Here is a 41,069-nt window from a genome sequence, read left to right as displayed (position 1 = left end):
TTGTGCGCCCAGCATGGGCGCACTCTTGGAGGTGCAAGTCCTCCCGTGAGCTGGCCACAGTGAACGAAGCGAAGCGCAACTGCGTAAGGGTGACCGAGCGTGGGGAGGAAGCGTGGAGCGTAATCTGCGAGCCGATGGACAAGAATCGGATATGAGGCGCTGCCGAGCAGGGCGAGCGGGCAAGGAATCGCGAAGCTCTCGTGGCCAAGGCGAAGCGGCGTAAATCCGGCGGTTGTGCAGAGAAGGAGTGCGTTCTTACCTGGGGAGATCTCGCTTTACGCCTGAAAGGGCGACGGTGCTTGATCGGAGCGAGAAGTCAGCAGAGGCCGTAGTAGTCGAATAGCTGAGCCACTGTAGGCTCGAAACACCAGACGAAGGGCCGAACGAGAAGGAGCATCAAACGTCTTGTCGATGAGCCGTGCATTGCATCAGATGCCTGTGAGAACGGGGCGGGGCGTCCAGGATCGAGGTGAAGCCTCGATGCTACCGTCCAGCGATGAAGCACGCCTCCCGCGCCAAGGGTTGGGGGATGCAGGGCGATGCCTGTTGGAACAGGTTGTCGCACAGGAGAATATGCAGCGCGCCTGGAAGCGCGTGAAGGCGAACAAGGGAGGTGCTGGGGTGGATCGCCTGGACATAGTGCAGACCGAAGCCCACCTCAGGCAGGTATGGTCGAGTATCCGACGGCAACTGCTGGCGGGAACCTACCAGCCATTACCAGTACGGCGCGTATGCATACCGAAACCAGACGGAAGTGAACGAGAGCTGGGCATCCCCAGTGTGACCGACCGTCTGATCCAGCAAGCGCTGCTGCAAGTGCTGCAACCGCTGATTGATCCCACTTTCAGCGAGCATAGCCATGGATTCCGGCCAGGTCGCCGAGCCTGGGATGCGGTTTTGTCTGCCCAACGGTATGCCCAAGAAGGCTACTGCGTCGTGGTGGACGTTGATCTGTCCCAGTTCTTCGACCGGGTCAACCACGACATCCTGATAGAGCGTTTGAGTAGGCGCGTGAATGATGCTGGCGTGATCCGGCTGGTGCGGGCCTATCTAAATGCTGGAATCATGGATGGTGGTGTAGTGATCGAGCGATTGGAAGGCACGCCGCAAGGTGGGCCACTGTCGCCACTACTGGCTAACGTGCTGCTCGACGAGGTGGATAAAGAGCTTGAACGCAAAGGACATCGTTTTGCCCGTTACGCCGACGACTGTAACGTCTATGTGCGCAGCCAGAAGGCTGGCGAGCGGGTGATGGCCCTCCTCAAACGCTGCTACGACAAGCTGCGCCTGAAGATCAATGAATCGAAAAGTGCAGTGGCGAGCGTGTTTGAACGTAACTTCCTCGGATACTGCTTATGGCAAACCCACGATGGTGAGGTGCGGCGTGCCGTTTCGAAGAAGGCACTGGGGGTGTTCAAGCAGCAGATCAGGCAGCGTACTCGCCGTAATGGCGGGCGCAGCCTTGCCGAGGTGATCGAAAAGCTTTGCAGCTATCTGCCGGGATGGAAAGGCTACTTCAGCTTGGCGCAAACCCCGCGAGTCTGGCGAAGGCTGGATGAGTGGATGCGTCGAAGGCTACGAGCCCTTCAACTCAAACAGTGGCGACGCGGCAAGACGATCTACCGGGAACTGCTTCGTTTAGGGGGTACGCAGAGCGTGGCGCAATCGGTTGCGGCGCTGAGTCGCCGCTGGTGGCATAACAGCCTGACTGCCGGACACCAAGTATTGACGATCAGCTATTTCGATCGTCTGGGCATGCCAAGACTCTCCTGACCTCAACATCTCGAACCGCCCGGTGCGGACCCGCATGCCGGGTGGTGTGGGAGGGGAACGGCGGTAGCCGTCCCCTATCCCGATTTCCGCTGAAAACTATTGGCTGTTCGCAGTTTTACTGCGGCCGCTGTCGCATTCGACGAAAAGGTTTTTTGAAACGGTTGTTTATTTGTTTACTATCACTGTAAGCGTCCAGCCAAGTCACCTTCCGAACTCCAGCATTAAGGGCGATGGTGTATGGCTTGTTAAAGGCCGCTATAGGAGATTGCCCGCCGTCTTCGACGGAGCGCTGTCGTGCAGCAAACTGGGGTGCAATTGCGCCTATCGGCTTGTGGGTACCTGTAGGAGCGGCCCATGGCCGCGATGCGTTTCGCGGGCATGGGCCGCTCCTACAGGTCTTTGTGCAGATTTAATTTCTATATAAAGCAACGAGTTATTTCTTGCTTGATGAGAGTGCGCGTGAAAGAAACAGTATTGATCGTCGGCGGTGGCGCTATCGGTTTGCTCTCGGCCTATGTGCTGGCCGAAGCTGGAGCGCAGGTCTGTCTGCTGGAGCAAGGCCAGCTGGGGCGGGAGTCTTCCTGGGCCGGTGGCGGTATCGTTTCGCCGCTCTATCCCTGGCGCTACGGCGCGGCGGTGACGGCGCTGGCGCATTGGTCGCAGGATTTCTATCCGGGCTTTGGCGAGGAGCTGCTGGCGCTGACCGGGGTCGATCCCGAGGTGCATGTCACTGGGCTGTACTGGCTGGACCTGGATGACGAGGCCGAGGCGCTGGCCTGGGCGCAGCGCCAGGGGCGGCCGCTGGATCAGGTCGAGATGGCGGCGGTGTACCGCCAGGTGCCGGTGCTGGGGCCGGGTTACCGGCGTGCGGTGCATATGTCCGGGGTGGCCAATGTGCGCAATCCGCGTCTGGTCAAGTCGCTGCGTGCGGCGTTGGCCGCCATGCCCAATGTGCAGCTGCGCGAGCACTGCCCGGTGCGCGGCTTCATTCGTGAGCAGGGCGCCATCCGCGGTGTGGTGACCGAGCAGGGTGAGCTGCGCGCTGAGCGCGTGCTGCTCACTGCCGGGGCCTGGAGTGGTGAGCTGCTGGCCACGCTGGGGCTGAATCTGCCGGTCGAGCCGGTGAAAGGGCAGATGATCCTCTACAAGTGCGCCGAGGACTTCCTGCCGAGCATGGTGCTGGCAGGCGGGCGCTACGCCATTCCACGGCGCGACGGCCATATTCTGGTGGGCAGCACCCTGGAACACGCAGGCTTCGACAAGACGCCGACCGATAATGCGCTGGAAAGCCTCAAGGCCTCGGCCCAAGAGCTGTTGCCTACACTCAAGGATGCCGAAGTGGTGGGGCATTGGGCCGGTTTGCGGCCCGGTTCGCCCGAGGGCATTCCGTTCATCGGCGAGCTGCCTGAGCACCCGGGGTTATGGCTGAACTGCGGGCATTTCCGCAATGGGCTGGTGCTGGCGCCGGCATCCTGCCAGTTGCTGGCTGATCTGATGCTGGGGCGTGAGCCGATCATCGATCCGGCGCCTTATGCGCCGGCGGGGCGTTTTTAATAGTCGCTCGTCAACGCTTGCAGGGGGCGGCGCAGGCGGTCTTGATCGCCGGCAAGCCGGCTCCTACACAGGCGTGAGCAGGGTCTTGTCTCAGTCGATACCCAGCTTCTTCAGGCGGTAGCGCATCGAGCGGAAGGTCAGGCCCAGGCGTTGCGCCGCCGCCGTGCGGTTCCAGCGGGTTTCTTCCAGTGCCTGCATGATCAGTTTGCGTTCGATGTCCTCGAGGTAGTCCTCGAGGTTGTCGATCTGCGCCAGGCTGGCTTCGCCACCTTCGCTACTCGGGCCGCTGGCATCGGCCAGGCGTAGGTCGCTGGGCGTGATCTGATCGTCTTCGCAGAGGGTGTAGGCGCGTTCGAGCATGTTTTCCAGCTCGCGCACGTTACCGGGAAAACGGTAGTTCTTCAGCTTCTCCAAGGCATCGGGATGCAGTTTGGCTGCAGCCAGGCCGGTGCCTTCGGCCAGGCGCGTGAGCATCACCTCGGCCAGTTGGGCGATATCTTCGCGGCGCTCACGCAGCGGTGGCACGCGCAGTTCGATGACGTTGAGGCGGTAGTAGAGGTCCTGGCGGAAACGGCCAGCCGCGACTTCGCCTGCCAAATCCTTGTGGGTGGCGCAGAGGATGCGCACATCGACCACCACTTCCTGTTGGCCACCGACGGCGCGCACGGCCTTTTCCTGAATGGCGCGCAGCAGTTTGACCTGCATCGGCAGTGGCAGATCGGCGACCTCATCGAGGAACAGGGTGCCGCCATTGGCCGCCTGGAACAGGCCCTGCTTGTCTTCGATGGCGCCGGTGAAGCTGCCTTTCTTGTGGCCGAAGAACTCGCTCTCCATCAGCTCCGAGGGAATAGCGCCGCAGTTGACCGGTACGAACGGCTGTTCGACGCGCGGCCCCTGCTCGTGAATCAGGCGCGCTACCAGTTCCTTGCCGCTGCCCGACTCGCCGCTGATATAGACCGGCGCCTGGCTGCGTGAAAGTTTCAGGATCTGCTTGCGCAGCGCTTTCATCGGTGGCGAGTCGCCGAGCAGGCGGCTGTCGACCGGGGTTTCCTCGCCCTCGGGCGCGCGAATGCGCAGGGCCGTGGCGACCAGTTCGCGCAGGCGGCCGAGGTCCACCGGCTTGGTGAGAAAGTCGAAGGCGCCGGCCTTGAGCGAGTTGATCGCGGTGTCCAGGCTGCCGTAGGCGGTGATCATCGCCACGGGTACCTGTGGATGACGTTGTTGAATGTGCTGCACCAGATCCAGGCCGGTGCCATCGGGCAGGCGCATATCGGTCAGGCACAGATCGAATGGCTCGCGCGCCAGCCATTCACGCGCTTCTTTGACGTTGCGCGCACTGCGGGTGTCCAGCTTCATGCGTCCGAGGGTGATTTCCAGCAGCTCACGGATATCGGGTTCGTCGTCGACGATCAGGGCTCTCTGACGGTTCATGCTCAGCTCAGTTTGCGCGGATGGGCGAAGGTGATGCGGAAGCAACTGCCGCCCCCTTCGCGAGGTTTATAGTCGAGGCGGGCCTGGTTGCTCTCGCACAGCTCGCGCGAGATGTACAAGCCAAGGCCGGTGCCCTTGTTTTCCGTGGTGTAGAAGGGCTCGAAGATGTGCGGTTCCTGCTCGGGCGGCACGCCGGGGCCGTCGTCGAGAATCTGCAGTACCGGCAGGTCGCTTTCCGCATCGCGGAACAGGCGCAGCCAGACCTGGCCGAGCCGGTGCTTCTGGGCGCTGTAGCGCAGGCCGTTTTGTACCAGATTGGTCAGTACCTGGTTCAACTGGTGTGGATCCATGCGCGTCTGCAGGCTACCGCCCTGGGTTTCCAGATGGAGCTGCCGGTCGGCCGGTGCCGAGCTGCGAAATTCGCTGGCGAAGCGGTGTAGCCAGTATTTCAGGTCGAGCAGTTGCGGTTCGGCCTGGCGCCGGCGCGAGAGCTGCAGGACGTTCTCGATCACCAGGTTCATGCGTTTGGAGTGATCCTGAATGATCTGCGCCAGGCGCTGATCCGGGCCTTGCAGGTCTTCCGATTCCTGCAACAACTGCGCGGCATGGCTGATGGCGCCGAGCGGGTTGCGAATTTCGTGGGCGATGCCGGCGGTCAGGCGGCCCAGCGAGGCCAGCTTGAGTTGCTGGGCCTGCTGGGCGATCTGCGAGATGTCATCGAGAAACACCAGAATATGTTGCTGGTCGTCGCGTTGGAGGGAAATGAAGCTCGGTTGCAACACCGGGCCATCGACCTGCGCCTGCAGGCTTTCCGGCCGCAGGGTCGGGTTGTGCAGCCACTGCTGCAGGCGTTTGACCAGCTCGGGGCAGTGTGGGTCGATGATCTTGCCGGTCAGTTCGCCACGGCCCAGTAGCTGCGTTGCCCCCTGATTGGCCAGCAGCACGCGGTGTTGGGTGTCGAGCACCAGGATGCCGGTGCGCATGCGTTGCAGGATCTGCGCATTGAGCTCTTCGAGGTTGGCTACGTCGGCTGCACGTTTTTCGGCCAGGGTTTCACTGATCTGCAGGCGTCGGGTGATGCCCTGGATGAATAACGCGCCAGCGAAACACAGCGCGCCGAGGGCGCCAGCCTGCACGTACTGGGCGGCGGCAGCCGGGCGGCTGAGGCTGAGGTAGAAGGTCAGGTAGATCAGCGCTATCGCGGCGATGGCGGCGATCAACAGGCCAACGCGGCCGCGCAGCAGAATGTTGGCGATCGCTACGGCGACCACCAGCAGGTTGCCGATGCCGCTGGGCGTGCCGCCCGCTGCATAGAACAGGGCCGAGAGAAAGATCACGTCGACCAGCGCCAGGCTGAACAGCTGCATCAGGTGCTTGGGTTTCTGCACCAGTACGGCGATGAAGATGTTGAGGATCAGGTAAACCCAGCTGCCGGTGCGAAACAGCTCGATATGCACGACATCCAGCAACTGCTCGTCGAGGTTGCTGGAGATCAGCAGGATCAGCGCCAGGCCGATGGTCAGGCGATAGAAGTGATAGAGCCTGAGGATGCGCTGCCCTTGTGTGCTGTTCTGTACGCTGGTGTCAGCGGTCACCGGTGTGCGGGCCTTGTTCGAGGTGGGCCTGGCTGCAGTACCACTGCTGATCCTGGCTCAGTGCCTGGGCCTTGGGGATGTGCACGCCACAGTGCGCGCAGCGAACCATGGGCGCGGCGGCGTCCTCGGCTGCGTGCGTGCGTTTGGGCTGGCTGATGAAGCGGCGCCAGATCCAGATCGCGGCAAAGATGATGGCGACCCAGAACAGCAGGCGGAAAAGACCCATATCGTGCTCTTTTGTTCGTTGAAAGTCGGCAGTTTAGCCAAGCCGAGTGCATCGGCACAGTGCAGCGAAGGTAGCGTGTGAGCTGTTTCCTCGCGGCAGGGCGGTTGATGGTTGCAGGCCTGAAATACCGGGCATGAAAAAGGTTCTTCGCATATTTTGGGGAAAGTGCGGGTTGACACCGGACTGGCAAGTTTGTGTGCGTACTGCCTGCTGACTTAGCACTATCCATTACCGCGTGTACTGAGCGTTTGGGTTGCGCCCCTTACGGGCGCCACACCTTTCTTGCTTGCCCAAGAAAGGTGTGCCAAAGAAGGGCACCCCGACATCCGGGTTTCGCTACGCGAAACTTCCCTCGCTCCGGCGCTGCTCCGGGGGCCGGCTTACATGGGCCGTCCCTGGCCCATTAAGCCTCTCGCCGCATCCATGCGGCTCGTCCCCCTGCGCAACACCTCCACTCGGCCTCCTGAAGGGGACCAGGTCGCGAGCTTGCGACATCTCTGGAAGATCAAAGTCGGTAGCGTTTGGCTTTTGCTCTTGACGCACGTTCTCACAGACGACGCCAAAGTCCCCTTCAGTAGGCCGAGTGGAATCGCCGTGGAAGGGGTTGAGCGACATGGATGTCGCGAGAGCTGCGATGGGCCAGGGATGGCCCTTCGCAGCATGCCCCTGGAGCGGTGATGGAGCGAGGGAACCCCGGCGCAGCAGGGCGGGGGCGCCTAGCTCGGATGGTGGGGTGCCCTTCTCTTTGGTCACTTTCTCTTGGACAAGCAAGAGAAAGTGACTCGCCCGTAAGGGGCGAAACCCATCAGGTCAGGCGGCGTGCTAATGGATAATGCCAAGTCATCGACAGCTAACACGTAGTTGCCAGTCCGGTGTCAAGCGTATCTTCCCCGCGATAACGCGAAGAGCCATGAAAAAGGGAGGCCGTAGCCCAATGCCGATCAGATAAGCTTGCCAAAGCGGTCTTTCGTAGGAGCCCCGCCCCGGGGCGAAGCTTTTCAATCGCGTATCGCCCTGGTTCGCGGCGGGGCGCCGCTCCTCCCATTGGCAGCGTCGACGCTTAACTGACAGATATTAGGCCGTAGCCTCCCTCGTTCAGTCACGCTGCGCTCAGTCGAACAGGCCGAAGGTCAGGTAGCTCCAGATCGAGCGCTTCTTCGCCGTTTCGCCGGTTTTGGCGTCCTGCTGCAGCTCACGCGGGATCTGCTGTGCGGCGTCTTCATACTGGCGGATGACGTCCTGGCTGGCGCGGGTTTCGCCCGGTGGCAGCGGCGTTTCGGTTTCGATCAGGCCCAGGGTGGCCTTGGCCAGCCAGGAGCGGTTGTCGGCTTCCTCTTCGAGCGGTACGAACTGGCCGCTTTCCAGGCTCGGGTGGTCAGGGTAGTTGAGCTTGAGGGTTTCCAGGCTGGTGGCAGCCAGGTCGTCCAGGGACAGACGCTGATAAGCCTCGGTCATGATCGCCAGGCCATCGCCGACCGACGGGGTTTCCTGGAAGTTCTCCACCACGTAGCGACCACGGTTGGCGGCGGCGACGTAGGCCTGGCGGGTCAGGTAATAGTGGCCAACGTGCACTTCGTAGGCGGCCAGCAGGTTGCGCAGGTAGATCATGCGCTGCTTGGCGTCCGGGGCGTAGCGGCTGGTCGGGTAGCGGCTGGTGAGCTGGGCGAACTCGTTGTAGGAGTCGCGCGCGGCGCCGGGGTCGCGCTTGGTCATGTCCAGCGGCAGGAAGCGCGCCAGCAGGCCACGGTCCTGGTCGAAGGAGGCCAGGCCCTTGAGGTAGTAGGCGTAGTCGACGTTGGCGTGCTGCGGGTGCAGGCGAATGAAGCGCTCGGCGGATGACTTGGCGGCCTCCGGCTCGGCATTCTTGTAGTAGGCGTAGATCAGCTCCAGCTGCGCCTGCTCGGCGTAGCGTCCGAACGGATAGCGCGACTCCAGCGCCTTCAGTTTGGCGATGGCCTGGGTGTAGCTGCGGTTGTCCAGGTCGGCCTGGGCCTGCTGGTACAGCTCCACCTCGCTGAGGTTTTCATCGACCTCCGGCTGCTTGGAGGAGCAGGCGGCGGTAAGGGCGAGGATGGCGATCAGCAGCAGGTGTTTCACTTGCATGGCGGCTTGCGTCCCTGTGACGGCCGCGCGGCCGTCCTGTTATGATGAGCGCCCCCGGAAAACCCTGGGGCAAAGACGCCGTATTTAACCACAAGCCTGTCGCCGAAACCAAAGGCCAGGCTCCCGCCGTTGCCGAAGATGACTTCTATAAACAAGCAGCTGATTCAACTCCAGGCCATCGTCCCCTTTGAACAGGGCGGTCAACGCCTCGACCAGGTGGCTGCGCAGCTGTTTGGCGAGTACTCCCGTTCGCGCCTTTCTACCTGGATCAAGGAAGGTCGCCTGACCGTCGATGGCACCGTGGCACGCCCGCGCGACACCGTGCATGCCGGCTCGACCCTGGTGCTCGATGCCGAGCAGGAAGCGCAGGGCGAGTGGGTCGCACAGGACATCGAACTGAACATCGTCTACGAAGACGAACACCTGCTGGTGATCGACAAGCCAGCGGGGCTGGTGGTGCATCCGGCTGCCGGGCATGCCGACGGCACCCTGCTCAACGCGTTGCTGCACCACGTACCGGATATCGTCAATGTGCCGCGTGCCGGTATCGTCCATCGTCTGGACAAGGACACCACCGGCCTGATGGTGGTGGCCAAGACCCTGCAGGCGCAGACCAACCTGGTCGAGCAACTGCAGAAGCGTACCGTCAGCCGCATCTATGAATGCATCTGCATCGGCATGATCACCGCCGGCGGCACCATCGATGCGCCGATTGGCCGCAGTTCCAGCCAGCGTCAGCGCATGGCGGTGACCGATGGCGGCAAGCCGGCGATCAGTCACTACCGCGTGCTCGAGCGCTACCGTTCGCACACTCATGTTCGGGTCAAGCTGGAAACCGGGCGCACGCACCAGATTCGTGTGCACATGAGCCATGTTGGCTATCCGCTGGTGGGCGATCCGGTCTATGCCGGGCGTTTCCGCATTCCGCCAGCCGCCAGCCCGACCCTGGTGCAGAGTCTCAAGGAATTCCCGCGTCAGGCCCTGCATGCGCGCTTCCTCGAGTTGGATCACCCGGCTACCGGCAAGCGCATGAAGTGGGAGTCGGCGCTGCCGGATGATCTGGTCTGGCTGCTGACCCTGCTGCGTCAGGATCGCGAGGCCTTCGTCGGGTGAGTGCCCACGACTGGCTCGTTCCCGATTGGCCTGCGCCGGCCAACGTGCGCGCCTGCGTCACCACCCGTAGCGGCGGCGTCAGCGCGGCGCCGTTCGATACCTTCAACCTGGGCGATCATGTCGAGGACGACCCGATTGCGGTGGCCAGTAACCGTCAGCATCTGGTCGAGGCCCTGGCTTGCCAACCAGCCTGGTTGCGCCAGGTGCACGGCATCGTGGTGGCCGAAGCCAATCCTGCCGTGGTCATCGAAGCCGATGGCAACTGGACGGCCACGCCGGGCATCGCCTGCACGGCGATGACTGCCGATTGCCTGCCTGCGCTGTTCTGTGATCGCGCGGGTACGCGTGTGGCAGCGGCCCATGCCGGTTGGCGCGGGTTGGCCGGCGGCGTGCTGGAGGCGGCCGTGCAGGCGCTCGGCGTCGCGCCGCAAGAGCTGCTGGTCTGGCTCGGCCCGGCCATCGGCCCGGCTGCGTTCGAGGTGGGAGCAGAAGTGCGCGAGGCCTTCGTGCGACAGCATGCCGAGGCTGCCAGCGCATTCGTGCCCAGCGCCAATGCCGGCAAGTTCATGGCCGATATCTACCGACTGGCGCGTATTCGTCTAGCCGTCATCGGGGTGACCGCCGTCAGTGGTGGCGGGCTGTGCACCTACACCGACCCGCGTTTCTACTCCTATCGCCGCAGTGCTCGCACCGGGCGTTTCGCCTCGCTGATCTGGCTGCAGCCCTGATCTGTAGGAGCGAGCTCTGCTCGCGAACCCTGTAACCCAAAGGCTTCGCGAGCAGAGCTCGCTCCTACCTGTTCTGTCGTGGGCATTCGTCTTGGGTTTTTTAACCCTTAATCACCAATATCAATAGTGCTGTCGCGAGCGAGACGACCGGTCATATGCTCGGCGCCATGAACGGCATTCGACTCGACAAGCGCGACCTGATCCTCAGCAAAGGCTCGGCGGTGATGACCCGGCGCGGCTACCACGGCACCGGTGTGCTGGAGATCGTCCAGGCGGCCGGGATTCCCAAGGGCAGCTTCTATCACTACTTCGCCAGCAAGGAAGAATTCGCCCTGCAGGCGCTGGCTTTCATCTATCGCCCGCGTCTGGCGCGTTATGCCCAGGCGCTGAACGATCCGGCGCTGAGCCCGCGTACGCGCATCCTCGCTTACTACCGCGACCTGCTGGCGCATTTCGCCCGACAGGAGACGCCGCAGTACCACTGCTTCATCGGTAGCCTGAGTTTCGAGATGAGCGAGATGCTGCCGGCGATCGGCGCCGAGGTCGCGGCCATCCAGCAGGCGTCTGTGGACATCCTGCGCGACTGCCTGGAGCAGGCGCAGACTGCCGGTGAACTGCCCGCCGACGAGGACTGCGGCAATCTCGCCACCTTTATCAGCGACGCCTGGCAGGGCGTGTTGGCTCGCCTCAAGGTGGGCCGCAACCTGCAGCCGCTGGAAGCTTTCGTCACCCGCCTGGAGCGTTTGCTGCAGGCCTGATTACCGTTCAACCCCAGAGGAAAGATGATGAGCGCTCCCGTTCAAGCCCTGTTCGCCCCGTTCCGCCTCGGTAACCTGGAGCTGCCGACCCGTGTGGTCATGGCGCCGATGACCCGCTCCTTCTCGCCCGGTGGTGTGCCCAACGCCAAGGTCGTCGAGTACTATCGTCGCCGCGCGGCCGCGGGCGTGGGCCTGATCGTCACCGAGGGCACCACGGTCGGCCACAAGGCCTCCAACGGCTACCCGAACGTACCGCGTTTCTATGGTGAAGACGCCCTGGCCGGCTGGAAGCAGGTGGTCGACGCCGTGCATGCCGAGGGCGGCAAGATCGTCCCGCAGCTCTGGCATGTGGGTAATGTGCGCAAGCTGGGCACCGAGCCGGATGCCAGCGTGCCGGGCTTCGGCCCGATGGAGAAGGTCAAGGACGGCCAGGTGGTAGTGCATGGCATGACCCAGGCCGATATCGATGAGGTGATCGCTGCCTTCGCCCAGGCTGCACGCGACGCCAAGGCCATCGGCATGGACGGCGTGGAGATCCACGGTGCCCACGGCTACCTGATCGACCAGTTCTTCTGGGAAGGCAGCAACCAGCGTACCGACGGCTATGGTGGTGACCTGGCGGCGCGTTCGCGTTTCGCCATCGAGCTGATCCAGGCCGTGCGTGCGGCGGTCGGCCCGGACTTCCCGATCATCCTGCGTTACTCGCAGTGGAAGCAGCAGGACTACAGCGCGCGCCTGGTGCAGACTCCGGAGCAGCTGGAGGCCTTCCTCAAGCCGCTGTCCGATGCCGGCGTGGACATCTTCCATTGCTCGACGCGCCGCTTCTGGGAGCCGGAGTTCGAAGGCAGCGACCTCAACCTGGCCGGCTGGACGCGCAAGCTCACTGGCAAGCCGACCATCACTGTCGGCAGTGTCGGCCTGGATGGCGAGTTCCTGCAGTTCATGGTCAAGACCGACAAGGTGGCCGAGCCGGCCAGTCTCGAGAATCTACTCGAGCGCCTGAACAAGGAGGAGTTCGACCTGGTCGCCGTGGGCCGCGCGCTGCTGGTCGACCCGGATTGGGCACTGAAGGTGCGCGAAGGCCGCGAACAGGACATCCTGCCGTTCAGCCGTGATGCGCTGACCACGCTGGTCTGAGTCCGTTTCTATCGGGCGCCGCGATCCGGCGCCCCGTTTTCAGCCCCGGCACATCGGGGCTTTTTTACATCTGCATGTTTTGAGTGGATGTGATCACGTAGGGCGGGTGCAACCCGCCAGATTGTCTCAGTGGCGGGTTTCACCCGCCCTACGGGCAAGCTCCGTGCTGACGCAGAGGTGCGCTGGCTGCATGGCGCTGCGCAGGTGCTGTTCGAACAGCGCGACGATGCCGTCCCAGCTGAGGTGGCTGGCATGTCGGCGGGCATTGAGGCGGATGCGCCGCAGCACCTCTGCATCTTCCAACAGCTCGCAGGCGGCTTCGCAGAAACCGGCTTCGTCGCCAGGGCGAGCGAGCATGCCATTGTGGCCGTGATAAATATGCTGGGCGGCCGCCGCCTGGTCGAATGCCACCACGCCAAGACTCGATGCCAGGGCTTCCAGCACCACGTTGCCGAAGGTTTCCGAGAGGCTGGGGAACAGGAACAGATCGCCCGAAGCGTAGTGCGTGGCCAGCGTTTCACCGCGCTGCAGGCCGCAGAAAAGCGCCTCCGGCAGCTGCGCCTGCAGGCTGGCGCGCAGTGGTCCGTCTCCCACAAGAATCAACCGCATACGGCGCCGCGGATGAGCTGTCTGCAGGGCGTGGAAGGCTTTTACCAGCAGGCCAAGGTTCTTCTCTGCCGCCAGGCGCCCGACATGCAGCACGGCCAGGTCATCCGGCCCCAGGCCCCAGCTTTCGCGCAGGGCGTCGCAGCGTCTGCGTGGGTGGAACAGCTGGCTGTCGACACCCCGCGCGAGCAGGGCCAGGCGTTCGAAGTCACGGCGTTCGAGGTCGACCTTCTGGCCGATGCTCGGCACCAGCGTCAGCTGCGTGCGGTTGTGAAACCAGCGCAGGTAGTTGGTCATCGCCCGGGTCAGCAGGCCGATGCCGTAGTGCCCGGTGTACTGCTGGAAGTTGGTGTGAAAACCGCTGACCACTGGGATCGCCAGGCGCCTGGCCGCGCGCAAGGCGGACAGGCCAAGCGGGCCTTCGGTGGCGATATAGAGCACATCCGGGCGTTGCCGCTGCCAGCGCCTGAGCAGCTTGTGCAGGGATGACTGACCCCATTGCAGGCCGGGGTAGCCGGGGAGTGGCCAGCCGCGGGTCAGCAGCAGGTCATCGTCGGAGTCTTGCGTGTGATCGATGTCCTGGCGCGGCCGTATCAGTTGCACGCGGTGGCCACGGCTACGCAGGCCGTCGACCAGGCGACCGAGGGTGTTGGCCACGCCGTTGATTTCCGGCGGGAAGGTTTCGCTGATCAGCGCGATGTGCAGAGAAGGTGCGTTCATGTAAGCAGTCTCTGCCCAGGTCATGTAGTGAACATGACGTTTCGATTGCGGTTATGTGTCAGGCGAGCAGGCCGCGCAGTTGTTCGCGTAGCCAGGCATGTGCCGGGTCGTGATGCTGCTGGCGATGCCAGATCAGGCTGATCTTCACGGCGGGCATCTGCGCTGGGACGTGCTCGACTATCAGCCGGCCCAGCGTTGGTAGGCCAGTGCTCAGGGCGAGCATGGCCTGCATTTGCTGCTGACCTACGAGTGCGTGGCGGTGGAGGGCGGCTGCGAGCTCGTGCGCACCCTCGAGTACGGCTTCGACAACTGGCTGATGCGCCTGGCCAACCGCTTGTTCATGCACAGGCGCGTCGAGCGCGAGTCGCAGGCGTCGATGCAGGCGTTACACGATGTCCTTGCGTGAACCTAGCGCCTGCTCGCCGCGCTCGCGTACCCAGAACAGCGTGGCACCGGCCACGGCAGCCGGCATCATCAGGATGTTCAGCCCCGGCACCAGCAGTGCGGCGTAGGTGATACCGCCGAAGCTCAGGCTCTGCCAGCGCTTCTCGCGCAACCAGGCGAGCATGTCCTGCCAGCTCATCTTGTTGTTGTCCGCCGGGTAGTCGATGTACTGCACGGCCATCATCCACACGCCGAACAGCAACCAGAGCGGCGCGGCGACCAGGTTGACCACCGGGATGAAGCTGAGGATCAGCAGGCCGATGGCGCGTGGCAGAAAGTAGGCCAGCTTGCGCATCTCGCGGCCCATGGTGCGCGGCACCATGGCCGCCAGCTCGGCCCAGCTAAACGGTGGGAAGTGATCCTCGCCGCGCGCCACCACCTCGACCTTCTCCGCAAGAAAACCGTTGAAGGGCGCGGCGATAATGTTGGCCAGCAGGGTGAAGGTGAAGAACACCATCAGCAGTACCAGCACCACGAACAGTGGCCAGAGGATGTACTGCAGGAAGCTCAGCCAGTTCGGCAGGGAAGGCATGAAGGTATCGACCCAGCCGCTGAACTGCTGCACAGCAAAGCTGATCATGGTGACGAACAGGATCAGATTGATCGCCAGCGGCAGCAATACGAACAGACGCAGGCCGGGACTGAGTACCAGCCTCAGGCCTTCTCGCAGGTATTGCGGGCCGGACAGGACGGGAGCGGCGGGCATGGCGGTCTCCTGAGTGGTTGATGCGCGCGACCATACCGACTTTGCCTGCGCGGTGAAAGTTCAGTCATGGGGCAATTCACCCCGAGGGCCATAGGCGGACTCTATTCGCGGAATTGGCAATGGATATTTCCGCTTCGCCAGTCGCCTCGATAGCCTTGCGCCCAGTTTCATTTTAGGGCGCCTCTAAAAACGTAGGCGAGGCAGTCAGCGCAAGGCAAACACAGGCGAAAAACGATCGGAGTCGCGCTCGACTTTACGAGCTGTAAATGAGCATTTTGATCGGACTCGCGCACGAGCCTGTTTTTAACGCAGCGATGACAACGCAGGTAGTTTTTAGAGGTGCGCTTTTTGCGGGGCTCTCAACATTCCAAGCCTTCCCCTAGTGCTTCGAGAGTCCCTTTTTATTCTGGCCTGCCGGCCCTGTGGGCCTGCAAGGAGTTAGCGATGTCTGCCGTTCGTCATGCCCGCGTCATCATCCTGGGTTCCGGTCCTGCCGGTTACAGCGCTGCCGTCTATGCCGCACGCGCCAACCTGAAACCGCTGCTGATCACTGGTATCCAGGCCGGTGGTCAACTGACCACCACCACCGAGGTGGACAACTGGCCGGGTGACCCGCATGGCCTCACTGGCCCGGCGCTGATGCAGCGCATGCAGGAGCATGCCGAGCGCTTCGAGACCGAGATCGTCTTCGACCATATCAACGCCGTGGATCTGGCCGGCAAGCCATTCACCCTGGTCGGCGACAGCGGCACCTATAGCTGCGACGCGCTGATCATCGCTACCGGTGCGAGCGCGCGTTACCTGGGGCTGCCCAGTGAGGAGGCGTTCATGGGCCGTGGCGTTTCGGCGTGCGCGACCTGTGACGGCTTCTTCTATCGCGGTCGCGAGGTCGCGGTGGTCGGTGGCGGTAATACGGCCGTGGAAGAGGCGCTGTACCTGGCCAATATCGCCAGCAAGGTCACGCTGGTCCATCGCCGCGAGACCTTCCGTGCCGAGAAAATCCTGCAGGACAAGCTGCACGCGCGCATTGCCGAGGGCAAGATCGAGCTGCAACTCAATGCGGAGGTCGACGAGGTGCTGGGCGATGCCAGCGGTGTCACCGGCGTACGCCTCAAGCAATACGGCGGTGCCTATCGCGAGCTGAAGGTGGATGGCCTGTTCGTTGCCATCGGTCACACGCCCAATACCAGCCTCTTCGAAGGCCAACTGGCGCTGAAGGACGGTTACCTGGTAGTCAATGGCGGGCGCGAGGGCAATGCCACCGCGACCAGCATTCCTGGCGTGTTCGCCGCCGGTGACGTGGCCGATTCGGTCTATCGCCAGGCGATCACTTCGGCCGGTGCCGGCTGCATGGCGGCGCTGGATGTCGAGCGCTATCTCGACGGGCTGTGAGGCTGCAGCCGCGTTGTTGGCGGCCATTGTAGGAGCCGGCTTGCCGGCGATGCTTGGCAATGGCTGATCGCCCGCAAGCGGGCTCCTACGGGCCTGGTGTCTGGCCGCTCAATCCGGCCAGTGCCAGGGCGGCTCGTCGAGCATGCCCTGGCCGCGTATGCAGGTCTGGCCGAGCTGTTTTTCCAGCTCCAGGGTGTTGCAGTCGGGGCTTTCCTTGAGCGTGGCGATCAGACGGTTGGCGTGAGAGACGACCCACACCTGCGTTTGCTTCGACGCGGCGATGATCAGCCGGCCAAGTGCAGGTAACAGATCCGGGTGCAGGCTGGTTTCCGGTTCGTTGAGCACCATCAATGATGGCGGCCGCGGCGTGAGCAGGGCGGCCACCAGCAGCAGGTAGCGCAGCGTGCCGTCGGACAGCTCGGCGGCGCTCAAGGGGCGCAGCAAACCTTCCTGGCGCAGTTCCACGGCGAAGCGTCCGCCGGCCTGAAAGTCTATATGCAGACGGCTGCCGGGAAAGGCGTCGTCGATGGCGGCATCCAGGGCTTCGCGGTCGCCGATCTCGCGGATGGTCTGCAGTGCTGCGGCCAGGTCGCGGCCATCGTGGTGCAGCACCGGTGTGCGCGTGCCCAATTGCGGCTGGCGCGCCGGCGCCTCGGCATCACTGCGAAAGTGATCGTAGAAGCGCCAGCGGCGGATGGTTTCGCGCAGCTGGAAGACTTCCGGGCAATTCGGGTCGTTGCCGATCTGGTCGAACAGGCTGTCGTAGTTCGGCACGTGCTGGGCCAGTACCTGCCAGCTGCGACCTTCACGCATGCGCACCATCGGCCCGGCGCGATCCACCAGCAGCGAGGCGGGGCGGTAGCTGGCGCCGGCCCAGATGCACTCGCGCTTGATCTCCGGGTCGAGAGCGAAGGCCGAGCTGCTTGGCTCGGGCAGGCCAAGGGCGATGGCGTAGCCGAAATCCTCGCCGGCAAAGCCCAGGCGCAGGCGCATCACGTTCTGTCGTGGGCCACCCTGCACTGGCACCTCGCCGCCCAGCATGCGCCGAGAAATCTTCTCCGGCCCGGCCCAGAAACTCGACTCCAGTCCACCTTCGCGCGCCAGCGCATTGACCACGCCACCTTGCGCGGTTTCCGCCAGCAGGCGCAGCGCGCGGTAGAGGTTGGACTTGCCGCTGCCGTTGGCACCAGTGATCAGGTTGAGCCGGCCGAGCGGCAGGATCAGGCTGTTGATCGAGCGGTAGTTGGCGACGGCGAGGGTGTGCAGCATGGCGGAGTCATCCTGACAAAACGATCAGCGACCATGGCGTGGCGAAAACGCCAGCCAGGCCAGTACTGGGTAGCACAGGTAATGCAGGCTGAAGAGAAACAGGCCCATGGGGCTGGGTGTGTCCTGCAGGTACATCATGCTCAGCAGGCCGAGATAGAGCAGCCCGAGCACGCCGCCGTAGAGCAGGGTGAAACGCCAGCGCTCAGCGCTGCTGGGCGCACGCCCGGTACGCCAGTGAAACACCAGCGCCAGGCCGGCCGCGATGGCCGCGGCGATCAGCAATGTGGTGAACACGCCGCCCAGGCGCACGAAGGTGCGCAGCAGCAGGTTCAGCACGATGGCCGCGATTACTCCCGCCGCCGCGTAGTAGCGCAGTTGCAGGTTCTGGCTCACAGGCTTTGCACCAGGCCGAAGCGTTTGCTCAGTACCCGCTGCAACAGGGCTTTGGGCAGCAGCGTGGCGAGCAGTGGCAGGGCGCGGCTGCCATTACCCAGGCGCAACAGGCGCGGGCGCTTGTCACGCTGTACGGCGGCCAGCAGTTGCGCAGCAAACTCGCTGGCCGGGGTCGGGTTGTCCTGCGAAGCATTGGCGCGGGCTCGGATACCCTCGCGCAGCGGCCACCAGGGCGAATCCTCACGGATCAGCGCCTCGGCCTGTTGGCTGGCGTTGGCGCCGAAGCTGGAGGCGATGGCGCCGGGCTGCACTTCCATCACCTCGATGGAGAACGGCGCCAGCTCCATGCGCAGCGCGTCGCTCAATGCATGCACGGCAGCCTTGGAGGCACAGTAGGCACCGGCGAAGGGCGTCACCAGTACCGAGGAAACGCTGCCGATATTCACCACCAGGCCACGGCTGCGACGCAGCAGCGGGAAGAACGCGCGGGTCACGCCGACGATGGAGAAGACATTGGTTTCGAACTGCCGCTGCATGGCTTCCACGCCACCGTCGAGCAGCGGACCCATGGCGCCGTAACCCGCATTGTTGATCAGCACATCCAGGCCGCCGATCTCCTCGCTCAGGCGAGCGCTCAGCTGTTGCAGCGCTTGGCCATCGTTGACGTCGAGCTGCACCGCATTGAACCCGGCCTGCTCGAGCGCTGTGAGGTCGTTCTCCTTGCGCGCCGTGGCCCAGACGGCGTAGCCACCCGCCTTGAAGGCGTCGGCCAGGGCGCGGCCGATGCCGCTGGAGCAGCCGGTGATAAGGACGCTGGGTTGGGGCATGCGCGGGACTCCCTGAGACGCGAATGGGGTTGCAGCTTAGCAGGCTTGGCTTGAGGTGATGGCGGACTGTTCACCTAGGCTCCTGAGTCCGCCCTACGGGGCTGGCAACGGATGTCGAGCTGTAGGAGCGAGCTCTGCTCGCGAACGCGTATTACGCCGCAAGCTTCGCGAGCAGAGCTCGCTCCTACGGTCGGCGTGTTCAGCGAATGAACTTGCCTTGCAGGCGCTCGGCACGAAACTCCAGCGTAGCCGGGCGATAGCCGCTGCGCAGGTCGGGCAGGGGCATGCAGTCGCTCCAGCTGGCACCCGGCAGCAGTTCACCGGGGCCGCTGTAGCGTGGCGATTCGTAAAGGCGCTGGGCCAGGTTGGTGGCATTGCCGGGACGGTAGGCGGCGACTTCCCAGCGCAGCTCGAGCAAGGCGGCGTCGCTGCCGTTCTTCAGATCGATGGCCAGCGGGCGGTCGGCAGGGCAGCGCTGCGGGTCGTAGTGCAGGCGTAGTTCGAGGTGGGCGAGGTAGCGCTCGTCGCGGCTTTCCTGCCAGATCATCCAGGTGGCCACCAGACCCAGACCGACCAGTGCGGCCATGGACACCGGTAGCGCCTTGGTCGGATAGCGGATCAGCAGAATCAGCCAGGTAATGACGAGTGCGACACCGAACAGCATGCGGGCAGTCCTTTTGGAAGTCTGCGCTCATCCTACACTAGCCAGCCCTGCGCCAGGAGGGGCGCAATGGCCGCTTATCCTGGCGCCGGCGAAAGCGGGAACCGGGGGACAGGATAGCGATGCCCGCTTGTGCGGGCATGCGGTGTTGCCTGATGCCCGACATGGGGCGGGGCGTACTGTGCTTTCAGTCCTGCGGCTGGTCGCGCAGGAACACCAGGCTGTCGGCCTTGGAATGCTCGGCTGAATAACGGTAGCCCTGATAGTTGAAGTCCTTCAGGCCTTCGGGGTTGGTCAGGCGCTCCTTGATCACGTAGCGCGCCATCAGGCCGCGGGCTTTCTTGGCGTAGAAGCTGATGATCTTGTACTGGCCGCTCTTCAGATCCTTGAACTCGGTGTCGATGATGCGCGTGTTCAGTGCCTTGCGCTTGACCGCACCGAAGTACTCGTTGGAGGCGAGGTTGAGCAACACGTTGTCGCCCTGCGCAGCCAGCGCCTCGTTCAGCCAGGCGCTGATGCGCTCGCCCCAGAAGGCGTACAGATCCTTGCCACGGCCGTTGGCCAGCTTGGTGCCCATTTCCAGGCGATAGGCCTGCATCAGATCCAGCGGGCGCAGCACACCGTAAAGGCCGGAGAGTATGCGCAGGTGAGTCTGGGCGAAGTCGAAATCCTCTTCGGAGAAATCCTCGGCGTTCAGCCCGGTATAGACGTCGCCCTTGAATGCCAGCAGCGCCTGCTTGGCGTTGGATGGATTGAACGGTCGTTCCCAGCTACCGAAACGCGCGGCGTTGAGGCCGGCGAGCTTGTCCGACAGATGCATCAGCTCGGCGATCTGCGCCGGGCTTAAGTCGCGCAGCTGGGCGATTAGCTCCTGGGCGTGGTCGAGGTGTTCGGGTTGGGTGAAGCGCGGGGTGGCAGGCGGCGTCTCGTAGTCGAGGGTTTTGGCCGGTGAAATCACCATCAGCATGTGCGGAGTCTCCAGAAAGCGTGAGGGCGATTCTAGAGGTCAGGGGGCGGCAAGACCACCTATCGGAGTGATTGAGAGGATCAGCATTGATGCCTTTGTAGGAGCTGGCTTGCCGGCGATCAGCGTTGACGGGATCGCCAGCAAGCCGGCTCCTACAGGAGCGCAGAGAGTCAGGCGATACGAACAGCGCCCTGCACCTGATTGGCGCGGCATGCTGCAAGAGGGGGCGGGTAAGGGAGGCGAGTTACAGCAGGTAGGAATTCGGACTTTAACGGGGTGCTGGTGGCTCGCCAAGCACTATCTGCCGCCTCTGCAAATAAACCTGTGTGGCGATAAAAAAACGTTTTTCTGTCATGTGAATTGGAGTAATTAAAAAGCAAGACCGCCGAAACCTGCAGACAGGTGGCGGCCATTGGCCCTCACTTTGCTTGCCACCTTTCGGGGCCGACCTGAAAAAAGTCGGCGGTCTCTGTCCGGCGCAGCACCGCCCTGGTATTGCGTCGCCTGGCTACTACAAGAAGGTGACCGAGTATGGATGACCACGGACGCTCCAAGCCCACCGCTCCAACCCTCTACGCCCTCGACACCAATGTTCTGATCCACGATCCCAACGCCTTGCTCAACTTCGAAGAACACCACGTCGCCATCCCGATGACAGTATTGGAGGAACTCGACAAACTGAAGTCCGGCAAGCACGGTGTCGCCGTCGAATGTCGCCAGGCCATCCGCCTGATCGATCAAATTCTCGCCGGGGCGGAGCCCGAGGACGTCGAGTACGGGGTACCCATCCAGCGCGGCAAGAGCGGCCCCTGCGGGCGTCTTTCCATCCTTATGAGTAAAAGTGCGGCGCCGGTGACCTGGCTGCCGGAAAACCTCAACGACAACAAGATCATCAACCAGTTGGTGGAGCTGAAGTCGCGCAACCCCGGCCTGTCCGTGGTGCTGGTGACCAAGGACATCAACATGCGCCTGAAGGCGCGCGCCTGCGGGATCGACGCCGAGGACTATCACACCGACCAACTGGTCGATGACGTCTCGCTGCTGTCGAAGGGGTATCACGACATGCCCGGCTCGTTCTGGGATCGCGTGAGCAAGGTCGACACCCGTCAGGACCATGGCCGTACCTGGCACCGCGTGCAACTGACCGACAACCTGCCGGCCGTGCACGTCAACGAGTTCATCCTCGATGAACAGGGCTTCGTCGGCTGGATCAAGGCGATCAAGGGCGACGAGCTGGTTATTCTCGACATGCACCAGGAGCCGCTGCTGCATCAGGAAGCCTGGGGCCTGAAGCCGCGCGACATCCATCAGGCGCTGGCGCTGTTCGCGCTGCTCGATCCGGACATTCACCTGGTCAACCTGTCCGGCGCCGCCGGCTCGGGCAAGACCATCCTGGCGCTGGCCGCAGCCATCGAGCAGACCATGGTCAGCAAGCGCTACCGCAGGATCATCGCCACCCGCAGCGTGCAGGGGCTGGATCAGGAGATCGGCTTTCTGCCCGGTACCGAGGCGGAAAAGATGGAGCCCTGGCTCGGCGCGATTACCGACAACCTCGAAGCGTTGCACATGGAGGACGAGAGCACCCACGGCAGCGTCGACTACATCCTGCAGAAGGTGCCGCTGCAGTTCAAATCGCTCAACTACATACGCGGGCGCAGCTTCCAGCAGAGCCTGATCCTCATCGACGAATGCCAGAACCTCACCCCGCACCAGATGAAGACCATCATCACCCGTGCCGGCAGCGGCTCGAAAGTGGTATGCCTGGGTAACCTGGCCCAGATCGACACCCCTTACCTATCCGCGCCCAGCTCGGGCCTGACCTACCTCACCGAACGCTTCAAGGACTTCCCGCACGGCGTGCACATCACCCTGCAAGGCGTACCACGCTCGATCCTCGCGGAGTACGCGGAAACCCATATGTAACCCTTCAGCTGTGAAACACTGGCGCCCCTGCTCGTAAGAGCGGGGGCGTTTTAGTCTGCATCAACGAATTTCTGCAGGGCCCGTGGGAGCGGCTTCAGCCGCGATGATCGCGGATAAATCCGCTCCTACAGAAGCGCGCATTTGGCTCCCCTCTCCCGCTTGCGGGAGAGGGGCTGGGGGAGAGGGTTCGTAGCTCGGCTGCAATCCGGGCCGCTCGGCTGCAGGATTTCATCCGACCTACAAGAGGACTGCAAATCCTGACCTGCAGGTTTACAATCGGTCGATTCCCGTCTGGAGCTTTCCCGTGCTGACCCACCTCGATTCCCAAGGCCGCGCGCACATGGTCGACGTCACCGACAAGGCGACCACCTTCCGCGAAGCCACCGCTGAAGCGCGCGTGCGCATGCTGCCCGCCACCCTGCAGATGATCGTTGCCGGTGAGCACCCCAAGGGCGACGTATTTGCCGTGGCACGTATCGCCGGCATCCAGGCCGCGAAGAAAACCAGCGACCTGATCCCCCTTTGCCACCCGCTGATGCTCACTGGCGTCAAGGTCGAGCTGCGCGCCGAAGGCGACGACAGCGTGCATATCACTGCCCGTTGCAAACTGTCCGGGCAAACCGGTGTCGAGATGGAAGCACTGACTGCCGCCAGCGTCGCCGCGCTGACCATCTATGACATGTGCAAGGCCGTGGATCGCGGCATGGTCATCGAGCAGGTACGCCTGCTGGAAAAGCTCGGCGGCAAGAGCGGTCACTACAAGCTGGAGGAACAAGCATGATCCGCGTGCAATACTTCGCCCGCTACCGTGAAGCCCTGGGCCGTGACGACGAACAACTGAGCGGCGACTTCGCCACCCTCGACGACGTACGCCTGCACCTGGTGGCCCGTGGCGGCGAATGGGAAGTGCTGGGTGAGCAGAACCTGATGTGCGCGCGCAACCAGGAACTGTGCAGTCTCGACGAACCGCTGGCCGAAGGCGATGAAGTCGCCTTCTTCCCCACCGTTACCGGTGGTTGATGCAGGCGTAGGGTGGGCTTCAGCCCACCAAACCGACTCTGAAAACGCCTCTTCAAACGAGACACTCCCATGACCATCCGCGTCCAAGCCCAACCCTTCGACCCCGGCACCGAGCTCAACGCCCTGCATGCCGCCAACCTCGGCATCGGCGCGGTGGTCACCTTCGTCGGCTACGTGCGCGACTTCAATGAAGGTCGCGAAGTCGGCGGCATGTTCCTCGAACACTTCCCCGGCATGACCGAAAAGGCTCTGGCCAAGATCGCCGATGAGGCCCGTGAGCGCTGGCCGTTGCTGGGCATCGAGATCATCCACCGCATCGGTCGTCTGGAGCCGGGTGAGCCCATCGTCTTCGTCGGCACCAGCAGCGCCCATCGCCAGGCCGCGTTCGATGCCTGCAACTTCATCATGGATTACCTGAAGACCCGCGCGCCGTTCTGGAAGAAGGAAGACACCAGCGAAGGCCCGCGCTGGGTCGAAGGCCGCTGCAGCGACCAGAACGCCGCCGAGCGTTGGAAGTAGCAGGGAGTCATGGGGCTGTTACCTGAACCCACCTTCGACGTGGCGCCATCAACCGCTTGGTGGGTTACGCGGCGCACGACTTTCATCTGAGTCTTGAAGACCGTCATTCAGCGCCGCTAACCCACCCTACGAGTGACCGCGCGCTGAACCGTAGGGTGGGTTAGCCGCCTGGTAGATCTGTTGAGTGAGTCGTAATGCCTGCTGCGGCGTAACCCACCATTGGCGCAACGCGATCCATCACTCGGTGGGCTAGGCGGCGCACGGCCTGAAGGCCGGTATTCTGCGTTGCCAGCCTTAGTGGCCGCGAAAGCCACATCACGTGTAGGAGCTGGCTTGCCAGCGATGCGTCAAGCGGATCGCCAGCAAGCTGGCTCCTACAAGAGCGGTTTCACGCCAACGCCAGATGCACCCGCAACGCAATCGGCACCAGCATCAGCAATACGCCCAAACCCAGCACGCGTACGCCCCATTCGTGTTCGCGAAAGTTGAAGCCGACTCCCAGCAGCAGAAAGCCGCCGATCAGCAGCATCAGCATCAGGTGATAGTGGTCCATGGCGCTTCTCCACGTTGCGATCCTGATTACAGCTTAGTCCCGCCGTCTGGCTTGGGGGCTGATCTGGGGCAATGAAAGTCTGACTCGATTGGCGACAAAGTGCGTCTCGATTGGTCGCTGTCTGGAGCCAGGGCCTGCTCCATACTGTGCGCAGTCATCGTCAAGGATCGTCCATGCGCCTGTTCCCCTCACTCCTGCTCGCCGGCCTGCTGGCCGCCATGCCGCTGGCCGCTGTCGAGCGCAGTTTCACCATCCTGCACAGCAACGACTGGCAGTCGCGCCTGCTCGGCTTCGGCCCCAACAATGAATACAGCCCGGCGACGGTGAACGATGACGACACCGTCGGCGGCGTCGCCCGGCTTGCCACGTTATTGAATGAGCGCCGCGCGGCAGCCGGTGAAGAACCTGTGCTGTTGCTCGACGGCGGCGACTTCACCATGGGTACGCTGTTTCACACCATCGCCCGCGAGATGGGCAGCGAACTGCGCCTGATGAGTGAGCTGGGCTATGACGCCGCGGTGATCGGCAACCACGAATTCGACTTCCGCCCAGCCGGGCTGGCCGCAATGATCAGCGCGGCGCACAGGGCCAAGGGCGAGGCGCTGGTGCCACTGCTGTCGAGCAACATGCGCTTCGATCCGGGCAACAAGGCCGATGACAGCTTGCAGGCACACGCTGACGCCGGGCGCATCCTGCCGTACAAGCTGATCGAGCGCGGCGGCATTCGTTTCGGTCTGTTCGGCCTGCTTGGCAACAACGCCGTGGCCGTCAGCCCGATGATCAAGCCGGTGACCTTCGCCGACCCGGTCGCCACCGCCAGGGAAACCGTGGCCAAGCTGCGCGAGGAGGGCGCCGAGGTGGTCATCCTGCTCTCGCACATGGGCGTTACCCAGCAGGCCGATGGCAGCTGGCGCGGCGAGGAAGTGGAACTGGTCGAGCAGGTGCCCGGCGTCGATATCGTCGTCGGCGGCCATTCGCATGTGGCACTGCCGCAGCCGGTGCTGGTGGGTGGACGTACCCCGGTGGTGCAGGCTGGTTCCGAGATCCAGTACCTCGGCGAACTGCGCATGAGCCTGGGCGACGACGGCGTGCCGCGTGTGCGCGACTACCGCCTGCATGCGGTCAACGACAGCATCATCGGCGATGCGACCATCACCGCCAAGGTCGAAGACTTCAAGCAGGTGGTCAGCGAGCGCATGCTGGCGCCCAAGGGCTACCGCTTCGACCAGCCGCTGGCCAAGGTCGACCAGAGCCTGGGCCGTGATTTCACCGATCAGACCCTGGCCAATCTGGTCACCGATGCGCTGCGTCATGCCGTCGATGCCGACCTGGCCTTCACCGGCAACGGCACCATCCGCGATGACCTGCTCAAGGGCCGCAATGGCGTGCAGGACGTCTCCGACCTGTTTCGCATCGCCCCGCTGGGCATCGGCCAGTTCGACGACGAACCGGGCTACCCGATGATCAAGGCCTACATCAGCGCGCGCGAAATCAAGTCACTACTGGAGGTACTGCTGCTCGCCTACCAGCTGCGTGACAGCCAGAGCTATTACCCCCGGGTTTCCGGCGTGCGCTTCACCTACAACCCCTGGCGCGTGCCGTTCGACCGCGTCAGCCGCATCGAAATCGGCGATTCGCACGGCGGCTACCGTGACCTGGACCTGAACGACACGCGCCTCTACAGCATTGGCGCCACCAGCTACGTCGGCAGCTTCACCTGGCTGGTACCGGACCTGACCAAGGGGCTGCTCAACGTCATCCCCAAGGATGCCGAGGGCAGAGCGCTGCCGCGTATCGAAGACGCCATCATCGACCAGGAGCCGGATAAGGAAGGCGTGCAGGAACTCAAGGAATGGCAGGTGCTGCTCGACCATATCCGCAGCCTGCCGGATCTCGATGGCGACGGCCTGGCCGATATTCCCACCAGCGGTGCGGCTGCCGAAGCGCGCATGATCCGCGCGCCCAGCCTGCACCCGGCCGAGCTGTTCCGCCTGGCCGGGCCGATGCAGTGGGGCGCCAGCGCGGTGATCCTGGCCGGCGTGCTGCTGATTCTCTGGCTGCTGAGCCGCCCGCTGCGCCGCCGCTGTCAGCGTTAACGTCCGTAGGGTGCGCCGCGCGCACCGGGAATGACGCGCCACTCGGCCCTCACGCTCGTAATATGCGCCCATACGCTCTCGGTCGCGCCTGCCTGAACATCATGACGCCGTTGAGGTTGCTGCGTCCCCTACGGTCCGCCACCTTGCCAAGCCTTGCCTGCCTCCGTATGGTGCAAAGCCGCCTGATTCGGAAGCTACGCAATGATCGCTCAGCACTGCCCGCTCGGTGACCGCGCACAGCCGGCCAACCCCCACTCGGATAAATGTCGCGTCGCCTCATGAACGCACTCAATCATTCGCGCCCGCTGGCGCTGTTCGGCCTGTTGCTGGCCAACCTCTGCTGGTCCGGCAACGCCCTGGTGGCGCGCGCCTTCGCTGGCGAGATCGCGCCGTTCACCCTGTCGTTCTGGCGCTGGTGCCTGGCCCTGGCGCTGCTGCTACCCTTCGTTGCCATGCCGTTGTGGCGCCATCGCGTGGCGGTGCGCACTGCCGGCTGGCGCCTGCTGGTGCTCGGTGGCCTGGGTATCGCCGGCTACAACTCGCTGCTCTACAGCGCGGCGCAGACCACGGCAGCCATCAACATCTCGCTGGTCAACACCTGCCTGCCGCTGGTGACCTTCATCGGTGCCGGGCTGCTGCTCAATGAATGGCCGGCGCGCCGAGCCTGGTGGGGCATGCTGGTGGCCGTGGCGGGCCTGGCGGTGCTGATCAGCCAGGGGCAATGGAGCCGTCTGGCCAGCCTGTCGTTCAACCAGGGCGACCTGATCATGCTGCTGGCCGTGGTCGACTGGGCGCTGTATTCGCTGCTGCTGCGGCGCTGGTCGGCGTACCTGCAGCCGATCCCGCCGCTGGCACTGCTGGGCGTGTTCATCCTGCTTGGCCTACCGCTGATTCTGCCGTTCTATCTATACGAACTGAGTCAGGGCGCGCATCTGGCAATCAACGCTGCCAACCTCTCGGCCGTCGCCTACACCGCCGTGTTCGCCTCGCTGCTGGCCTACCTGGCCTGGAACCACGGCATCCGCGTGATCGGCGCGGCCAAGGCGGCGCTGACCAACTACCTGATGCCGGTATTCACCGCGTTGCTGGGGTGGGTACTGCTGAACGAGAGCCTGCAGCTTTATCACTGGCTGGGTGCCGCGATGATCTTCGGCGGCCTGCTGCTGGCCACGCGCCCCGGTAAAACACTGTAGCGCGGCGGGGCTACACAGACGCAGCAGGCACTGTATCACCCTGTAGAAGCCGCGCCTCGCAGCGAATCGCATGAACACCGCGAAAGCAAAAGCTTCGCCCCGGGGCCGGGCTCCTACGCAGGGCTGTACCGCTTGTTAGCCGCGGGTGGATCACGCCTCGATCCACCTTTCAAAGCCGGCGGATGAAAAAGGCGTCATCCGCCCTACGGCGATCCCCTCACTCCGGCTTCAGCATCACCAAGGCTTCACCGCCTTCACGGTCATGCATGAGGATGAACGGCTGCCCGGCGATCATCATCCTCACCGGCACCTTGCGCGGCACCGTGGTGCCGGCGTTGATCGCAGCTGCGCTGAGCAACTGACGAGTCAGGCTGTCATCCTCCTGCGCCTCGCTGGTTACCACGCATTCGTGGCTGACCTTGACCTGAATGCTCAGGCTCTTGTCCGCATTGAAGCCGACGGTGGCAAAGCCCATATCGGTCATCTCGGTGACGCCATGCTGGCGCGCCACGCGATGCGCCTCGGCAAAGCTCGGTGCCGTCTGCAGGCAGATATCGCGAAACGCCTGCACCACGGGAGAGGTAATCGGTACCGGTGGCTGCGAGCCGAAGTTGGCGCAGGCGCCAAGAAAACTGCAACTGACCAGCAGGGCGAACTTTTTCATCACATCTTCCTTAATGTTCGGTTGGTTCAGGGTTGCTGGCAAAGATCATGCCCCAGCACCTTTGAAGCCAGTCCCTTGGCCAGATAGGTTTCCACCACGCGGCCATCGCCGCACTCGGTCTTGTGGCCGATGGCGACACCGATGGAAAGCAGGACGAATAGCGCCAGGCCGATATTCTGGATGGGCGTCATGAGAGGGCTCTTTTGCGAAAACAATGGAGCAGGATGAAGAGGCGGGTAGGGGATGGCAAGTGCCAACCCCATCGCCATCACGTCGCTGATGCAGAGATGTGAACGTTACGGCAACGTGATCGACAGACCGCCCAGCATGAAGCGCGCAATGATCATCCAGGCAACTGCACTGATGATGCCCAGCACGCTGTAGCCGACGATGATGCCAATCGCGATCTGCTTCCACAGCCCGGCATGGCGGTTGGGTTCGTTGCGGTAGTGCGTCGGCATATCACGCTCCGCGCGCAGATCGTCGAAGTCGTCTCTCGCTCTCAAGGTGTTCTCCTGGTTCGTTGTCCAGCACACGGCGGCGCTGCAGCCTGCTGGGGGCGGATTTTCCGGCATCGCCCGACAGCCCCGCAAGCACCGTCCGAGCGGTTGAGAGGTCAGCCGCAGGCTCAGAAACGAGCGATTCAGGGAGTCGCCACCCGCGAAGCCTAACCGCTTGATAAAACGTAAATTTATCGATGATCTGGGGTTGACAGCGGTAGGCGAGACGCGGACAATGCGCGCCGTTGGCTACATAGCTCAGTTGGTTAGAGCGCAGCATTCATAATGCTGATGTCCCAGGTTCAAGTCCCGGTGTAGCCACCATATCCTCGTTTCTAGCTGTCTACAGCAGTCTACGAAACACCCCAAGAAGCCCGCCCTGTGCGGGCTTTCTTGTCTCTGGCTGTATCTACTTATCTACCCCTAGCCCTTCCCGCCGTGTATGCCCCTGTGTATGCTTCGACAAAAGTTGAACTCGAGGCATACACACCATGAAGCGTTCGGAGATCAAGCGCCGCCCCCTGGCAGATACCACGCTGGCCAGCCTCGAGTCGGAGGCAGCTGCCTACCGCGAATTGGACAGTGCCGGCCTGTATTTCAGGGTGAAGCCCAACGGCGGCAAGTCCTGGGAGCTGCGCTACAAGAAACCGGACGGCAAATGGTCATGGTTGGGGTTGGGTGGTTACCCGGAAGTCAGCGGCGCCCTCGCCCGACAGAAGGCCGCTGAGCTGAAGGCCGATGCGTCTGCCGGGCGCAACCCCCTTGCCAGCAAGCAAGCGCGCAAAGCCGAGGCACTGGCGACTGCCAACAACACGTTCGAGCACCTGGCCCGGGAGTGGCACACCTCGCGCCTTGGTGGATGGGACAGCGGAACCGCTGCGAGGGTGATGGGTGCGCTTGAGCGCCATGTGTTCCCCACCTTCGGCAAGCGCCCTTACACAGAGATCCTGTCCATGGAGTGGATGGAGCTGCTGCGCGGCATGGAGCAGCAAGGCATCCTCGAGCAGATGAGCCGGGTGCGTGCCTACTGCAAGGACGTGTACGACCTGGCCAGGGTTACCGGCCGGGCCGTGAACAATCCGCTTGAGGGCATACACAAGTTCCTTTCCTCCGGCAAAGCCGAGAACTATGCCCACGTCTCCCGGGACGAGCTGCCCGCGCTGCTCCGGGCAATTCAGTCCTACCCACACGCCAAGGATGTGCAAATAGGTTTGCGCCTGCTAACCCTGCTGGCCGTCCGCCCCAGCGAGCTACGCGAAGCCCAGTGGTCAGAGTTCGACTTTGCCAAGCAGGTGTGGACGATCCCGGTAGAACGCAAAGGCCGCAAGAAGGGCCGCGAACACCTGGTGCCACTCTGCCGCCAAGCCATTGCCCTGCTGGAAGAACTGCGGCCGATCACTGGAGCCTATGCCCTGCTGTTCCCTGGCCGTAGTGACCGCACCAAACCCCGAAGCGATACCGTGTTTCTAATGGCCCTGCGCCGCCTCGGTTATGAGGGCCGGCAGACTGGCCACGGCTTCCGCCATATCGCCAGCACCATTCTGAATGAGCACGGCTTCCCGGCCGACCATATCGAAGCTCAGTTGAGCCACAAGGCGCCGGGCGTGCGCGGGGTTTACAACAAAGCTCAGTACATCGAACAACGCACGACCATGCTGCAATGGTACGCCGACCATTTAGACAAGCTCGCCGCCAGTAACGTGGTAGACATCAAGCGACAGGCCTAGATGTGCTGACACAAAAAATCGCGCCTTCATGTCACTGGCTAGCAAGCTGCAATAGCTGAAACGCAAAAATTATCCAAGAACAGCGCAGAAAAGATGAGCCTCGGGCTTTCAATCCCTTTAAACCTAGTCTTCAGGGGAGCCCAGGGTGCGCAGCTACCACCACAACAGCTCAACGCACGGTATTCAAAGCCATCCTTCTGGGGCGTCAATCAGCGACAAACAGCAATACCCTAGTTAATGCTTGGTGCTATCCCCGCCTGCTGCGTCAGCATCTTCAAAATCACCAACGCAAACGCCCGGCTCTTGGTCTCGTTATCCAGCACTTCCAACGACATCTTTTCGTTGTCGGTCATGGCATCCAGCACGGTGTCGAGCACGCGCTTGGGGAACAGACCGTGCATCACCTGCTCGACCGAGTGGTTGTTCACCTGGGCCATCACATCCTCCTGACGGCTGATGCGGTTGGCGATGCCGGTGAGGAACTGCAGCTGGTCCTCATCGCTCACCTCGGCGCCGAAGATATCGTTCAGCGCCTCGATGATTTCCGATAGCCGTTTCTTCTCCGGGTCGTGGGGCTTGCCACTGCCCAGCCCTGTAGCCGGATCGAGGCCGTAGTTGCCTTGCTCCTCGCTCAGGCGCAGCTGGTGCTCGGCGCGCTTGGTCAGGCGGTAGTGGGTCAGTTGCAGCTCGCCCACGTCCACGTCTTCCTGATCGAGGCGATCCACGCGCAGCAGCGGGTGCAGGTGCTTGGCGTATACGCACAGCTGCTCCAGCTCGCGATCCTCATAGGGAATGATCTGCGAGAGGAACTCGTACAGACGCACGAAGCTCTGCAGGTTCTTCTTGAACAGGTCGAGCTGATCCACCTGCTCGCCGGCTTCCTTGACCGCTGCTTCGGCCTTCTTCACGCCTGCGCTGTCGCCGTTGCGCTCGGCGGTACGCTTGAATTCCAGCGCATGCAGGCGTGATTCCTGGGCCAGCTTGTAGCGCTTGGCAAAGCGCTCCTTGGCAGGCGCGCAGTAGTAGCTGAGTTTGCTGGCGGCGGCCTTGGGGTCGAAGAAGGCCAGCGCGAACGCCGTCACTTCTTCCCAGTGATAAATACCCTCGGCATCCAGCTTCTTCTGCAGGTCATAGATGAGCTGCGGGTCGGTCACGTCGGTCAGCTCGGCCTTGGTGTAGTACGGCAGGAAGGCGTCGAGAATGTCCTGGGCGTCGTTGAAGAAGTCGAGGATGAAGGTCGGTTTGCTGTCGCCGAAGGTGCGGTTCAGCCGCGACAGGGTTTGCACGCAGTCCACGCCCTGCAGCTTCTTGTCCACGTACATCGCGCACAGCTTGGGCTGATCGAAGCCGGTCTGGTACTTGTTGGCGGCGATCATCACGTTGAAGTCCTGGGTGTCGAAGGCTTCCGCCAGGTCACGCCCGTTCAGGCCGGGGTTGAGCAGGCTGCTGCTTTCCGTCACTTCTTCGGGGATCACTCCATCCGGCAGCACACTGCCGGAGAAGGCCACCAGCGGGTGCACGTCGGTGTAGCCCATCTGCTGCACATAGGCCTGCACTGCCAACTGGTAACGCACTGCTTCCTGCCGGCTGCTGGTAACCACCATGGCCTTGGCCTGGCCGCCCAGCAGGTGGCGGATATTGGCGCGGAAGTGCTCGACGATCACCTCCACCTTCTGGCTGATGTTGTACGGATGCAGGCGCACCCAGCGCGCCAGCTTCATGCGCGCCTTTTTCGAGTCCACTTCCTCGTCGTCGCCGTCCGGGTGGGCGATTTTCCAGGCGGTGCTGTAGGTGGTGTAGTTCTGCAGCACATCGAGGATGAAACCTTCCTCGATGGCCTGGCGCATGGAGTACAGGTGAAACGCCTCGGGCTTGTTGTCGGCACTGGGTGGTAAATCCGGGTTGGCCGGGCGACCGAACAGCTCCAGGGTCTTGGCCTTGGGCGTGGCGGTAAAGGCGTAGTAGCTGATGCGCTCGTTGGGCGCGCGGGCAGCCACGGCAGCGTCCAGCAGCTCTTCGGCGCTGATCTCTTCGGCGTCCGGGGCATCGCTGCCGAGAATCTGCTTGAGCTTGCTGGCCGATGAGCCGGTCTGCGAGGAGTGCGCCTCGTCGGCGATCACCGCATAGCGCCCGCTGGCCAGTTTGGGGTATTTGTCCAGCGCATCGAACAATGCCGGGAAGGTCTGGATGGTGACGATGATGATGCGCGTCTGCTCGGCCAGCGCTTCGGCCAGTTGCTCAGACTTGCTCTGGCTGCCGACATCGCGGGTGATGCACTTGACCACGCCCTGGGCGTGCTCGAACTGGTAGATAGTGTCCTGCAGTTGCTTGTCCAGCACGGTACGGTCGGTAATCACGATCACCGAGTTGAACAGGCGCTGACCCTCGGCATCGTAGAGCGAGGCCAGTTGATGCGCCGTCCAGGCAATCGAGTTGGACTTGCCGGAGCCGGCACTGTGCTGGATCAGGTAACGCTTGCCCGGACCTTCGGCGCGGGTGGTTTCAATCAGTTTGTTCACCACTTCCCACTGGTGGTAGCGCGGGAAGATCAGGGTCTCCTTGGTCACGCGCTTGCCGTCGGCATCTTCTTTCACGCTCTTCTGCAGGTGCAGGAAGCGGCCCAGCACCTTGAGCCAGGCATCCGGCTGGAACAGGCGCTGCCACAGGTAGCCGGTGGCGTACTGGCTGTCATCCGGCGCAGGCGGGTTGCCGGCGCCGCCGTCGAGGCTGCCCAGGTTGAACGGCAGGAAGAAGGTTTCCTTGCCGGCCAGCTGGGTGGTCATCGCCACTTCATCCTGGCTCACGGCAAAGTGCACCAGCGCGCCACGTTTGAAGGTCAGCAGCGGCTCGGGTTTGCGCGTCAGCGGGTCTTTTACCGGGCGGTCGTAGCGGTACTGGCGCTTGGCGTTTTCCACGCTCTGCTTGAACTCGCTTTTCAGCTCCAGCGTGGCAACAGGAATGCCGTTGACGAACAGCACCAGATCCAGACGGGGGTTGTATTCCCCCTCGCGGAAGTGAGGGGAATAAGACACCTCCGGCACCACGCGCAGGCGGTTGCACTGGTAGCGCTTGAGGGTGTCCGGGTTCATGCCGTGGTCGGGCTTGAAGCTGCACACCTCGATCTTCACTCCCGGCAGCTTGAAGCCATGGCGCAGCACATCCAGGGTGCCGTCCTGCTCCAGTTCGCGCACCAGCTTCTGCACCAGCACGGCTTCCGGGTTGTTCGGGTTGGCCTTGGCGAACTTGTCCCAACGCTCCGGCCAGGCGTCCTTGAAGTAACCGAGAAAGTCCTCGGTATACAGCGCCGTGCGCCGGTCATAGCCGCTGGCCGGGCCGGTGAGCCAGCCCTGGGCGACCATGGCGGTGATGATGTCCTGCTGGAATCGGACTTCCTTGCTGTCAGCCATAACGCGTTCTACTCCTTGCCCGGCAGCGTGCCTGCTGTTTCAGTTAAAGGCTGCTTCAGCAGCACAAAATGCTCCACCAGCCTCACCATCAACTCTTTCTGCTCCGGCAGGCTCTCAGCCACCAGCAGCGCCAGTGCCACCAGCGTGTTGTCGTTGATCAACTGCTCCACCGAGCGCGCCAGCAGGTGCTGGTTCAGTTGCAGGTACCAGAGAAACAAAAACGAACCACTGCGCTTGTTGCCATCGGCCAGCGGGTGATTCTTGATGACGAAATACAGCAGATGCGCCGCGCGGCTGGCCACGTTGGGGTAGAACCAGTCATCGCCAAAACCCTGCTCGATGGTGGCAATGGCCGAGGCCAGCCCCTCGCCGCGCAGTTGGCCGAACAGCTCGGTCGCCTCGCCCTTGGCCATCAGCGTGGCCTTCAACTGCGCGATGGCCGCCAACACATCGTCCAGCGCCAGGGCGCGCATGTCGGTCTGGCGTGCGTTCTGCTCCTGCAGACTTTGCTCGTCAAAGCCCTGCAGCAGGCTCCAGCTGCGGGCATAATCACCGATCACCTGCAGCACGGCGCGGCCCTGCTCATTGACCAGTTGCTGGTTAGCCAGGGTGCGCGACAACAGGCTCACCGCCTGCTCGAACTCGATACCGCGCTCCGCCAGACGGCGCTGGTTAAGGGTGTAGCCCTCGACCAGATGCGCCTGCAACACCCGTGTAGCCCACTGACGGAACTGGGTAGCCCGCCTGGAACTGACGCGATAACCCACCGAGATGATGGCATCCAGGCTGTAGTGCTTGATGCGCCGACGCACCTGGCGGGCACCTTCCTGACGAACCACTAAGAAATCCTTAGTGGTTGCCTGCTCGGCCAACTCGCCATCGTTGAAGATTTTTTTCAGGTGCATCAGCACGTTTTCAGGCGTGGTGTCGAACAGCTCGCCCATTTGCGCCTGGCTCAGCCACAGCGTGTCGTGCTCCAGGGCGACCTGCAGCTGCGCCTGGCCATCGGCCGAGGTAAAGATCTGAACCTGCTGACTTGTGGCCGGCAGGTCAGGCGCTTCCTTGCTATCCGCCATTTACACGGCCTCTGCTACTTCAAACTTTGGGGCTTGGGTGCGCGCCGGTGGCCGCCAGCCGCGCACGTCGATTTTGCCGGTGACGGCGGCGGAGATAAGGGCGGAGCGGCGTTCTTGGAGTAGTCCTATCATGACTTTGCACTCTGAAAGCAACGAGTCAAATAGTCCGGCTTCACTGTTGAGGTACTCGGCTATTTGTTGCTGCTCATCCACCGGCGGCATTGGCACCACTAGACCACGAATGTCCTCAACGTTCACTCGCTTGAAGGTCGAACCAATCATCAGGTTATCAAGCTGAACTGTTACTACAGGGGAGCGTAAAACGGCCTGCAAGTAATCACTTGAAAGCCACTCAAATTGCTTCTTAAGCAAACATACGTCTTGCCCCATGGCAAATGGTGGATGCCAATCAGCAACCTGCGCCACTTCACCAACCGTTGCGTTACGGCTGAAAATCAAATCGCCAGCAACTGGTTTTCGTCCTGCCTCGATAAGCTGACGGTAAAACACTTCCGTTGTTTGCTTTGCATTTTCGAGAGTGACATAGCGGCACTGGACCTCTCTAATGCTTGCGAGCGGAGTGCCATCGTCTACGAACTCAGCAGTGATGTGTTTGCAGTCGGTTACTGACCAAAACCATTTTAAGTCTGCAACAACCCAATGTGCTGGCACCTCGCCCAGCCACTCCACGCCGGAGTCTTTCATCTGTACCGTGGGGTCGAGGCCTTTGGTGACGGCGTGGGAGATAATTGCCTGGCGCTTTTCCTTGAGCAGTTCGATCAGGCGCTGCTGCTCTTCGATCAGCGCGTCGATGCGGGCGGTTTCGTGGTCGAGGAAGCGAGCGATTTGGATTTGCTCCGTCTCAGAAGGAACGCCCAGCACAATATTCTTCATGTCAGAAAAGTTCGTGCTCCAAAGGTCAGCGACTATCCCCTTACCCCAACGGTAATACTCCTCCTGAAAGGGCTCGCTTCTGAATAGGTGATGAATAAATGGGCCGTATAACCCAGTCGGAATCAATACGGTGCAAATCAACGAAACTGAGCCATCTAGTGGCGATAGTCCGGATGACCCCTTTCGGTCAGAGCGACTATTGATAACAAAATCGCCTGCCAGCACCTTCTTCCTATTGTCTCCATCCTGCGTTTTGGTTGCGCTTTCAAGTCGAGGAACTATTCCGTGCTTGGTGACTGATAAAGGCTCGAACTCAGTATCACTGGCCCTTTCGCGGCGCTCATCGAAGTAATGACCAAGACGCTTCAGTACCCAATGCTCAGGTACGTTACCCAACCAAGTAAAGCCTGACGCCTTATATTTCGGATAACTGGGGAACGTCATGCCGACAACCCCTCAATCATCTGCTTGATGCGATCGGTGCAGGCTTTCAGGTCGCGGTCGATCTCCGACAGAGGACGCGGTGGCTGGAATACGTAAAAGTGGCGGTTGAAGGGAATCTCGAAGCCGACGATACCCACTTCGCCGTCCTGCGCATCCGTCTTGCTCTCGTCGATCCAGGCATCCGGCACATGGGGTTTCACTTCGCGCTCGAAGTAGTCGTACACCGACTCGCCCAGCGGCACGTTTTCGTTATCGCGCAGGCCGGCATCGGCTTCCGGCTGGCCCTTGGTCATGCAGATATCCGCTTCGGGGTCGCGCTCGCTCAGGGCGTTGAGGATGGCCTTCAGCTCCGGCGTGCTGGGCGATACATCGTGAGCAGTGAGCGCCTTCTTCAGCAGCTTGCTGAACTGCTCGCGGTTGCGGTGCAGCTGGCTTGCGTCCATGGCCTGCAGGGCTTCAATCAGGCGCTGGCGGGCTGGGGCATCCATCTTCTCGATGGCTTTTTCTTCCAGCACTTTCTTGATGCGCTCGGCACTGGTCTGGAAGTTCAGGCGCAGCGGGCGCTCGACGGTGATGCGCCGGTAGCCGAAGGCCTCGACGGGGAAGATCTTGCTCTGCGCAGTTTCCTCGAAGCGGCCATACAGACGCACCAGTTCGTCGATCTGATCCTCGGTGAGGTACTGGCGTTTGCTGCCCAGCGACTTGCGCATCTTGGCGAAGTGCTGGCTGCCGTCGATCAGCTGCACCTTGCCCTGGCGCACGGCGGCCTTGTGGTTGCTCAGCACCCACACATAGGTGGCGATGCCGGTGTTGTAGAACATGTCGGTGGGCAGGGCGATGATGGCTTCGACCAGATCGTTCTGCAGCAGGTAGCGGCGAATCTCCGACTCGCCCGAACCGGCGCCGCCGGTAAACAGCGGCGAGCCGTTGAGGATGATGCCGATACGCGAGCCACCTTCACGCGGGTCTCGCATTTTGCTGACCAGGTGCAGCAGGAACAGCAGCGAGCCATCGGACACGCGCGGCAGGCCGGGGCCGAAGCGGCCGTTGAAGCCCTTTTCGCTGTGCTCGTCGGTGATCTGCTTCTGTACCTTCTTCCACTCCACGCCGAACGGCGGGTTGCTGAGCATGAAGTCGAAGCGGCTGTCGGCCAGTTGGTCGTCGGACAGGGTGTTGCCCAGCTTGATGTTGGTGACGTCCTGGCCCTTGATCAGCATATCCGCCTTGCAGATGGCATAGGACTCGGGGTTGAGCTCCTGGCCGTGCAGCGACACGGTGACTTGCTGGCTAATGGACTGGATGTACTCGTCGCCCTCGGAGAGAAAGCCGCCGGTGCCGGCAGTTGGGTCGTAGATGGTGACGATGCTGTTGGGCTTGAGCTTGTCGTCCTGCCCGGTGATCACCAGCGAGGTGGTCAGGTGCACGATATCGCGCGGGGTGAAGTGCTCCCCGGCGGTTTCGTTGGAGCTTTCCGCGAACTTGCGGATCAGCTCTTCGAAGATGATGCCCATGCCGAAGTTGCTGATGCGCTCGGGGCTCAAATCGGTGGCGGCAAAGCGCTGCACCACCTGATACAGCAGGTTGGCGGCGGAAAGCTGCTGCACGAAGTCTTCGAAGTGGAAGTGCTCGAAGATCTCGCGGGCATCCTTGCTGAAGGACTGCACGTAGCTCATCAGGTCGGCGGCGGTCTGGGTGTCGGACAGCGTGCCGAGAGTCAGCTTGGAGGCATTGAAGAACTGCTGCCCGGCCGCGCGCAGCAACAGCCGCTCACGCACCAGATCAGGCCGACCTTCCTGCGCGTAGGACTCACGGATCACCGCCTCCTTGGTCGGCTCCAGCACACATTCCATCCGCCGCAGCAGAGTAAACGGCAGGATGATGCGGCCGTACTGCGACTGCTTGAAGTCACCGCGCAGCAGGTCGGCAATCGACCAGAGAAAGGCGGCCGTCTGGGAATGGTTTTCCGTGTTCACGCAACTGCTCCTTGGAATACGCGCAAAAAAACGAGTCTACCTTGCCGAGCGCTATTCGATCACACCAATCTGGCTGTGTGCTCCAGATGCCACAGAGCCAGTTGAATGGCTGATATGGGGTGACGGATAAACACAGACGCTACCCCACCAACGTCTCAACCGCATCAGCCAGCTCATGGTATTTGACCGCCCTGGCTCCCAGGCTCTGGAGGCGCTTAAGCATGATTTCACACTGCGCGCCCACCTTCTCGTTGAGGGTACTGGCGCTCAGACAGTAGAAATCCCACTGATCCAAGTCCAGTGGATCTACTTTGTCCTTGTCCTGAGTAGAGAGCACGCAGAACACATAGACCTGCGCGGGACGCGTCTTGGTCTCCGAGCGTTTTCTGGTCTGCGGATTCCATACTTTTGTTGGCGCAATGGAAAACTTGATCGCTGAAAACCCCTCCTGCCCCCAGGACTGCAGGTAGGCAGCAGACTTCACCTCTACCCGTATTCCCGCTGGCGTCTTCAGGTCGTAGGCGTCCCACTGGGTTCTCACGCCATGATTGCAGCCCAAAGCGCTGGCAACTATGTATTCAGCCAGCACACCGCGCTGCGCATTATTCAGTACATCCGAGAATGCCCAGCGCCAAAATGACAGCAGGTCAACGCCGGTTGACTGCCCATCCGCAATGAATTGCTCACTGCCGGTTTTGCGGGTCAACTTGATAGGGGGAAGGTAGTTAGCGCTCAAGAAATATCGTCCATGCTCGTGTATTCATTCTGGTGGCCTGAGAAACCGGAGCCAGTTGCATAAGCATCAAGCCATACCCATAGTCGTGACTAAACGAGGGTTGGCTCAGAAGGACGCTGGCAATGGTTTCAAAAGCATGCACCGTGAACCATAACCGATGCGGCAGGAGCGGAATAAACTTGCGATGTACTCGAACCAACGATTGGCATACCACGTAGCGACGTGGTTCGTTTGGCCGGCGGATAAAAGGAGTTGCCCATGACTGCACAGCTGAGAGACACCCTGGAACATGCAGGGAACACGATGGGAATGACCAGCCTGCCCCTGAGTACCTACTGGCGCATGAATGGCTCAAGGCAAGCGGACGATGCCACGAATGCTCGCCACTTTGCGGATATGGGTACCTTTTGTTGGCGGCGCTACACCGCGCAATGGCGCATTGAGCAGGAGCACCTGTATCTCGTGGAAATCAATGCCACTTACAAAGACGGCACGCCGGTTGCGCTGGAAGACTTTTTCCCCGGCTACCCGGAGCGGGTGTTCGCGCACTGGTTCAGTGGTGAGCTGCGCTGCCCCAGGGGCGAGCTGTTGGAGTATGTACATGCCGGTTTTGCCAGCCGCTATGCCGAAACGCTGGTGTTTACCGTTGAGCGTGGCGTGGTGAAAGGCCAGCACTGCATCGATAACCGCATCCAAGGTGCCAACACATGAGCGCATTCTGGTATTGGCTAGGAGGTTATCTGCTTGTCGGAATTTTGCCGATAGGTGGCGCATACGGCTATGCGAGGCTGATCAAGCGCTCAGTACCCACCGAAGACACGATGACCTGGAAGGAAAGTACCGCGTGCTTTCTGGCGGTATTGATTCTATGGCCGCTGGTGATCGCCATGCTGGCTTACGAAGGGCTATTCAACCGCCGCCCACCTGCCCCGGTATACCGTGAATGGATCGCAACGCCGGCCAGCCTGACCGAGCAATTATCACGGGAGCGCATCGAGCAGCTGGAGATATACAGTGACCCACTCAATGCAGTGCCTGCCGTGCCTTTCGGCCATCTAAACGACGCCTGGCAACGTTTCTGCCAACAACTGCAGGAAACCGACCAGCTGTGGGCATTCCGCATTGATGCTAGCCAAGATACAGGGCTCGACTACGACAAACGCTACGGCATCGTTGAAGGCTACGCCCTGCTTCGTGGTGGCCAAATATATGGTGAGTTCTACGCGAGGATGGATTGATCCAGGCTGGTCGGGGGCCTGCAGCGGAGTGAAAAGCATGCCCGCTCGTCGGCTTTTTACACCGCCAAAAATCAGCTACAGAAGCGCATACGCAAGCTACGAAAAGAGGCTGGCTGAAACCCAGCAGCCGGAGCCATGTATGCCAGCCTGTATGCCTTAAAAAACAAATGCCGTCAAAATCAATACAAAACAGTACCTTAGCTAACCAGTTCAAATGACGGTGTACCATAAATTTCAAGGGGTTAGCGCAAGCTAGCCCCTTTTTATTTGGGCCGGTGTCCCCGAACTGTCCCTTTCTTGTCCCAGCCTACGACTGTCCTGATAAGCGATCTGGTATTGCATCCATGCTGTCGCATATCTCCTCAAGAAGCTCAGAGAATGCACTCATAGCGGTCACCACTTTTTGGTACTCAGAAAGGCTAGCTGAGCATGCATCGCTGAGAGGAAACGGTTCCAGCACCCCCATCGTATAGCTCACACATTTCTTGGTCGGATGATCTACGAGTAGGTACCCGCCACACGGTTGTTTCACGGTATCCGTCCGGCCAACACACCTTCCTGGCCCCGACGCCAAAGGCGATGGTGTCCACCTGATTTAAGTGGACACCATTTCTAGCCTTTTAAGCGGGTCTTTCATGCAGCCACAACGCCGTTCCTACTCCAAATCCTTCAAGGCTCAGATCATTCAAGAGTGCGCCCAGCC

General features: G+C 62.1%; 37 protein-coding genes, 1 tRNA gene and 1 pseudogene. 18 read left to right on the top strand and 21 right to left on the bottom strand.

Going from position 1 to position 41,069, the window contains the following annotated elements:
* Positions 1 to 405 precede the first annotated feature (405 nt).
* Entirely contained in the window at positions 406 to 1,773 is a 1,368-nt protein-coding gene (gene ltrA, locus DBO86_RS15475; RefSeq protein ID WP_108233196.1) for a group II intron reverse transcriptase/maturase, read from the top strand.
* Positions 1,774 to 2,232: 459 nt separating this feature from the next.
* Complete coding sequence (gene thiO / locus DBO86_RS15470) at positions 2,233 to 3,327, top strand: glycine oxidase ThiO (RefSeq protein ID WP_208630475.1); 1,095 nt, start codon at positions 2,233 to 2,235, stop codon at positions 3,325 to 3,327.
* Positions 3,328 to 3,417: 90 nt separating this feature from the next.
* Here thiO and DBO86_RS15465 read toward each other — a convergent pair whose 3' ends face one another.
* The 4 genes from DBO86_RS15465 to DBO86_RS15450 all read right to left on the bottom strand — a co-directional run bounded on the left by DBO86_RS15465 (position 3,418) and on the right by DBO86_RS15450 (position 8,682).
* Positions 3,418 to 4,758 (bottom strand): sigma-54-dependent transcriptional regulator, encoded by a 1,341-nt coding sequence (locus DBO86_RS15465; protein WP_108234143.1) that lies wholly within the window; start codon positions 4,756 to 4,758, stop codon positions 3,418 to 3,420.
* 2 nt (positions 4,759 to 4,760) lie between these two features.
* Complete coding sequence (locus DBO86_RS15460; protein ID WP_108234142.1) at positions 4,761 to 6,353, bottom strand: two-component system sensor histidine kinase NtrB; 1,593 nt, start codon at positions 6,351 to 6,353, stop codon at positions 4,761 to 4,763.
* Positions 6,343 to 6,579, bottom strand: coding sequence for a PP0621 family protein (locus DBO86_RS15455; RefSeq protein ID WP_108234141.1), 237 nt, complete (start codon positions 6,577 to 6,579; stop codon positions 6,343 to 6,345). Before DBO86_RS15455 ends, DBO86_RS15460 begins: the two co-directional genes overlap by 11 nt.
* A 1,110-nt stretch (positions 6,580 to 7,689) precedes the next feature.
* Positions 7,690 to 8,682 (bottom strand): outer membrane protein assembly factor BamD, encoded by a 993-nt coding sequence (locus DBO86_RS15450; RefSeq protein ID WP_108234140.1) that lies wholly within the window; start codon positions 8,680 to 8,682, stop codon positions 7,690 to 7,692.
* 138 nt (positions 8,683 to 8,820) lie between these two features.
* Between DBO86_RS15450 and rluD the strand changes: the two genes are divergently transcribed.
* The 4 genes from rluD to DBO86_RS15430 all read left to right on the top strand — a co-directional run bounded on the left by rluD (position 8,821) and on the right by DBO86_RS15430 (position 12,418).
* Positions 8,821 to 9,795, top strand: a complete 975-nt coding sequence (gene rluD / locus DBO86_RS15445) for a 23S rRNA pseudouridine(1911/1915/1917) synthase RluD (RefSeq protein WP_055983812.1) — start codon at positions 8,821 to 8,823, stop codon at positions 9,793 to 9,795.
* Entirely contained in the window at positions 9,792 to 10,523 is a 732-nt protein-coding gene (gene pgeF / locus DBO86_RS15440; RefSeq protein WP_108234139.1) for a peptidoglycan editing factor PgeF, read from the top strand. Before rluD ends, pgeF begins: the two co-directional genes overlap by 4 nt.
* Before the next feature lie 167 nt (positions 10,524 to 10,690).
* Positions 10,691 to 11,281: a TetR/AcrR family transcriptional regulator gene (locus DBO86_RS15435; protein WP_482764208.1), complete on the top strand. Its 591-nt coding sequence runs from the start codon at positions 10,691 to 10,693 to the stop codon at positions 11,279 to 11,281.
* Positions 11,282 to 11,308: 27 nt separating this feature from the next.
* A complete protein-coding gene (locus tag DBO86_RS15430; protein WP_108234137.1) occupies positions 11,309 to 12,418 on the top strand; it encodes an NADH:flavin oxidoreductase in 1,110 nt (369 codons plus the stop codon).
* A gap of 126 nt (positions 12,419 to 12,544) precedes the next feature.
* On the opposite strand, the gene DBO86_RS15425 is transcribed toward DBO86_RS15430, so the two are convergent.
* Together DBO86_RS15425 and DBO86_RS15420 are read right to left on the bottom strand one after the other, a co-directional pair.
* Positions 12,545 to 13,768: a glycosyltransferase family 4 protein gene (locus DBO86_RS15425; RefSeq protein ID WP_482764207.1), complete on the bottom strand. Its 1,224-nt coding sequence runs from the start codon at positions 13,766 to 13,768 to the stop codon at positions 12,545 to 12,547.
* A gap of 34 nt (positions 13,769 to 13,802) precedes the next feature.
* A complete protein-coding gene (locus tag DBO86_RS15420; RefSeq protein ID WP_241198025.1) occupies positions 13,803 to 13,967 on the bottom strand; it encodes a hypothetical protein in 165 nt (54 codons plus the stop codon).
* Here DBO86_RS15420 and DBO86_RS15415 point away from each other — a divergent pair.
* Positions 13,893 to 14,150 (top strand): annotated as a pseudogene (locus DBO86_RS15415) (SRPBCC family protein); the annotation flags it as partial. The gene DBO86_RS15420 and the pseudogene DBO86_RS15415 overlap by 75 nt on opposite strands.
* Here the strand turns inward: DBO86_RS15415 and cysZ are convergent.
* Entirely contained in the window at positions 14,130 to 14,894 is a 765-nt protein-coding gene (cysZ, locus tag DBO86_RS15410) for a sulfate transporter CysZ (RefSeq protein ID WP_108234136.1), read from the bottom strand. The pseudogene DBO86_RS15415 and the gene cysZ sit on opposite strands and share 21 nt — an antisense overlap.
* Positions 14,895 to 15,338: 444 nt before the next feature.
* Here cysZ and trxB point away from each other — a divergent pair, with 444 nt between their 5' ends.
* Positions 15,339 to 16,286, top strand: a complete 948-nt coding sequence (gene trxB, locus DBO86_RS15405) for a thioredoxin-disulfide reductase (RefSeq protein WP_074855572.1) — start codon at positions 15,339 to 15,341, stop codon at positions 16,284 to 16,286.
* Between the two features lie 108 nt (positions 16,287 to 16,394).
* On the opposite strand, the gene DBO86_RS15400 is transcribed toward trxB, so the two are convergent.
* From DBO86_RS15400 to yaaA, 5 genes are all read right to left on the bottom strand, one after another.
* Entirely contained in the window at positions 16,395 to 17,555 is a 1,161-nt protein-coding gene (locus tag DBO86_RS15400; protein WP_108234135.1) for an AAA family ATPase, read from the bottom strand.
* A gap of 24 nt (positions 17,556 to 17,579) precedes the next feature.
* Positions 17,580 to 17,948 carry a hypothetical protein gene (locus DBO86_RS15395; RefSeq protein ID WP_108234134.1) on the bottom strand — a complete coding sequence of 123 codons (369 nt, stop codon included), beginning with the start codon at positions 17,946 to 17,948 and terminating at the stop codon, positions 17,580 to 17,582.
* Entirely contained in the window at positions 17,945 to 18,775 is an 831-nt protein-coding gene (locus DBO86_RS15390) for an SDR family oxidoreductase (protein WP_108234133.1), read from the bottom strand. The genes DBO86_RS15395 and DBO86_RS15390 overlap by 4 nt, the downstream gene beginning before the upstream one ends.
* Before the next feature lie 199 nt (positions 18,776 to 18,974).
* Positions 18,975 to 19,439: a multidrug transporter gene (locus tag DBO86_RS15385; RefSeq protein ID WP_108234132.1), complete on the bottom strand. Its 465-nt coding sequence runs from the start codon at positions 19,437 to 19,439 to the stop codon at positions 18,975 to 18,977.
* A 184-nt stretch (positions 19,440 to 19,623) separates the two neighbouring features.
* Positions 19,624 to 20,403 (bottom strand): peroxide stress protein YaaA, encoded by a 780-nt coding sequence (gene yaaA / locus DBO86_RS15380; RefSeq protein ID WP_108234131.1) that lies wholly within the window; start codon positions 20,401 to 20,403, stop codon positions 19,624 to 19,626.
* 531 nt (positions 20,404 to 20,934) lie between these two features.
* On the opposite strand from yaaA, the gene DBO86_RS15375 reads away from it, so the two are divergent.
* From DBO86_RS15375 to moaE, 4 genes are all read left to right on the top strand, one after another.
* Positions 20,935 to 22,326 (top strand): PhoH family protein, encoded by a 1,392-nt coding sequence (locus tag DBO86_RS15375; RefSeq protein WP_108234130.1) that lies wholly within the window; start codon positions 20,935 to 20,937, stop codon positions 22,324 to 22,326.
* Positions 22,327 to 22,630: 304 nt separating this feature from the next.
* Positions 22,631 to 23,107, top strand: a complete 477-nt coding sequence (moaC, locus tag DBO86_RS15370) for a cyclic pyranopterin monophosphate synthase MoaC (protein ID WP_003459465.1) — start codon at positions 22,631 to 22,633, stop codon at positions 23,105 to 23,107.
* Positions 23,104 to 23,346, top strand: coding sequence for a MoaD/ThiS family protein (locus tag DBO86_RS15365; RefSeq protein ID WP_104729552.1), 243 nt, complete (start codon positions 23,104 to 23,106; stop codon positions 23,344 to 23,346). The genes moaC and DBO86_RS15365 overlap by 4 nt, the downstream gene beginning before the upstream one ends.
* Before the next feature lie 69 nt (positions 23,347 to 23,415).
* The gene (moaE, locus tag DBO86_RS15360; protein ID WP_108234129.1) at positions 23,416 to 23,865 is read left to right on the top strand and encodes a molybdopterin synthase catalytic subunit MoaE; all 450 of its coding nucleotides are present in this window, start codon (positions 23,416 to 23,418) and stop codon (positions 23,863 to 23,865) included.
* A gap of 388 nt (positions 23,866 to 24,253) precedes the next feature.
* Here moaE and DBO86_RS26065 read toward each other — a convergent pair whose 3' ends face one another.
* Complete coding sequence (locus DBO86_RS26065; RefSeq protein ID WP_003459472.1) at positions 24,254 to 24,418, bottom strand: hypothetical protein; 165 nt, start codon at positions 24,416 to 24,418, stop codon at positions 24,254 to 24,256.
* A 173-nt stretch (positions 24,419 to 24,591) separates the two neighbouring features.
* Here DBO86_RS26065 and DBO86_RS15355 point away from each other — a divergent pair, with 173 nt between their 5' ends.
* Both DBO86_RS15355 and DBO86_RS15350 read left to right on the top strand, forming a co-directional pair.
* The gene (locus DBO86_RS15355; RefSeq protein ID WP_108234128.1) at positions 24,592 to 26,514 is read left to right on the top strand and encodes a bifunctional metallophosphatase/5'-nucleotidase; all 1,923 of its coding nucleotides are present in this window, start codon (positions 24,592 to 24,594) and stop codon (positions 26,512 to 26,514) included.
* 278 nt (positions 26,515 to 26,792) lie between these two features.
* A complete protein-coding gene (locus DBO86_RS15350) occupies positions 26,793 to 27,707 on the top strand; it encodes a DMT family transporter (protein WP_039964397.1) in 915 nt (304 codons plus the stop codon).
* Positions 27,708 to 27,924: 217 nt separating this feature from the next.
* Here DBO86_RS15350 and DBO86_RS15345 read toward each other — a convergent pair whose 3' ends face one another.
* The 3 genes from DBO86_RS15345 to DBO86_RS25890 all read right to left on the bottom strand — a co-directional run bounded on the left by DBO86_RS15345 (position 27,925) and on the right by DBO86_RS25890 (position 28,877).
* Entirely contained in the window at positions 27,925 to 28,371 is a 447-nt protein-coding gene (locus DBO86_RS15345; protein ID WP_039964340.1) for a hypothetical protein, read from the bottom strand.
* A gap of 26 nt (positions 28,372 to 28,397) precedes the next feature.
* Positions 28,398 to 28,562 carry a hypothetical protein gene (locus DBO86_RS26060; RefSeq protein ID WP_088339305.1) on the bottom strand — a complete coding sequence of 55 codons (165 nt, stop codon included), beginning with the start codon at positions 28,560 to 28,562 and terminating at the stop codon, positions 28,398 to 28,400.
* A gap of 105 nt (positions 28,563 to 28,667) precedes the next feature.
* Positions 28,668 to 28,877, bottom strand: a complete 210-nt coding sequence (locus DBO86_RS25890) for a hypothetical protein (protein ID WP_039964341.1) — start codon at positions 28,875 to 28,877, stop codon at positions 28,668 to 28,670.
* 241 nt (positions 28,878 to 29,118) lie between these two features.
* Here DBO86_RS25890 and DBO86_RS15340 point away from each other — a divergent pair.
* Together DBO86_RS15340 and DBO86_RS15335 are read left to right on the top strand one after the other, a co-directional pair.
* Positions 29,119 to 29,195: transfer RNA gene (locus DBO86_RS15340), tRNA-Met, on the top strand.
* A 167-nt stretch (positions 29,196 to 29,362) separates the two neighbouring features.
* The gene (locus tag DBO86_RS15335) at positions 29,363 to 30,598 is read left to right on the top strand and encodes a tyrosine-type recombinase/integrase (protein WP_108234127.1); all 1,236 of its coding nucleotides are present in this window, start codon (positions 29,363 to 29,365) and stop codon (positions 30,596 to 30,598) included.
* 230 nt (positions 30,599 to 30,828) lie between these two features.
* Here the strand turns inward: DBO86_RS15335 and DBO86_RS15330 are convergent, their stop codons facing one another.
* From DBO86_RS15330 to DBO86_RS15310, 5 genes are all read right to left on the bottom strand, one after another.
* Positions 30,829 to 34,005: a type I restriction endonuclease subunit R gene (locus DBO86_RS15330; protein WP_108234126.1), complete on the bottom strand. Its 3,177-nt coding sequence runs from the start codon at positions 34,003 to 34,005 to the stop codon at positions 30,829 to 30,831.
* 8 nt (positions 34,006 to 34,013) lie between these two features.
* The gene (locus DBO86_RS15325) at positions 34,014 to 35,081 is read right to left on the bottom strand and encodes a virulence RhuM family protein/type II toxin-antitoxin system death-on-curing family toxin (protein ID WP_108234125.1); all 1,068 of its coding nucleotides are present in this window, start codon (positions 35,079 to 35,081) and stop codon (positions 34,014 to 34,016) included.
* The gene (locus DBO86_RS26765; RefSeq protein ID WP_108234124.1) at positions 35,082 to 36,419 is read right to left on the bottom strand and encodes a restriction endonuclease subunit S; all 1,338 of its coding nucleotides are present in this window, start codon (positions 36,417 to 36,419) and stop codon (positions 35,082 to 35,084) included. It abuts the gene before it with no gap.
* Positions 36,416 to 38,392 (bottom strand): type I restriction-modification system subunit M, encoded by a 1,977-nt coding sequence (locus tag DBO86_RS15315; RefSeq protein WP_108234123.1) that lies wholly within the window; start codon positions 38,390 to 38,392, stop codon positions 36,416 to 36,418. Before DBO86_RS15315 ends, DBO86_RS26765 begins: the two co-directional genes overlap by 4 nt.
* Positions 38,393 to 38,531: 139 nt before the next feature.
* Positions 38,532 to 39,128: a hypothetical protein gene (locus tag DBO86_RS15310; protein ID WP_108234122.1), complete on the bottom strand. Its 597-nt coding sequence runs from the start codon at positions 39,126 to 39,128 to the stop codon at positions 38,532 to 38,534.
* Between the two features lie 258 nt (positions 39,129 to 39,386).
* On the opposite strand from DBO86_RS15310, the gene DBO86_RS15305 reads away from it, so the two are divergent.
* Together DBO86_RS15305 and DBO86_RS15300 are read left to right on the top strand one after the other, a co-directional pair.
* The gene (locus DBO86_RS15305) at positions 39,387 to 39,839 is read left to right on the top strand and encodes a hypothetical protein (protein WP_146173210.1); all 453 of its coding nucleotides are present in this window, start codon (positions 39,387 to 39,389) and stop codon (positions 39,837 to 39,839) included.
* Positions 39,836 to 40,366 carry a hypothetical protein gene (locus DBO86_RS15300; protein WP_146173209.1) on the top strand — a complete coding sequence of 177 codons (531 nt, stop codon included), beginning with the start codon at positions 39,836 to 39,838 and terminating at the stop codon, positions 40,364 to 40,366. The genes DBO86_RS15305 and DBO86_RS15300 overlap by 4 nt, the downstream gene beginning before the upstream one ends.
* Positions 40,367 to 41,069 lie beyond the last annotated feature (703 nt).

The organism is Ectopseudomonas oleovorans, assembly GCF_003052605.1.
GTDB classification, from domain to species: Bacteria; Pseudomonadota; Gammaproteobacteria; order Pseudomonadales; family Pseudomonadaceae; genus Aquipseudomonas; species Aquipseudomonas oleovorans_A.
Note: the sequence above shows the minus strand (reverse complement) of the source record. Positions and strands in the feature narration are given on the sequence as shown.

Coding starts and splice junctions, on each gene's coding strand:
- DBO86_RS15465 (WP_108234143.1), bottom strand. CDS start 4,758: ATGAACCGTCAGAGAGCCCTGATCGTCGACGACGAACCCGATATCCGT.
- DBO86_RS15455 (WP_108234141.1), bottom strand. CDS start 6,579: ATGGGTCTTTTCCGCCTGCTGTTCTGGGTCGCCATCATCTTTGCCGCG.
- DBO86_RS15450 (WP_108234140.1), bottom strand. CDS start 8,682: ATGCAAGTGAAACACCTGCTGCTGATCGCCATCCTCGCCCTTACCGCC.
- rluD (WP_055983812.1), top strand. CDS start 8,821: ATGACTTCTATAAACAAGCAGCTGATTCAACTCCAGGCCATCGTCCCC.
- DBO86_RS15435 (WP_482764208.1), top strand. CDS start 10,691: ATGAACGGCATTCGACTCGACAAGCGCGACCTGATCCTCAGCAAAGGC.
- DBO86_RS15430 (WP_108234137.1), top strand. CDS start 11,309: ATGAGCGCTCCCGTTCAAGCCCTGTTCGCCCCGTTCCGCCTCGGTAAC.
- DBO86_RS15425 (WP_482764207.1), bottom strand. CDS start 13,768: ATGACCTGGGCAGAGACTGCTTACATGAACGCACCTTCTCTGCACATC.
- DBO86_RS15420 (WP_241198025.1), bottom strand. CDS start 13,967: ATGCTCGCCCTGAGCACTGGCCTACCAACGCTGGGCCGGCTGATAGTC.
- cysZ (WP_108234136.1), bottom strand. CDS start 14,894: ATGCCCGCCGCTCCCGTCCTGTCCGGCCCGCAATACCTGCGAGAAGGC.
- trxB (WP_074855572.1), top strand. CDS start 15,339: ATGTCTGCCGTTCGTCATGCCCGCGTCATCATCCTGGGTTCCGGTCCT.
- DBO86_RS15400 (WP_108234135.1), bottom strand. CDS start 17,555: ATGCTGCACACCCTCGCCGTCGCCAACTACCGCTCGATCAACAGCCTG.
- DBO86_RS15390 (WP_108234133.1), bottom strand. CDS start 18,775: ATGCCCCAACCCAGCGTCCTTATCACCGGCTGCTCCAGCGGCATCGGC.
- DBO86_RS15385 (WP_108234132.1), bottom strand. CDS start 19,439: ATGCTGTTCGGTGTCGCACTCGTCATTACCTGGCTGATTCTGCTGATC.
- yaaA (WP_108234131.1), bottom strand. CDS start 20,403: ATGCTGATGGTGATTTCACCGGCCAAAACCCTCGACTACGAGACGCCG.
- DBO86_RS15375 (WP_108234130.1), top strand. CDS start 20,935: ATGGATGACCACGGACGCTCCAAGCCCACCGCTCCAACCCTCTACGCC.
- DBO86_RS15365 (WP_104729552.1), top strand. CDS start 23,104: ATGATCCGCGTGCAATACTTCGCCCGCTACCGTGAAGCCCTGGGCCGT.
- moaE (WP_108234129.1), top strand. CDS start 23,416: ATGACCATCCGCGTCCAAGCCCAACCCTTCGACCCCGGCACCGAGCTC.
- DBO86_RS26065 (WP_003459472.1), bottom strand. CDS start 24,418: ATGGACCACTATCACCTGATGCTGATGCTGCTGATCGGCGGCTTTCTG.
- DBO86_RS15355 (WP_108234128.1), top strand. CDS start 24,592: ATGCGCCTGTTCCCCTCACTCCTGCTCGCCGGCCTGCTGGCCGCCATG.
- DBO86_RS15350 (WP_039964397.1), top strand. CDS start 26,793: ATGAACGCACTCAATCATTCGCGCCCGCTGGCGCTGTTCGGCCTGTTG.
- DBO86_RS15345 (WP_039964340.1), bottom strand. CDS start 28,371: ATGAAAAAGTTCGCCCTGCTGGTCAGTTGCAGTTTTCTTGGCGCCTGC.
- DBO86_RS26060 (WP_088339305.1), bottom strand. CDS start 28,562: ATGACGCCCATCCAGAATATCGGCCTGGCGCTATTCGTCCTGCTTTCC.
- DBO86_RS15335 (WP_108234127.1), top strand. CDS start 29,363: ATGAAGCGTTCGGAGATCAAGCGCCGCCCCCTGGCAGATACCACGCTG.
- DBO86_RS15330 (WP_108234126.1), bottom strand. CDS start 34,005: ATGGCTGACAGCAAGGAAGTCCGATTCCAGCAGGACATCATCACCGCC.
- DBO86_RS15325 (WP_108234125.1), bottom strand. CDS start 35,081: ATGGCGGATAGCAAGGAAGCGCCTGACCTGCCGGCCACAAGTCAGCAG.
- DBO86_RS26765 (WP_108234124.1), bottom strand. CDS start 36,419: ATGACGTTCCCCAGTTATCCGAAATATAAGGCGTCAGGCTTTACTTGG.
- DBO86_RS15305 (WP_146173210.1), top strand. CDS start 39,387: ATGACTGCACAGCTGAGAGACACCCTGGAACATGCAGGGAACACGATG.
- DBO86_RS15300 (WP_146173209.1), top strand. CDS start 39,836: ATGAGCGCATTCTGGTATTGGCTAGGAGGTTATCTGCTTGTCGGAATT.